Below are 53,013 nucleotides of genomic sequence, written 5' to 3'. Positions count from 1 at the left end.
ATCTGGGGGACGACCTGGTATGCGATCACGCTGCAGCTGGGCACGGTCGCGCCCCTGGCCTCCATCGTCTGGCGGTTCGGCCTGGCGGCGATCCTGCTGTTCCTCGGCTGTCTGATCTTTCACCAGTCGCTGCGACTGAGCCGCGCGCAGCACCTGGCGGTCGCTGCCCAGGGCGTGTTTGCCTTCTCCATCAGCTACAGCTTCACCTATGCGGCCGAGGGGCTGATCGCGTCGGCCATCGTGGCGGTGATCTTTGCGTCGCTGGCGTTCATCAATCTGATCCTGTTCCGCGTCGCCGCCGGGCAGCGCGCGGCACTGGCGTCGTGGGGTGGAGCGTTGATGGGTGTGGTCGGTGTCGGTGTGCTGTCGGGATCCGAAATTCTGGGGGCCGGGCTGGGGCAGGGGGCCGCGACCGGCGTCGGCTTCGCGCTGCTGGCCGTTGCGGCGTCGGCCTTCGGCAATCTGTTCGCCTTCAAGGGACAGGCGGCGGGAGCGGCGGTCATTCCGTCCACGGCCTGGGCCATGGCCTATGGGACCGGCGTGCTGGCTCTGTATGGCCTGGCCACGGGCGTCGAATGGTCGATAGAGCCGTCGCTCAGCTACATCGGCTCTCTGCTGTATCTGTCGATCTTCGGATCGGTCATCGCGTTCGGCCTGTATTTCACCATCGCGCGCGCGCGCGGCTATGCCCTGGCCAGCTATATCTCGGCCCTGACGCCACCCATCGCCATGCTGGTGTCGGTGCTGTTCGAGGATGCCCGCTTCGGCTGGCCCGCACTGGTGGGGCTGGTTCTGGTCCTGGGCGGTCAGGTTCTGTTGATCCGCGCGCCCAAGGTCTCCGCCGCCTAGTCCTCCCGTTTCGCGCCATCCAGGACGGCCTGGATACGATCACGCTCGGCCTTGGCTGCCAGCCGTTCTGCCTTGGTCCGGCCTGAGGCGGCCCGATTGGCCGTGGCCTCCAGCGTCTTGGCCGCCTTGGCCCGCGTCTTGCGCGCCCGGTTCAGGTTGATGATGTCGCCCATGCCGACCTCTGCCATACGAAACCGTCCCGTGCGGCGTGCATTTTTGAGGGACACCGCAACAGGAGATCTCCCCATGGTAGACCCCACCCTGATCAAGGAACACCTCGAAGTCGTCGGTTCGGACGGCGAACACGTCGGACGCGTCGACCACGTCCTGGGCGACCAGATCGAACTGGCCAAGCTGGACCTGGCCGGTGGCTTCAAACACCACATGATCCCGATCAGCTGGGTCGAGCGCGTGGACGAGCATGTCCACCTGAACCTGACCAAGGACGAGGCCAAGTCCCGCTGGACCGAGAAGCCTCACTAGGCCGCAGGCTTACCGCGAATTCACGAAGGCCCCGCTGATGTCGGCGGGGCCTTTGCCTATGTGAGAAAGGCACCGTCCGGGTGCAGGGAGACCAACAAAGTTGATCCGTCTGATCCTGAATGTGCTGTGGTTCATCCTCGACGGCTGGGCCGCAGGCCTGTTGTGGCTGTTCGGCGGCGCGGTCCTGGCCCTGACCATCGTCGGCCTGCCGTGGACCTTCGCGGCCTGGCGGATCGCCAGCTATTCCTTCTGGCCGTTCGGGCGCGAGGTGGTGTGGCGCGAGCCGGACGCGACGGCCTTGGGTGCCGGCTGTTTCGGCATCGGCCTAAATGTCATCTGGTTCGTGTTCGCGGGCTGGTACATCGCCTTGGCCCATGTGCTGATCGCGGTGGCCGAGGCGATTACCATCATCGGCATCCCGTTCGCGTTGAAGGATCTGGAACTGGCCAAGCTGGCCCTCGCCCCGATCGGACGCACGATCCGCGACAAGCCTTGAATCAAGATGCCGGCCTGTGGACCAGGCCGGCATGATGATGTCCCCGTGGTGGCGGCCTCAACCCGGCGAGATCATCTTCTCGGGGCGCACGGCCTCGTCGAACTCGGCGTCGGTCAGATAGCCGCCGCCGACGGCCTCTTCGCGCAGGGTCGTGCCGTTCTTGTGCGCGGTCTTGGCGATCTTGGCGCAGGCGTCGTAGCCCAGCTTGCCGTTCAGGGCGGTGACCAGCATCAGCGAGTTGTTGAGGCCGCGCTCGATGTTGTCGATCCGGGGCTCGATGCCGACGACGCAGTTCTCGGTGAAGCTGACCGCCGCATCCGCCATCAGCCGCACGGACTGCAGGAAGTTGTAGGCCATCACGGGGTTGAAGACGTTCAGCTCGAAATGGCCCTGCGACCCCGCGAAGGTGATGGCGGCGTGATTGCCGAACACCTGGACGCAGACCTGTGTCAGGGCCTCGCACTGGGTCGGATTGACCTTGCCGGGCATGATCGAGCTGCCGGGTTCGTTCTCCGGCAGGGCCAGTTCGCCCAGGCCGGAACGCGGGCCAGAGCCCAGGAAGCGGATGTCGTTGGCGATCTTGAACAGCGAAGCCGCGACCGTGTTGATCGCGCCGTGGCTCATGACCATGGCGTCGTGGGCGGCGAGCGCCTCGAACTTGTTGGGAGCCGTGGTAAATTTCAGGCCGGTGATCTGGGCGATCTTGTCCGCCACCCCTTCCGCGAAGCCGATAGGCGCATTCAGGCCGGTGCCGACGGCCGTGCCGCCCTGGGCCAATTGCATCAGGTCGGGCAGGGTGCTCTCGATCCGCTCGATGCCCTTGGCGACTTGTTGAACGTAGCCGCTGAACTCCTGGCCCAGCGTCAGGGGCGTGGCGTCCTGGGTGTGGGTGCGGCCGATCTTGATGATGTCCTTCCAGGCCTGCGCCTTGTCGTTCAGGGCGTTGTGCAGGGTCTGAAGGGCCGGCAGCAGACGGTGGACGACCTCCTCGGCGCAGGCGACGTGCATGGCCGTGGGATAGGTGTCGTTGGACGACTGGCTCATGTTGACGTGGTCGTTGGGGTGGACCGGCTTCTTCGATCCCATCTCGCCGCCCAGCATCTCGATGGCGCGGTTCGAGATCACCTCGTTGGCGTTCATGTTCGACTGGGTGCCCGATCCGGTCTGCCAGACCACCAGGGGGAAATGGTCGTCCAGCTTGCCCTCGATGACCTCGTCGGCGGCGCGGACGATGGCGTTGCCGATGGCCGGATCAAGCCGGCCCAGGGCCATGTTGGTCTCGGCTGCCGCCCGCTTGACGATGCCCAGGGCGCGCACGATCGGCAGAGGCTGTTTTTCCCAGCCGATCTTGAAGTTGCCGAGGCTGCGCTGCGCCTGAGCGCCCCAATAGCGATCCGAGGCGACCTCGATCGGGCCAAAGGTATCGGTCTCGGTGCGGTAATCAGTCATGGCGCGAACGGCTCTCTCAGACGTGGCGGAGGAATGCGCGGCGGTGTAGCACGGAGGCGCGAAGGGGCAAGGACGGAGCGGCCATCATGCGACCAGAGGCCATGGCATGACCGCCGGCTGGATCGGCACCGGCAAGGTTCGCGCCCGTGAGGTCGGCGACGTCGTCGAGATCACCATCGAGGGCCTGACGACCCAGGCCAAATACTACAAGCCGCTGGTCTATGAGTTCATGCGCAAGGAGTGGTCGTCGCGGCCATCCTATGGCGACTACACGGTCGAAATCCTGATGGAACATATCGGCGATCCGCCGTGGATGGACCTGGACAATCTGGCCAAGGCCCTGCTGGACGCCATCAAGGGGTATCTGTTCCACGACGACAGCCAGGTGGCGCGCCTGCTGGTCGAGCGCCGCCAGGGGGAGCGGGAACGGATCACGATCCGGTCATTCCCGCGCAGAGACGCCGGTCAGCCAGCGGGATAGCGCTCGAAGGCGGGCAGGCGGTGCAGGTCAGACATCCAGCCTATGGCCTCCGCCGTCTGGATCTGCGCTTGCAAAGGGATCGCCTCGGGGTCGTCCAGCGTGGCGCTCTGCACGTCAATCTGGCCCGGAAAGATGGCCTCGTTCGTATAGAACAGGCCCGTCCCGCATCGCTCGCAGAAGCCGCGTCGCCCGTCGGTGGACGAGGCGTACCAGACCGGTTCACCCGTGATGATGACCTGATCGGCAGGGGCCAGCGCCCAGGCCACGGCCGGGGCACCCGCGCATTTGCGACAATCGGTGCAATGGCACAGGGTGTGGTGGACGGCCTGATCGGCCGTTTCGTATCTGATTGCGCCGCAATGGCAGCCGCCGGTCAGCATGAAACCCTCCCGCAAGTTCCTGATATGTTCTGCTGCGAATGACGGGTTTTGTCAAATGCGAACAGGACGGCGAGAGGCGCGAAGTCGGGACGACTATTTCTTGCGGAACTGGTCCAGCGAGACGACCTTGGGGCCGTCGTCGTCGCTTGGCGCGGGAGATTTGGCGGGCTCGGCGGCCTCGATCTCCTGTACGATCTCGTCCACCGTAACCGGCTCCTCGAACTGAAGCAGGAACTGGACGGAGGGGTCGTAGAACCGCGTCACGGCCGTATAGGGCATGGACAGGACCTTGGGCATGCCGCCGAACTTCAGCATGACCGAGAACCGGGTCGGCTCGACCGTCAGGTCCCAGTACTGATGCTGGAGCACAACGGTCATTTCTTCGGGGTATTTGGCCAGAACGTCAGGCGGCACGCTGACGCCTGCCGCGCGGGTCTTGAAGGTGATGTAGAAGTGGTGCGCGCCGGGGATCCCCTCGGGCATGGCGGCCCGTTCCAGCGCAAGCCGGATCACCCCACGCAGGGCATCCTGCGCCAGGGCGTCGTAATGCATTTCGTCGACGGGGGGCGTCTCTTCGGCCATGGATCGCTCTCGTGTTCGCGCGAGGTGTAGCGGGGCCGCGCGACGGGCGAAAGATGGCGACGAAGGAAATAGTGCCAGGGATTCTGTTGGCAGGCTCCCTGACAGGCCCCGCCTGAGGATCTGAACCCCCAGGACTTAAGTTGGAATTACCGGAACCGCATTACGCGGCGACAGCGTATTCCCCAGCGAAGTTATCGTTCGCAGTTAGAAAATGGCCCGATACGGTGGGCCAGGACGAGCGAAAGCAGTCTTCTTTACACGTCCGTCGATGCTAGTCGGCCCCATACCTTCCGCCGATACGCGGGAGAAAATGGTGGAGCCGCCGGGAATCGCACCCGGGTCCGGTCCGCTTATTACAAGCGCGTTTATCGCCATATCCGGAGCAAGCCCCGGCTTGGTCAATATAGGGCATCCGTTCCCCGGTTCAAAGGGGCACGACGCCGAACGGTAGTCACCCTCCCCCTGTGCGGCCCGTGGCCTTGCCGGTGCCCTCGCATACCGGACAGATGTCGCCTGATGTAAGGGTGCCGCGCCCTTCGCATTCCGGACACAAGCTCGCGTCGGGTGTGAGCGTTGCCGCCGGATCGGCGGGGTCTTCGGGGAAAAGGCCCCGGTCCTGAATGTCATGCGGGTCCATAAGGTCTGAACGGCTGGACCACGCGACGGTTCAATGGTCAGGCTGCTCTGGGCCAATCCGCCGTCTGATTGCGGAACCAGGTCAGTTGGCGCTTGGCATAATTGCGTGTGGCCTGCTGTGTGGCCGCGATGGCGTCATCCCGGCTGATCGAGCCGCCCAGATGCGCCGAAAGTTCTCGGACGCCCACCGCTTTCATGGCGGGCAGGGTGGGGTCGAGGTTTCGCCGGAGCAGAGCCTGGACCTCGTCCAACGCCCCGTGCTCGATCATGCTCTCCACGCGCCGGTTGCCACGATCATAGAGCGCCGCCCGGTCCGGTTCGACGACGCTGCCGGTCCATGATCCCGGGGCTAGCAGTGGCGTCGTGTCGGAGGACCATTCGCTAAGGGCGCGGCCGGTGTGCGTGGCGACCGCCATCGCTCGGATCAGGCGTTGACGGTCGCCCATCTCGATCCGCTGTGCCGCCTGCGGGTCCAAGGTCGATAGCCGACTGCGGAAAGCGGCCTCACCCTCGGCATCGAACGCCTGCTCGACGGTATCGCGGACCTCGACCGGCACATCCGGAATGTCCGCCAATCCCTTGGTCAAGGCGCTGAAATACAGCCCCGTTCCACCGACCAGCAGCGCCGGACGACCCGCCTCGGCCAGTTCGCTCAGGATCGGCATGACCGCGCGGCTCCAGCGGCCGACGGACCAGGCTTCCCCCGCATCGGCCACGCCGTACAGCCGGTGCTCGATCTCGGTCTCGTCCTCGATCGAAGGACGCGCGGTTAGCACGCGCAGGTCCGCATAAAGTTGCTGGCTGTCGGCATTGAGGATGACGGCCCCGATCTCGCGCGCCCGCGCCATGGCCAAGGCCGACTTGCCGGACGCGGTCGGTCCGGCGATCAGTTCGATCAGGGGCGGTCGGGACAAATCGGCGCTCGCGGAGAGGGGGCTTTCGGCGATAGAAGGCCCGCACACGCCCCGCAACCCCGAAGCTCTTTCCAGAGGCCGCGCCATTGCCCGACCGCGACACCGTCATCGCCACCCTTGATGGCATCCTAGACCCGAAGACCGGGCAGGGGCTGGTCGCGGCTGGACTGGCGCAGGGGCTGACCGTCGCCGACGATCGCGCGGGCTTCGTGATGGAGGTGCCGGCTGGCGACACCGCCCTGTACGCCCCGATCCGCGACGCCGCCGAGGCTGCGCTGAAGGCCTTGCCCGGCATGGCCCGTGTCTCCGTCATCCTGACCGCCGAGACGGCACCCGCGACCAAGCCGGTGCGCACCGCCTCCCTGTCGCCCCAGGCGGTGGACCAGACTCGCGCCAGGGCTCCCGTCCCGACCGACCGGCCCGCTCATGTCCGCCGCGTCCTGGCCGTCGCCAGCGGCAAGGGCGGGGTGGGCAAGTCGACGGTCGCGGTCAATCTGGCGGCGGCGCTGTCGGCGTCAGGACTGCGCGTGGGCCTGCTGGATGCCGATGTCTACGGTCCGTCGCTGCCGACCATGCTGGGGATATCCGGCAAGCCGGAGTACCACGATGGCATGATTCAGCCGCATGAGGCGTTCGGGCTGAAGGCAATGTCCGTCGGTCTTCTGACCGGGGCCGGGGACGCCATGGTCTGGCGCGGGCCTATGGCGTCCCAGGCCCTGACCCAGATGCTGACCCAGACCCGCTGGGGCACCGCCGAGAAGCCGCTGGACGTTCTGGTCGTCGACCTGCCGCCCGGCACTGGCGACGTGCAACTGACGCTGATCCAGAAGACGCCGCTGGACGGGGCCGTCATCGTTTCCACACCCCAGGAAGTTGCCCTGGCCGACGCCCGCCGGGCGCATGCGCTGTTCCAGAAGGTCGGGGTGCCGACTCTGGGCCTGATCGAGAACATGAGCGGGGACGTCTTCGGTCGGGGAGGGGCGAAGGCCGAGGCGGCGCGGCTGGACGTGCCCTATCTCGGTGACCTGCCGCTGGACGCCAGCCTGCGCGAGGGTGGCGATGCGGGACGGCCGGTCGCGGTCAATGAGCCGGATGGTGATGTCGCCCTGCGGTTCATGGCCTTCGCCGGTGCCGTCCGGGGGGCTCTAGCGCTGAACTGACGGCCATCCCGTCTTGCAGCGATCTATAATTCCACTATCATGGAACTATGGAAACCGAATCCGCCCTGCTTGGTTTTGCGGCACTCAGCCAATCGACACGTCTCGAGACTTTTCGCCTGCTGGTGCGCCATGAGCCCGAGGGTCTGGCGGCGGGCGAGATTGCGGATCGTCTGGCGGTCCCGGCTAATACCTTGTCGGCCCATCTCGGCGTGCTGTCTCGCGCCGGTCTGGTCACGGCCACGCGTCACAGCCGTTCGATCGTCTATCGCGCCGATCTGAGCCAACTCAGCGATCTGGTGCTGTTCCTGGTCAAGGACTGCTGCGAGGGCCGGTCGGAACTGTGCCAACCCCTGATGGCCGAACTGGCCCCCTGCTGCGCCTGAGGCCCCATGGACGTCGTCATCTATCACAACCCCGCCTGCGGCACGTCGCGCAACACCCTGGCGCTGATTCGGCATATCGGGATCGAACCGCATGTCGTTGAATATATGAAGACTCCGCCCAGCCGCGCCCTGGTCGCGTCGCTGGTTCAGCGCATGGGCGGCAGTGTCCGAGACCTCCTGCGCGAGAAGGGCACGCCCTATGCCGAGCTGGGTCTGGGCGACCCGTCCCTCACAGACGACCAGCTGCTTGATACCATAGAGGCGCATCCGATCCTGATGAACCGGCCGCTGGTGGTGTCGCCTCTGGGCGTCAAACTGTGCCGCCCGTCGGAGGTGGTGCTGGATCTGCTGCCGGCCGAGGGGCTCAAGCCTTTCACCAAGGAGGATGGCGAGGTCGTCGTCGATGGCAATGGACGCCGGGTTCGCGGATGACCGAGGCCGCCGTCGCCAGGCCAGACCGCCTGTCCTTTCTGGATCGCTGGCTGACGCTGTGGATTTTCGTGGCCATGGGGCTGGGTCTCGTGCTGGGCACGGTGGTGCCCGGCCTGCCGGGCTGGATCGACAGCCTGTCGGTCGGTTCGACCAACATCCCCATCGCCATCGGCCTGATCCTGATGATGTATCCGCCCCTGGCGCGGGTGAAATACGAGGAACTGCCGCGGGTCTTTGCCGACAAGCGGGTTCTGGCTCTGTCGCTGTTCCAGAACTGGGTGCTGGGCCCGGTCCTGATGTTCGCCCTGGCCGTGATCTTCCTGAGGGACCAGCCGGAATACATGACCGGGGTGATCCTGATCGGCCTGGCCCGCTGCATCGCCATGGTCCTGGTCTGGAACCAACTGGCGCGGGGCGACAATCAGTATGTAGCTGGTCTGGTGGCCTTCAACTCGATCTTCCAGATTGCCTTCTTCAGCGTCTATGCCTGGCTGTTCCTGACCGTCCTACCGCCGCTGTTCGGGCTGGAGGGCAGCGTGGTGGACGTCGGTTTCTGGACGATCGCCATCGCGGTCCTGATCTATCTGGGTCTGCCATTCCTGGGTGGCTTTCTGACCCGTCGCGTGCTGATCGCCCGCAAGGGGGCCGACTGGTACGCGAGTCGGTTCCTGCCCCGCATCGGACCGGTGACCCTGATCGCCCTGCTGTTCACCATCACGGCCATGTTCAGTCTGAAGGGTGGAGAAGTGGTCGCCCTGCCGCTGGATGCCCTGCGCATCGCCATTCCGCTGACGATCTATTTTCTGGTCATGTTTGTGGTCAGCTTTCTGATGGGGCGGCTGATCCAGACCGATTATCCGCGCACCACGGCCCTGGCGTTCACGGCGGCGTCCAACAATTTCGAACTGGCCATTGCCGTCGCTATCGCCGCCTTCGGCCTGGCCTCGCCGGTCGCTTTTGCCGCCGTCATCGGGCCGCTGGTCGAGGTGCCGGTGCTGATCCTGCTGGTCTCCGTCGCCCTCTGGCTGGGTCGCCGCTACTTCCCCGACACGGCCCCGAAAAAGGAGGTCTGCGGATGAGCCGGCTGCGTCATCTGCCCGATCCGGACCATCTGCCCGCCCTGGATCCAGGCTTCCTGAACCGCCAGCCCGGTCACGGTCTCGGCCCGGATGCCTCGCCGCCGCGCATCCTGCTGCTGTACGGCTCCCTGCGCGAGCGGTCGTTTTCCCGCCTGTGTGTCGAGGAGGCGGCCCGTCTTCTGCGTCTGATGGGTTGTGAGACCCGGATCTTCGATCCGTCCGACCTGCCCCTGACCGATCAGGTCGCAGGCGACGACCATCCGGCGGTTCATGAGCTGCGGGAACACGCCATGTGGTCCGAGGGCATGGTCTGGTGCAGCCCGGAACGGCACGGCCAGGTCTCCGGCATCATGAAGCTGCAGATCGACCACCTGCCGCTGAACATGGGTGGCATGCGGCCGACCCAGGGGCGCACCCTGGCGGTGATGCAGGTCTCGGGTGGCTCGCAGAGCTTCAACGCCGTTAACACCCTGCGCCTGTTGGGCCGCTGGATGCGGATGATCACCATTCCGAACCAGTCCAGCGTCGCCAAGGCCTGGCAGGAGTTCGACGACGACGGTCGGATGAAGCCCTCGGCCTATTATGATCGCATCGTCGATGTGATGGAGGAGCTGGTCCGGTTTACCGTCCTGACCCGGGCGCATGCTGGCGTGCTCGTTGACCGCTATTCCGAGCGCAAGGCCGAGGGCAGGGCGGTCGATCCCTCGACGGACCTGTCCGCCATCGCCATCAAACGCTTATAGCGGATAATTTTCGACCGACAGGGTTTTCAAACGCAACCTCAATCGCCACCTTGGCGGTTCCAGTCCCGCTCCTCCGGGATGATTGCCAAAGAGACCGAGATGTCCGTCGAGACCCTGTTCCGTCCGTTTACCGTCAAGAACCTTACCTTGCCGAACCGCATCGTCATGGCCCCGATGACCCGGTCCTTTTCACCGGGCGGCATTCCGACCAGTGACGTCGCCGCCTATTATCGCAGGCGGGCCGAAGGCCGTGTGGGCCTGATCATTACTGAGGGTACGGTGGTCGAAAGGCCCGCCGCCCGTAACGACGCCGCTGTCCCGGTCTTTCACGGCGAGGCCCTGCCCGAATGGAAGAAGGTGGTCGACGAGGTTCACGCCGCGGGTGGCCTGATCGCGCCCCAGATCTGGCATGTCGGTGCGGCGCGCGGCCAGGGTGCGGACTGGCAGCCCCTGGGCCAGGTCGACAGCCCCTCCGGTCTCGTCGCTCCTGGCAAGCAGAAGTATGAGGCCATGACCGAAGAGGACATTGCCGACACCATCGCCGCCTTTGGTCGGTCGGCCCGTGCGGCCCGCGATCTGGGCTTCGACGCCGCCGAGATCCATTCCGCCCACGGCTATCTGATCGATCAGTTCTACTGGGCCGGTCTGAATGCGCGGGGCGATCGCTGGGGCGGCCCGACGATCGCGGAGCGCGCCCGCTTCGGCGTCGAAGTCGTCAAGGCCGTGCGTGAAGGCCTGGGCCCCGACATTCCCCTGATCATCCGTCTGTCGCAGTGGAAGCAGCAGGACTACGACGCTAGGATCGCCCACAATCCCGACGAGATGGCCGAGTGGCTCCTGCCTCTGTCCGACGCGGGCGTCGACGTCTTCCACTGCTCGCAGCGCCGCTTCTGGGAGCCGGAGTTCGAGGGGTCTGACCTCAACTTCGCTGGCTGGGCCAAGGTCATCACCAAGAAGCCGACCATCTCGGTCGGCTCCGTTGGCCTGGATGGCGAGTTCATCGCGGCCTTCGGCGGAGCGGGCTCGAACCCGGCTTCGCTGGACGGCCTGATCGAGCGGATGGAGCGCGACGAGTTCGACCTGATCGCCGTCGGCCGCGCCCTGCTGGCCGATCCGCGCTGGGTCGAGAAGGTCCGCGAGGGTCGTAACGACGAGCTGATGGCGTTCGATCGCTCGGCGATGGCGACGCTCACCTAGGTTCTAGGTTTCAGGGGTTAGGTTCTAGGGTAGTGTTCGGGCGAGGTCGATGACGTCAAGCCTCCCTGAAACCTGACCCCTAGAACCTAGAACCTTCCTTGTTCCTCGCCGTTCTGATCACCACCGCCTGGCTCAGCCTGATCATCGGGCTGCGCTATCTGCTGATCGCGGGCGGGGTGTGGTGGATGCAGTGGGGCAGGGCGCGGGGCGTGGGGCGACAACTGAACCGCGAGCGTCCGTCGCGGCGATTGATGATGCAGGAAATCCGCTACTCCCTGATCGCCACGCCCATCTATGCCCTGCCTGTGGCCGTCGCGCTGGAGGCGTTCAAGGCGGGCGGCACGCGGATGTATCTGGATCCGATGCAATACGGCCTGTGGTGGCTGCCGGTCAGTTTCCTGCTGCTGCTGATCGTGCAGGACACACACTATTACTGGACGCACCGGCTGCTGCATCATCCGCGCCTTTTCGCCATCGCCCATGCCGGCCATCACCGCTCGCGCGAGCCTAGCCCTTTCGCCAGCTTCGCCTTCGACCCGATCGAGGCGGTGCTGACCGCTTGGCTCCTGCCGCTGATGGTCTTCCTGATCCCAGTCAATATTTGGGTCGTGGTCGTATTGCTGACGGTGATGACCGTGACCGCGGTGATGAACCATTGTGGATGGGAGATGTGGCCGGATCGCTGGGTGCGCTCACCGCTGGGGCGTCACCTGATCACCGCCACCCATCACGGACGGCACCACACCCATATGAAGACCAACTTTGGCCTCCATCTGCGCTTCTGGGATCGTCTGTGCGGCACGGATGCCATGCCGGACGTTCAGTCGAAAACAGCGCCTCAGAGTGGCTCGACCACCACGGCGGTGCCGTAAGCCAGCACCTCGGTCACGCCTTCCATGATCTCGTTGGACTCATAGCGCATTGCCAACACGGCATTGGCTCCCATGGATTGCGCCTGCTCGACCAGATGCGCATAGGCCTCGGCCCGCGACGCCTCGGCCAGTTTCACATAAGCCTCGACCCGCCCACCCAGCATGGACTGGATGCCGCCGATGGCATCGGCCACCAGATTACGAGACCGGACGGTGATCCCTCGCGCCAATCCCAGGGTCCGCACGATCCGGTGGCCCGGCACGTCATTGGTGGTCACGATCAGCATGGCGGTTCTCCTTGTGGTTCAGGCTCGGTCCAGAACGCGGAAGACGAAGTCGTGGTCGTCCTTCTCGCCCGCACCATGCGCCTCGGACGACGTCTCCGTGAAGGCTGCGGCATCGAAATCCGGAAACACGGCGTCCCCATCCGGCGCAGCATCGACCTCGGTGATGTACAACCGTTTGGCGCGGGGCAGGGTGGCTTCAAACAAGGCTGTGCCGCCGATCACGCAGATCTCGTCCACGCCGTCATCCTCGGCTTGTTCGCGCGCGATCTCGATGGCCTCGTCCAGGCTGGTGCAGACCAGTGCTCCCTTGGGCGACTGATCGGTGCCGTAGGCCTCGTCGCGCGTCAGCACAATGTTCAGCCGACCGGGCAGGGGCTTCAGCGGCAGGCTCTCCCAGGTCTTGCGGCCCATGATGCACGGCTTGCCCATGGTGATGGCCTTGAACCGCTGCAGATCACTGCGCAGCCGCCACGGCAGGTCGCCGTCGCGGCCGATCACGCCATTACGGCCTCGCGCGACGACCAGGGCGATACGGGCAAGGGGCATCAGGTCGTCTCCAGCCATTTCAGCCATTTGCGGCGCATCGCCGCCTCCAGGTCGATGCCCGCGCCGTCGCAATAGATCAGCAGCATCCCTAGCACATCCGCCGCCTCATCGCCTTGTGCCTGCACATCCGCCTGACCCCGCGCCCGCCCGCTGACGCGCAGATGTTCAGCCGTCAGCTCGCCCAGCTCCTCCTGCAGCTTCAGCAATGCCCAGTCGCCGGACCGATCGATCCCGTGCTCTGCGGCATAGATGTCGGAGATCCGCAGGACGTCATCCTGCAAGGCCTTGAGGTCAACAGCCATCAGACCGCGATCGGCGCCTTGATGTGCGGCCAGGGCTCATAGTCGCTGAGCACGAAGTCCTCCAGCGCATAGGCGAACAGGTCGGCCTTGGGCGCGATGGTCATGGTCGGCAGGGCCAGCGGCTCGCGGCTCAGCTGGGTCTCGGCCTGTTCGACATGATTCAGATACAGGTGGGCGTCGCCGAAGGTGTGGACGAACTCGCCCGGCTCCAGCCCCACGACCTGGGCGATCATTATGGTCAGCAGGGCATAGGAGGCGATGTTGAACGGCACGCCCAGAAAGACGTCGGCGCTGCGCTGATACAGCTGGCAGCTCAGCTTCCCGTCGGCCACGAAGAACTGGAACAGGCAATGGCAGGGCGGCAGGGCCATGTCGTCCACGTCCGCCGGGTTCCAGGCGGTGACGATGTGGCGTCGGCTGTTGGGATTGGTTTTCAGCCCGTGGACCAGTTTCTCGATCTGGTCGATGACCCGGCCGTCCGGTGCGGTCCAGGACCGCCACTGCTTGCCATAGACGGGCCCCAGCTCGCCCTGCGCATCCGCCCATTCGTCCCAGATGCGGACATTGTGGTCCTTGAGGTAACCGATGTTGGTCTCGCCACGCAGGAACCACAGCAGTTCGACGATGATCGACCGCAGATGCAGCTTCTTGGTCGTCAACAGCGGAAAGCCCTTGGACAGGTCGAACCGCATCTGGCGTCCGAATACACCAAGCGTCCCCGTGCCCGTCCGGTCGTCACGCCGCGCGCCATTGTCCAGGATATCGCGCAGCAGGTTCAGATACTGCCACTCCGGATGGTCGGCAGGGGCGGCTCCGGTAAGGGCTTGTAGGTCTGCAATGGCGACGGCGGCGTTCATGGAAACGAGACTGAGCGCAACTGTCCGATTCGCAGAGTCGATATTCGCGGCTGCGAATCACAAGTTGTGGATCACCCGCCGAAGCCACCCTCATCCAGAAACACCTGCTCTTCTGGCGTCGTCTCGCGACCCAGTACCGCGTTCCGGTGCGGGAAGCGGCCGAAGCGCACGATGATGTCGCGGTGGACCTTGCCCCACTTCACCAGTTCGGCGTCGCCGTCGGCCAGGGCCAGATAACGGTCCTGATCCTCCAGCCGCTCCGAATGCTCGAAAGGCAGGATGACGAAGTTCTTCAGCTCCGGCTCGAACGCCAGATGATGCCCGCGCTCGACCGCCTGATTGGCGAACATCAGGGCCAGGGGATCGGTGGCGAACTGATGCGCCGTGCCGCGAAAGCTGTTCCGGGGAAACTGATCCAGCAGGATCATCAGGGCCAGCGCCCCGTCCGGCGTGTCCATCCAGTGATCCAGTTCGCGCCGCGCCGCCGCGACATGGGCGTCATGGAAACGCCTGCGAAACTCCGCGTCGAAGGCGTCATCCTTGGCGAACCACTTTTGGGGACCGGCTTCTTTCCAGAAGCCGACGACGTCCGAAATCGCTATCTGTGTGCTCATGACCCAGACACTAGCGGCTCCTTTGCCCGTATTCCACGACCGCGACTGCGACCTGTCGATCATTCGCGGCAAGCGCGTCGCCATCATCGGCTATGGCAGCCAGGGCCGGACGCATGCGCTGAACCTGCGCGATTCGGGTGTCACCGACATCGTCATCGGGCTGAAGGCCGCTTCGGTCACGCGGGCGAAGGCCGAGGCCGACGGCTTTGCTGTCATGACCGCCGGCGAGGCCACGGCCGGGGCCGATGTCGTCGCCCTCATGGTCTCCGATGAGGCGCACCGCGATCTCTGGACCGACGAGATCGAGCCGAACATTCGGCCCGGTGCCGCGCTGATCTTTGCCCACGGCCTGTCGGTGCGGTTCGGCCTGGTTCGACCTCGCGCCGATCTGGACGTCATCCTGGCCTCGCCCAAGGGCATCGGACCGCGCATCCGCGATCTGTACGAGGAAGGGCAGGGGGTCTTCTGCCTGTTCGGCGTGCAGCAGGATTTCAGCGGCGGAGCTCATGCCCTGGGCCTGTCCTATGCGGCGGCGCTGGGCTGTGGCCGCAAGGGCATACTGGAGACAACCTTCGCCGCCGAATGCGAGGGCGATCTGTTCGGCGAACAGGTCGTCCTGTGCGGCGGCACCGCTGAACTGGTCGACGCGGCCTTCATGAAGCTGGTCGAGGCCGGCTATCCGCCCGAGGTCGCCTGGTTCGAGACCTTCTACGAACTGAAACTGGTCACCGACCTGATGTACGAGCGCGGCATTGCCGGAGCCTTCGCCCGTATCTCCAATACGGCGGAATACGGTGCCTATCTGACCGGGCCGCGAATCATCGGCGAACCGTCACGCACTGCCATGGACCACGTTCTGACCGAGGTCCGCTCAGGCGTGTTCGTCGATCGCCTGATGGCCGATTACGATGCGGGCTCCCCCGAGCTGCTGTCCCGCCGCAAGGCCCTGGGCGAGCGCACGATCGAAGCCGTCGGCGCGCATCTGAATGCGGTCGCAGCCGAGGCGAGGGACCAGGAAAGCGGGAAATCGCGCCGCTCAAGCAGCGGGCCGCCGCGTGGTGAGCGGTAGCGGCCTAAAAAATGGTCGGAGTGAGAGGATTCGAACCTCCGACCCCTGCCTCCCGAAGGCAGTGCTCTACCAGGCTGAGCCACACTCCGACTTAAGGACGCGGTGTATAACGGCGGGGCCGAGGCCTCGCAAGCGGCGAAACGACGGCTTTGAAAATAGTCTCGAAACCGGTTCTTGCATCCCGTCGTCCCTTGTCGTATCTCGCACGCCTTCCGGCGCTTCGGCCCCGGAAATGCCGGACCTGCTGGGGAATGGTGTAATGGTAACACAGCGGTTTTTGGTACCGTCGTTCAAGGTTCGAGTCCTTGTTCCCCAGCCATCCTCTGCCTCGCCGGGCCCGCACTTGTCTTAGCGGGGCCCGGTAAGGTCAGGACGTTCAGGCCATCTCCCACCCCTTGTCGATGGCCCAGATGGCGAAGGCGTAGTCGTGGGCGACTTCCTTCAGGAAATCGAAGCGGCCCGAGGCCCCGCCGTGCCCGGCCTCCATGTTGATCTTCAGCAGGATCGGCTTGCCCGAGGTGGTCGCGGGACGCAGCTTGGCCACCCATTTTTCCGGTTCCCAGTAGGTGACGCGCGGGTCGGACAGGCCGCCGGTGGCCAGCACGGCTGGATAGGCCTTGGGCTCGACCTGGTCGTAGGGGCTGTAGCTCATCATGTAATCGTAGGCGGCGGCGTCCTCGATCGGATTGCCCCACTCCGGCCACTCCGGCGGCGTCAGCGGCAGGCTGGTGTCGCTCATGGTGTTGATCACGTCCACGAAGGGCACCTGACCGATCACCCCGGCCCACAGGTCGGGCCGCATGTTGTTGACCGCCCCCATCAGCAGACCACCGGCCGAGCCACCCTGGGCCACGATGTTCCCGGCGGTGGCATAGCGGCGCTGGATCAGGTGTTCAGCAGCGGCGATGAAGTCGGTGAAGGTGTTCTTCTTGGTCATCTTGCGGGCCGACAGGAACCAGTTCCAGCCCTTGTCGGACCCGCCGCGGATGTGGGCGATGGCATAGATCCAGCCGCGATCGACCAGCGACAGTCGCGATGTCGAAAAGCTGGCCGCCATCGGGATGCCATACGAACCGTAGCCGTAGAGCAGCAGCGGAGCCGAGCCATCCACCGGCGTGGACTTGCGCCGCAGGATGGTGACGGGCACCAGTTCGCCGTCGCTGGCTGGGGCGTTCAGCCGCTCGACCACATAGTCATCCGGGTTATGGCCAGACGGCACCTCCTGCACCTTGCGCAGGGTCCGCTCGCGCGTCGCCAGGTCGTAGTCATAGGTCGAGGTCGGCGTGGACGGCGAGTTGTAGCCATAGCGCATGGTTGTGGTGTCGAACTCCGACGCCCCGGCCAGCGACAGGGAGAAGGCGGTCTCGTCCACGGCGATCTCGTGCTCAGCACCGGCGCGGTCTCGGATGACGATCTTCGTATTGGCGTCGGCCCGCTCCTGACGGCCGATGAAGTCCTTGACCAGGGACACGCCTTCGATGAAGCGGCCGGGCGTGTGCGGGACGAGGTCGGTCCAGTTGGCCTTGGCCGGTGTCGCGGTCGGGGCCTCGACGATCTTGAAGTCCACGCTGTCGTCGGCATTGGTGCGGATGACCCAGCGGTCGCCCCAGTGGTCTGCGTCGTACAGGCGGCCGACGTGGCGGGGTTCCAGCACGACGGGCTCGGCCGTCGGGGTCGCGGCGGGAATGATCCGCGCTTCCGAGGTTTCCTGATTGGCGATGGAGATGACGATGAACTGGTTGTCGGCGGTCACGCCCACGCCCTGGAACATGCCCTCGTCGGTCTCTTCATAGACCAGGGTCGTCTCGCCGCCGCGCGCGGGGCGGCGGAAGATCTTGTCCGGGCGGCCGTTGTCGTCGCGGTTGGTCCAGAAGATCCACTGGCTGTCGGGCGAGAAGGCGAAGTTGCCACCCGCCGAACCGATCGGATCGGGCAGGACCTCACCGGTGGCCAGGTCCTTAACATAGACCTGATGCACCTCCGACCCTTGCGCGTCTTCGGCATAGGCGAACAGGCTGTGATCGGGGCTGTGGTCGGCGGCGGAGACTTCCGAATAGGCCTTGCCCTTCGCCAGTTCATTGGCGTCCAGCAGCAGTTGCGGGGTCGGGGCGACCACGAAATTCTTGGTCACCGGCTGGCCGTCGACCATGAAGGTCCCCTGGCGCTCGACCCGCATGTATCGGGGATGCTGATCGCCGGTCTTGTACTCGACATAATATTCCCATGGCCCGTCGGCAGCGGGGACGGAGCTGTCGTCCTGCTTGATCCGGCCCTTCATCTCCTCGAACATCGTGGCCTGCAGCGGCAGGGTGGAGGCCAGCATGGCCTCGCGATAGGCGTTCTCGGCTGTCAGGTGTTCCTTGACGTCGGCCTTGATCAGGGTCGGGTCGCGCAGCACCGCCTGCCAGTTGTCGTCCTTCATCCACTGATAGTCGTCGGTCCGGGTGCGGCCCAGCTGTTCGATGGTGACCGGGATTTTCTTGGCGACCGGAGGGACGGGGCGGGCTTGCGGCATAGAGGCTCCAGACGGGCGGGCGAGAGTGGCAGAGGGCAGGGCGGTCGCGGCGAGGGCTGCGGCTGAAGTGGCGAGAAGATCGCGGCGGTTCATGATCGGCCTCTGTCGTTGAGGGCGGCACCTTGTGCGCGGCGGGCCTCAGCCGTCAAATGAACAAACGCCCATGACGAGATCGAGGCCATGTTTGACCAGTTGCCCCCACCTCAGGACGTTCCCGTACCGGCCTGGGACCTGACCGTCGGTCTGATCAATGCGACGGTGCAGATCGATCAGCCCAATGACGATGGCACGCGCCGGGTCGGCACCGGCTTCCTGATCGACGCGCCGCTTCCGGACGGTCAGCCTCGGACGGTGCTGGTGACCGCAGCCCATGTGCTGGAAGGCATGCCGAAGCCTGACGCTCGTGTCGGCTGGCGGGTTCAGATGCCCGAGGGGCGATGGCGGTTCGCGCCCGAGCCGGTTCGCATACGTTCAGAGGAAGGTCAGCCGGTCTGGACGCGGCACCCCGACCGCGACATCGCCGTGATGGAGGTTTCGGCTCCGCCCGCATTCGCCCGCGCGGCCATTCCACTCGACTGGCTGGCTGATCGCGAGGCCTTTGGTCGCTGGCAGGTAGGGCCGGGCGACGAGATGCTGACCCTGGGCTATCCGCACGGCTATTCAGCCAATACGGCGGGGTTTGCGATCCTGAAGACAGGTCGGATCGCGTCTTGGCCGCTGACGCCGATAGAGGCCTTCCCCACCTTTTTGCTCGATTTCGCAGTCTTCCCCGGCAACTCGGGCGGGCCGGTGTTCTGGGTGCCGTCGGCGCGGCGAACGTCAGCTACAGCCAAGCCGGATCACCCCTATATCGCGGGCATCTTGGCGCAGGAGATGCGGGTGCGGGGCGAAAGCACCGGCATCGGCTTCGTCATCCATGCGGCCTATATCCGAGAGGCGATGGCGCTGCTGGATGCGGCTCAGCCGGCCAGCACTTGGGCCGACATCCGCTCCAGCAGCGCCCCGCCCTGACCGATCATGGCCAGGCGGCTGGAGGCGTGGCCCAGGACGTTGGCGGCATAGACCTCGTACAGGGCGATCTTGCCTTCCAGCCAGGCGGTGTCACCACCGCCTGCGTCCAGACGAGCCTTGGCGGCGAGGGCCCCCTTGGCCAGCATCCAGCCGCCGGTGACGTCGCCTAGCAGCTTCAGATAGCCATCGGCGGCGGCCAGAACGTCGGCCGCTCCATCTTCCGCAGCCTTGCGGTCCAGAATCCAGAGGGTGGCATCCTGTACCGCATCGACGGCATTGGCGAACCGTTCGATAGGCTTGCCGGAATACAGCCGCATCAGGTCAAGCAGGGTGGCCTTGAACTCGGCGATCAGGTCCTTGGCCGCCTGACCGCCATCCATCGACAGCTTGCGACCCACCAGGTCCATGGCCTGGATGCCGTTGGTGCCTTCGTAGATCGGGGCGATGCGGGCATCGCGATAGTATTGGGCCGCGCCGGTCTCCTCGATGAAGCCCATGCCGCCGTGGATCTGCACGCCCTGTGACGCGACCTCGCAGCCGATGTCGGTCGACCAGGCCTTGGCGATGGGGGTAAACAGGTCCTCGCGACCCTTCCAGCGGCGACGATCTTCTTCGGTGGCCGCATGTTTGGCCAAATCGGCGGCGACGCCGGTGGCCAGGCAGATGGCGCGGGCGGCGGCGATCCTGGCCTTCATGACCGACAGGGTCCGGCGCACGTCCGGGTGATCGATGATCGGGGCGTTGGCCTGGCCGGTCCAGACCGAGCGGCCCTGCTTGCGGTCAAGCGCATAGGCCAGGGCATGCTGATAGGCCATTTCCGCGATGCCGACGCCCTCGACGCCCACGGCCAGGCGCGCGGCGTTCATCATGACGAACATGTGCGACAGGCCCTGATTGGGCTCGCCGACCAGGGTCGCGGTCGCGCCCTCATAGCTCATGACGCAGGTGGGGGAGGCGTGGATGCCCAGCTTGTGCTCGACGCCCACGGGGCGGAAGGCGTTGCGGTCGCCCAGGGTGCCGTCCTCCCTCACATGGAATTTGGAGGCCAGGAACAGGCTGATGCCCTTGGGCCCGGCCGGCGCATCGGGCAGGCGGGCCAGGACCATGTGGACGATGTTGTCGGTGGCGTCGTGGTCGCCCCAGGTGATGAAGATCTTCTGGCCGTTCAGGGCATAGGTGCCGTCGCCGTTTGGGGTTGCCGTGGCCGTCAGCGATCCCAGGTCCGAACCCGCATGCGGCTCGGTCAGGACCATGGCCCCGGTCCATTCGCCGCTGACCAGCCGGGGCAGATAGACCTGCTTTTGCTCTTCGGTGCCGTGGGCCTCCAGCGCCTCGATCGCGGCCAGCGAGAGCATGGGGCACAGGCCGAAGGCCATGTTGGCGCTGTGCACCGTCTCATAGGCCGCCAACTCCAGCGCCTTGGGCAGGGCCTGCCCCCCGGCTTCGACCGAGGCGGTCAGGCCGGTCCAGCCGCCTTCGGCAAACTGGCGATAGGCATCGGCGAAACCGGGCGCGGCCGTCACCGTGCCGTTGGCATAGAGCGAGCCCTTCTGGTCCCCGATCTTGTTCAGGGGGGCGAGCACGCCCTCAGAGAACTGGCCTGCCGCCTCCAGCACAGCGCCCATCAGCTCGGCGTCATAGTCGGGAAACGCCCCGGTGGCGGCGACATCGTTGATGCCGGCGACCTCGGTCAGGGTGAACATCAGGTCGCGGATCGGGGCGCGATAGGTCATGGGCGGGCACTCGGTTGCAGATCGATACCCACTTTTGCCGTGATCGCGTCCCGACTTGCAAGCGGGCGCTTGGCCACAGGCGCGACCTGCGCCAAGGTGCGTTCACACGATCAGGAGTTTCCGTGGCCGAACCTCGCAACCGCTATTCGATCGTCTCGCTGATCCTGCACTGGCTGATCGCGGCCCTGGTCCTGACTCAGGTCCTGCTGATCACGGCGCATGAGGCGTCGGAGGGTACGCGGACCTTCATAAGCCTGCACAAGTCGGTGGGGCTCAGCATACTGATCCTTACCTTGGGCCGGATCGCCTGGCGAGTTGCCAATCCCGCCATCGCCCTGCCGTCGCGCGTGCCGGTCTGGCAGAGGCTGGTGGCCCGGGTGACGCATGTTCTGTTCTATGTCGTGCTGATCGTCATCCCGCTGACGGGATGGGCGGCGTCCTCGGCCACGGGGCGCGACATCGCCTGGTTCGGGCTGTTCAACTGGCCCCTGTTGCCCATCAGCGGCGGACGCGAGACGGCGGGCCTGCTGATGGACATCCACGGCCTGGTGGTGAAGGGGCTGTACGTCCTGATCGCCCTGCATGTGCTGGGCGCGCTGAAGCATCACTTCATCGACCGGGACAATGTCCTGCACCGGATGATCCCGCTGATCCCGCGCCGCCCATGATCCGCGCCCTCGCTCTGTAATTCGTCATTCTGGGCCTGACCACGGGCGCGCGGAGCAGCACTGACTGGGCGGTAGAGCGAGACGCCTCACGAATCGAAATGTCCGTGCGGGCCTTTGGCGGCACCCATTCGGGCCGGTTCGAGCAATGGTCCGGAAACATCGTCTTCGATCCGGAGAATGCCACGGCCAGTCGCGCCACTGTAACGGTCCAGACAGGATCGCTGCGCATGCAGCCGTCAGCCGTGACGGCGCGAGCCAAGGGGCCGGGCTTCCTGGATGCGGCTCAATATCCCACCATTCGTTTCGCCCTGAAGTCGCTGGAGCCGCTGGGCGGGGATCGCTATACGGCGCGGGCCGATGTGACGATCAAGGGCGTGACGCGACCGCTGGCCTTTCCGGTGGACTTGCGTCTGACCGACGGTCGGGCGCATCTGACCGGCGCGTTCGTAGTGGACCGCACACAGTTCGGCATAGGGACGACGGGGCCGTGGAACAGGCTGGTGGACAGGCGGGTGACCGTGCGGGTGCAGCTTCAGGCGCGTCCAGCCTGACGTCGGCCTCGGACGCGCAAGCGGCTGACGCCCTGCGCGCGGGTCGACTGGTTATCCTGCCGACAGAGACCGTCTATGGCCTGGCCGCCGATGCCTCCAACGCCGCCGCCGTCGCCTCGATCTTCGAGGCCAAGGGCCGCCCGCGCTTCAACCCCCTGATCGCCCATGTCGCCGACGCCATGCAGGCCGAAGCCCTGGCCGTCTTCGACGACCGCGCTCGTCGCCTGGCGGAGGCCTTCTGGCCCGGACCCCTGACCCTGGTGGCTCCGGTCAGGGACACCCGTGCGGTCTGCGACCTGGCCCGTGCCGGTCTGGAAAGCATCGCCGTGCGCGTGCCCGGCCATGCGCGCGCCCGTGCCGTCATCTCGGCCTTTGGCGGGGCCGTCGTCGCGCCGTCTGCCAATCGATCCGGTCGCCCCAGCCCGACGACCTTTGCCGATGCGGTGGAAGAGACGGGGTCATCCGCCGCCGCCGCCATCGACGGCGGGCCGTGTGCCGTCGGGGTCGAAAGCACGGTGGTTTCGGTGCTGAACGGCCGCGTGGCCCTGCTGCGCCCCGGAGCCGTGACGCGTCAGGAGATCGAAGCGCTGATCGGCCCGCTGGACACGGCAGGGGAGGGGCACCGGTCCCCCGGTCGCCTGACCCTGCACTACGCTCCCGACGCCCCCGTCCGAATCGAGGCGAGGGAGCGGCAACACGGCGAAATTCTGCTCGGCTTCGGTCCCGGCGTGGGCGACCCCCGCTGGAGCCTGAGCCCGTCAGGCGATGTGCGAGAAGCTGCTGCCAAACTGTTCCGTCTGCTACGCGAAGCCGACCGCGAGAGGCCCGCAGGAATCGCTGTGTCTCACATCCCGAACGATGGATTGGGCGAAGCGATCAATGATCGGCTTAGGCGGGCGGCAGGGTTTGTAGGGTAGGGTTCAGAATCTCTCGGTGAAATGTCTTCTAAGCATTTCGAGTTCGTGGCTACGGGCCAATGTCCCACCCAATGCGCCAGCCAGCAGCATCACATAGCCGGTAGCCACCGAAATCCAGGCTAGGCTGGAACTAAGCCAGAGGCTTCCCACGCTGATAGCAATACCGATCAGCGCAACTCCGAGTAACGGATACATTTTTCTGTCGAAACGCGATATCTCTGCAGACTGGGCAGGTGAGCTTTCCGCGCGACGTGCCTTGATCCAACTCAGCATCGCGAAGAAGCCTGACCACCAGGCGAGTCCCAGACCTGCGAGTATCAGAAGCCAGAACATCCACAACGATCCAAATGGTCCGATCGCGGCGGGCAAAAGCCTCGTGAATGGTCCGCTAGCGGCGATCAACATGCCCAGGCTACCAAGCCAGATTGCGCGCTTTTCATTCTGCATCGTCATCCGGGTACTCACCAAGCTATCGACTATGACTAGCCGCGAGGTTTGCCGCAGGCGAGGTGAAATCGTGAGCTCATAAAAACCGTGCCTTGATATCCACGCTCGACCGCTCGCCCACGGCCTCGAAACAGCTTTCCAGCCACTGCTCGCCCGCCTGTCGCCCGCGGGCCTTCAGGTCGTTCAGAAAGCGCCATTCGGTGTCGAACTTGCTGGAGAGGGACAGGCTGCCCAGCCACGGGCCCGGCTCGACCGCATGCATCAGCAGCCGACGGTAGCGGTCCTTGCCGACCTGTTTCAGCGTGCCCGCCTCGATCAGCTCCTGCACGAAGGCCACGGCGCGCAGTTCGGCGACCAGCGGGGCGTTGAAGACGATCTCGTTCAGACGGTCGGCGATCTCGTCGGCGGCGCGGGGCATCTCGTCGCGGGCGAACGGGTTGAGGTTCAACATCAGGATGTCGTCCGGCGTATCCGCATAGAAGAGCGGCCACAGCGCCGGATTGGCCAGATACCCGCCGTCCCAATAGGGCTCGCCCTCGATCTCCACAGCCTGAAACAGATGCGGCAGACAGCCGGAGGCCAGCAGGACGTCGGACGTCATTTCCGGCGTTTTGAACACGCGCGAGCGTCCTTGCCGGACCGCCGTGGTCGATACGAAGAGCGCGATGTCCGAGGCCCGAACGGCCTCGAAATCCATGACCGTCTCGATGACCCGTTTCAGCGGGTTCAGGTTAAAAGGATTGAACTGATACGGGCTCATGGTCAGGGCCAGGCTTTCGCCGGCCCGCCAGGCCGCGCTCTCCTTGAGCCAGGATGGGGCACCACCGGCCGAGGCCCCGAAGACATTGCGTCCTCCCGCCTGGTTCACTTCGCGCCACAACAGGTCCAGTTGGGCCCGTGCGCCCTCGGCCCCGCCTTTCGCCAGTCCGGTAATCAGGGCCGCCGCATTCATCGCACCGGCCGAAGCGGCGGTGACGGCCCGGATGTCCAGCCGGTCATCTTCCAGCAGGCGGTCGAGCACGCCCCACTGGAACGCGCCGTGCGATCCGCCCCCTTGCAGGGCCAGGCTGATGGGACGGCGTTTCGGGGCGGACGTCTTCGGCATCGTCTCGGCCCCTTCCTCTGTGGCTACTGCGCGGTCCAGCCGCCGTCGATCGAGAAGCTGGCCCCGTTGGCCGAGGCCCCCAGGTCGCTGACCAGATACAGGAACATGCCCACGAGCTGATCGGTCGTAACGAACTGTTTGGTCGGCTGGGAGCCCAGGATGACGTTCTTCAGAACGTCTTCCTTTGACATGTTGCGAGTGCGGGCCTGGTCGTCGATCTGCTTGTCCACGATAGGCGTGTGGACGAAGCCGGGGCAGACGGCGTTGCAGGTGATGTTGTCCTGGGCCAGTTCCAGAGCAACGGTCTTGGTGAAGCCGATGACGCCATGCTTGGCAGCGACATAGGCCGACTTGAACGGGCTGGCGACCAGGCCGTGGGCGCTGGCGATATTGACGATCCGCCCGCGCCCTTGAGCCTTCATGATCGGAATAGCGGCACGCGTCGCATAGAAGGCCGAGGACAGGTTGATGGCGATGATCTGTTCCCACTTGTCAGTGGGAAAGGCCTCGACCGCCTCGACGTGCTGGATACCGGCATTGTTGACCAGGATATCGACGCGGCCCAACTGCGCTTTGGCAAAGGCGACCATGTCGGCGACCTGATCGCCGTGGGTCATGTCGGCGGGATGGTAGAGAACGCGCGCGCCCGTCTCGGCCTCCAGACCCGCCCGCGTCCGCTCGATCTGATCCGCATCGCCCAGGCCGTTCAGGACGACATTGCCGCCGCGCTGCGCCACCGCCCTGGCGATGGCCAGACCGATGCCCGAGGTCGAACCGGAGATCACGGCGACCTGGCCGCCCAGATCACCGATGTCACGCAGGCGCTGATCGGACGTGGCATTGTCGTTACGCGCGGGCTGCTGAACCATGGTCGTCTCGCAAACTGAAATCCGGGGTCAACCTAGCCGTTCGCGTTTGCGAAGGCGACACAAGGAATCAAGAATTTCCCGACCTGGTGAATATCCAGTCCATGTCGGTGGATGCGGACTTGTCAAAGCGATAGCCATCGCGGTCGAACGCCTTCAGATCCTCGGCCTTGTCGATGCGCTCATCGATGGCGAAGCGAGCCATGGAGCCGCGCGCCTTCTTGGCGAAGAAGGAGATGATGCGCGCCTCGCCGTCCTTCTGCTCCTTGAAGTGCGGGGTCACGACCGGCAGCTTCAGCGCCTTGGCATCGACCGCCCCAAAATATTCCTGACTGGCCAGATTGATCAGGGTGGGATCGGCCTGACCGTCGGCGTCGGCGTTCAGCTGTTTCGAAATCCGGTCGCCCCAGAAGTCATAGAGGCTGGACCCGCGCCGGGTCTTCAACCGTGTTCCCATTTCCAGCCGATAGGGCTGAATACGGTCCAGGGGCCGCAGCAGGCCATAGAATCCCGACAGGATGCGCAGATGATCCTGCGCCCAGGTCAAAGCCTTGGTGTCCAGTTCGCGCGCGCTCAGTCCCTCGTAGACGTCACCCGCAAAGGCAAAAGCCGCCTGGATGCCGTCTTCCGATGCGGGATCGAAGGCCTGGAACCGCTCGCGGTTCAGATCGGCCAGCTTGTCAGAGATCGACATCAGCCGCCGCAGGTCTGGCCGCGTCAGCCGCTTGGTCGTGACGGCCAGTGACGCCGTCTCCTCCGTGAACCGTCGCGTGGAGGCGGGGGCATCGGCGACTTCGGTAAAATCCAGCCGCTTGGCCGGGGACAGGACGATCAGCAAGGCGGCACTCCGACAGCGAAGGCGTGCAGATAGGCGGCTTTGGTGACGAATTGAACCGGGCGCGCGGTCACAGGCTTTCGGGGCGTCTATCGTAGAGGGCGCTCAGCACCCCCGGCAGTCGTTCCGGCAGATCCTCGGCGATCAGCCCCGGTCCGAAGCTGCACGCCGCCTCGGCATGCATCCAGGCAGCGGCGCGAGCCGCATCGAAACTGTCCATCCGCTGGGCCATCAGACCGCCGATCATTCCGGCCAGGACATCGCCGCTGCCCGCGGTGGCCAACCAGGGCGTGCCGTTGTCGTTGACCGCCAGCCGCCCATCTGGAGCCGCGACCAGCGTCTGGGCTCCCTTCAACAAAACGATGCAGCCGACCCGTTTCGCCGCCTCTCTCGCCGCTGCCTCGCGCCCCTTGTCCAGCAAGTCTGGGAACAGGCGTTTGAATTCGCCCTCGTGCGGGGTCAGGACGTCGTCGCGGTCAAGAACCTCGAATAGGTCCTGCGGCCAGCCCTCGAAAACGGTCAGGGCGTCGGCGTCCACGATCAGGGCCGCGCCCGTCGCCGCCAGGGCCCGTACATTGGCCCGTGTAGCATCTGTGATTCCGGCGGCCGGCCCGATCACCACGGCGTCCATGCCCTCCACCGCCTCGATCAGCGCCTCGACCGAGCCGAACGGGGTCAGCATGACAGCCTCAATGGCCTGAGCAATCACCGTCGTGGCATCCGGCGGGCAGAGGATGCGCACCACGCCTGCACCGATCCGCAATCCGGCGCGTGCCGCCAGCCGAGCTGCCCCCGTCTGGTGCGCCCGGCCCGACACGACGCCCAGCCGTCCGCGCTGATGTTTATGCGTATCCGGCCCCGGCCAAGGCAGGTCGAGTCGCCAGTCGGACAGGGGTGGGGAGGGCTTCATGCACCTTCTCCGTTCACGGATGACGACATGTGCGAAAATACCCTTGCGTAATTGTGCAATGCAATGTCCCTTTAGACCCCGAGCGGATAGCCATTCCAAGCCCGCACCGGGGTCGCCATGAAGAAGATCGAAGCCGTCATCAAGCCGTTCAAGCTGGACGACGTGAAGGAAGCGCTCCAGGACGCCGGCGTGCAAGGCATGACCGTTCTGGAGGCCAAGGGATATGGCCGTCAGAAGGGCCATTCAGAACTCTATCGCGGGGCCGAATACGTCATCGACTTCCTGCCCAAGATCAAGATTGAGGTCGTGGTCTCCGACGACATGGTCGCCTCGGTCGTGGATGCCATCCAGACGGCGGCCCGCACCGGCAAGATCGGCGACGGCAAGATTTTCGTGTCCGACGTACTGGACGTCATCCGCATCCGCACCGGAGAGACGGGCGCACAGGCCGTCTGACCGACACCAATCCACCCGGCCGCGCTCTCGGGCGAGGTCGTCTTCCTCCCCGACAAGACTGAAGGACCTTCAAAATGAGCGCGGCAGCCAAGATCCTCAAAGAGATCAAGGACGGCGACGTCGAATACGTCGACCTCCGCTTTACCGACACCAAGGGGAGGATGCAGCACGTCACCTTCGACATCGACCTGGTCGATGAGGAGTTCCTGGAAGAGGGGACCATGTTCGACGGCTCGTCCATCGCGGGCTGGAAGGCGATCAACGAGAGCGACATGCTGCTCAAGCCCGACCTCACGTCCTCGTGGATTGACCCATTCTATCAGCAGAAGACGCTGTTCCTGTTCTGCGACGTTCTGAACCCCGACACGGGCGAGCCCTACAATCGCGACAGCCGCTCGATGGCCAAGAAGGCCTTGGCCTATGTCCAGTCCGCAGGCGTGGGCGATACCGTCTTCTTCGGACCGGAAGCCGAGTTCTTCATCTTCGACGACGTGCGCTGGAGCACCCAGCCGCACGACACCGGCTACACCTACGATTCCATCGAACTGCCGGCCAATACCGGGGCCGAGTATTCCGAGGGCAATATGGGCCATCGCCCTGGGCCCAAGGGCGGCTACTTCCCCGTCAACCCGGTCGACAGCGCCCAGGACCTGCGCGGCGAGATGCTGGGCGTGATGCGCGACCTGGGCATGCAGCCCGAGAAGCACCACCATGAGGTGGCTCCGGCCCAGCACGAACTGGGCCTGAAGTTCAGCGACCTGCTGACCATGGCCGACCGGCTGCAGCTGTATAAGTACGTGATCCACAACGTCGCCGCCGCCTATGGCAAGTCGGCGACCTTCATGGCCAAGCCGACCTTCGGCGACAACGGTTCGGGCATGCACGTCCACCAGTCGATCTGGAAAGACGGCAAGCCGCTGTTCGCGGGCGACAAATACGCCGGCCTGTCGGACATGTGTCTGTGGTACATTGGCGGCATCATCAAACACGCCAAGGCCATCAACGCCTTCGCCAACTCGACGACCAACTCCTACAAGCGCCTTGTCCCCGGCTATGAAGCCCCGGTGAAGCTGGCCTATTCTGCCCGCAACCGTTCGGCCTCGATCCGTATTCCGTGGGTCAACTCGCCCAAGGCCAAGCGTATCGAAGCCCGCTTCCCCGATCCGATGGGCAACCCCTATCTGACGTTCGTGGCCCTGCTGATGGCGGGTCTGGACGGGATCGAGAACCGCATCGATCCGGGCGCACCAGCCGACAAGAACCTTTACGACCTGCCGCCCGAAGAACGCGGCAACATCCCCGAGGTTTGCGGCTCGCTGCGTGAGGCCCTCGAGAGCCTCGACAAGGACCGCGCCTTCCTCAAGAAGGGCGGCGTCATGGATGACGACTTCATCGACAGCTATATCGATCTGAAGATGGAAGAGGTGATGCGTCTGCAACTGCATCCGCATCCGGTCGAGTTCGACATGTACTACAGCTGCTGATCGGCTAATCAGCTTGACGAGGGAAACCCCGGATGGACCCCATCCGGGGTTTTTCGTGCGTGGACGACCTGTCGCGGGTCAGGGCGTCACATTCCTGGGGCAACAGGTTAGCGAAGCGGCGCGGCGCATGATAAGAGCCGCCCCCTCTTGCCGGGTACGGGTCCCGGCCTCGGTGTGTTGAGCTTCAGGAGTGCTTGAATGAGCAAGGTGCTGGTTATCGGAGCAGGCGGTGTCAGTTCCGTCGCGGTCCACAAGATGGCGATGAATACCGACATTTTCTCGCACATCACCCTGGCCAGCCGGACCAAGTCCAAATGCGACGCCATCGCCGGGTCGGTGAAGACCCGCTTCAACGTCGATATCGACACCGCCGCCATCGATGCCGATGACGTCGCCGCGACCACGGCCTTGATCCGGCAGGTTCAGCCTGCGCTGGTCGTCAACCTGGCGCTGCCATATCAGGACCTGGCCATCATGGACGCCTGCCTGGCCGCCGGCGTGCACTATCTCGACACCGCCAACTATGAGCCGCGCGACGAGGCCAAGTTCGAATACAAGTGGCAGTGGGCCTATCAGGAGCGGTTCGAGAAGGCCGGTCTGATGGCCCTGCTGGGCTCGGGCTTCGACCCCGGCGTTACGTCGGTGTTCGCCACATACACCAAGAAGCACCTGCTGGACCGGATCGACACGCTTGACATCCTGGACTGCAACGGCGGCGACACCGGCCTGCCGTTTGCGACCAACTTCAACCCCGAGATCAATCTGCGCGAAGTAACTGCCAACTCGCGGCACTGGGAAAACGGCCACTGGGTAGAGGGCCCGGCCCTCAGCCACAAGCAGGCCTTCGACTTCGAGGGTGTCGGTCAGAAAAATATGTACCTCATGTATCATGAGGAGCTGGAATCGCTGGCCAAATTCTATCCGGAGATCAAGCGCATCCGCTTCTGGATGACCTTCGGCGACAGCTATCTGAAGCACCTCGAGGTGCTGGAAAACATCGGCATGACCTCGATCGAGCCGATGCAGTTCCAAGGCCGCGAGATCATCCCGATCGAGTTCCTGAAGGCCCTGTTGCCCGAGCCCTCGTCGCTGGGACCCATCACCAAGGGCAAGACCAACATCGGCACCATCGCCACGGGCGAGAAGGACGGCGTCCAGAAGACCTTCTATGTGAAGAACATCTGCGATCACCAGGAAGCCTATGCCGAAACCGGCAACCAGGCCGTCAGCTATACCACGGGCGTCCCGGCCATGATCGGCGCGGCCCTGATGCTGACCGGCCAGTGGAAGGGCGCAGGCGTCTTCAATATCGAGCAACTGGATCCCGATCCTTTCATGGACATGCTGAACAAGCATGGCCTGCCCTGGACGGTCGAGGAGCTGGACGCTCCTCTGTCGTTCTGATCGCGGCCTGACCCATGGAAACCCGAGCCGGTGATCCGGGAGCCTTCGCCCGCTTCGACCTGAGCCGCGTCGCCTCGCCCGCCTTCGTGGTCGACGAGATGGCGGTGCGGCGTAACTTGGCGGTGCTGAAGGATGTGCGCGACCGGGCCGACGCCCGCGTCCTGCTGGCGCTCAAGGCCTTTTCCATGTGGTCGCTGGCCGATGTCGTCGGCGAGTATCTGGACGGAGTATGCGCGTCCGGCTTGTGGGAGGCGCGGCTGGCGCGTCAGTTCTACAAGGGCGAGCTGACCACCTATTCGCCCGCCTATACCGCGCAGGATTTGCCCGAGATCCTGCACCTGTCCGACCATGTAATCTTCAACAATCCGCAGCAGATCGCGCGCTTCGCCGGACTGATCGCGACCGCCCGCGCCGAGGGCGAAGTATTCGAGATCGGCCTGCGCCTGAACCCCGAACATTCGGAAGGGGAGGTGGCGAAGTATGACCCGGCTCAGCCCTGTTCGCGCCTGGGTTTTCCCGTTTCCCAACTGACGCCCGAGCATATGCAGGGCGTCGACGGCCTGCATATCCACGCCCTGTGCGAACAGGATTTCGAGCCCCTGGCCCGCATCTGGGCGGCGGTGGAGCCGAAGCTGGCCCCGCTGCTGGGTGGGGTGAAGTGGCTCAACCTCGGCGGCGGCCATCACGTGACCCGCGCCGATTATCAGACCGACCGGCTGGTCGATTTCCTGCGCGACATCGCCGATCGTCACCGGGTCCAGGTCTACCTCGAACCCGGCGAGGCCGTGGCCCTGGACGCTGGCATATTGATCGGAGAGGTGCTGGACACCTTCGACAACGGCATGCCCATCGCCATCACCGACCTGTCGGCCACCTGCCACATGCCCGATGTGATCGAGGCCCCGTACCGCCCGGCCATGCTGGGTGAGCCGGAGGCGGGGGTCACCGTCCGTCTGGGCGGCCCCTCCTGCCTGGCGGGCGACACCATCGGCGACTACGTCTTCACTGAGCGCCCCACGCCCGGCACCCGCATCGCCTTTTTGGATCAGGCCCACTATTCGATGGTGAAGACCACGACCTTCAACGGCGTCCCTCTGCCGGCCATTGTCCTGTGGAACAGCGACACTGACGATCTTCGGGTCGTGAAGTCCTTCGACTGGACCGAGTTCCGCGACCGTCTGTCCTGAGGCTTTACGCTGGCTAGACCGTCAGGCCCTCGGCCTCGTCCGCCTTCTTGCGGCGCAGTTCGATCAGGCGGACGCACCATATCGAGATCTCGTAGAGCAGGACCAAGGGCGTCGCGAGCATCAGCTGGCTGATCGGGTCGGGCGGAGTGACGATGGCGGCGACGACGACGACGGCGACGATGGCATAGCGGCGGCCCTCGCTCATCATCTTCGAGCTGATGATGCCTGCCATGCCCAGCAGCGTGGTCACGACCGGCAACTGGAAGCAAAGGCCGAATGCCAGCATCAGCGAGGTCACCAGGCTGAGGTATTCGGAGATTTTGGTGTTCAGCTCGACCGTGATGCCCTCGGTCACGATCTGCTGGCTCAGCGAGAACCACATGACGAAGGGCAGCATGACGAAATAGACCAGCGCCCCGCCGATCACGAACAGCACGGGTGCGATGAACAGGAAGGGCAGGAAGGCTCCCTTCTCGTTGCGGTACAGGCCGGGGGCCACGAATTTGTAGAGCTGCCATGCGAGGACCGGGAAGGCCAGAACCACGGCTCCGAAACCGGCCACCTTCATCTTGGTGAACAGCTGTTCCAGCGGGCCGGTGGCCTGCAGCACCAGATCGGTGGATGTGGTGGCAGGCAGGGGATGCAGCCCCAGCGTCACGGCGATCAGCTCGAACGGATTGGCTCCATGCCCTCCGGTCGCCGCCGCGGCAGCATGCAGGGCATAGGCGGCCTGAAACGGCTTGATCAGCCAGATCTGTATGGCTGCCGCAAAATAAAAGCAGACGAAGAAGGCCAGGATGAAGGCCACCACGCAGACGATTAGACGGCCGCGCAGCTCGATCAGATGCTGCATCAGGGGAGCGCGCGAGGCCTCGATCTCGGCTTCGTCGGTTTCGGCCCGGCTCACAGGTCCACCTTCTTGGCGCGGATGGCGCGGGACTTGCCGTCCGCGCCCTTGATCGATGCGGTCTTACTCGCGGGTTTGGCCGCAGCGGATGTTTTGGGCTTGGCAGGTGTCTCGCGGGCACGCGGTTTGGCGGTCATGGGCTGCGGCGATGCCTCCGGGTCCGGTGTGGCCAGCGGGGCCATAACAGGCGGGCTGTCGGGCCACTCGTCGGGGGCGTCCAGCATGGCGGCCGGCTCAGGCGCGGCCTCCAGCGGCTTGTTCAGGTCGGCGCGGATGTCCTTGAATGCGGCATCGGCGTCGGCCCCCAAGGCATGCATGGTGCCGCCGGTCTTCAGCGCTTCAACCTCTTTTCGAAGGTCGTCCAGCTCGGACTGCCGGGCCATGTCTTCGAAGCTGTTGCGGAACTCGTTGGCCATGCCGCGCGCCTTGGCGACCAGCTTGCCAAGCTTTCTCAGAAGCAGGGGCAAGCGCTCGGGCCCCACCACCAGCAGGGCCACGACCGCGATCACTAAATACTCGGCACCCCCGATGCCGGGGCCCAGACCACCCATCCGTCAGTTTCCTCAGCCGGATGCGGCTATCGCTTCAGGTCTTCTTTTTCGGCCTCGGTGCGCGGCAGTGCACCCGCGCGCTGCTCGTCCGACGACTTTGTTTCGTCGGTGTCTTTCAGGCCGTCGCGAAAGGCTTTCACGCCTTTTGCGGCGTCACCCATCATGGCGGACAGCTTGCCACGTCCGCCGAACAGCAGAAGGACAACGATGGCGACGATGGCCCAGTGCCAGATGCTGAATGAACCCACGGAACTTTCTCCTCGGTCGGGCGACGATGCGCCCCGTCTGAATCTTGACCCGCATATAGGCGCTTCAGTGGCGCGACGCCAAGCGAACCTGTTAGGACGCGCGAATGAGTCACGTGATCATCCACACCGACGGTGCCTGCAAGGGCAATCCTGGCCCCGGCGGCTGGGGCGCAATCCTGCAGACGGGCGGGGGGCACGAGAAGGAGCTGTGGGGCGGCGAGGCGCTGACCACCAACAACCGTATGGAGCTGATGGGGGCTATCAGCGCGCTGGAGGCCCTGACTAGGCCGTGCCGCGTCGATCTGCATACCGACAGCCGCTACGTCATGGACGGAATCACCAAATGGATCGGCCCCTGGAAGGCGCGCGGCTGGAAGACGGCCGAGAAGAAGCCGGTCAAGAATGAGGACCTGTGGAAGCGCCTTGATGCCGCCCGCGCCCGGCACGAGGTCAAGTGGCACTGGGTCAAGGGCCATGCCGGGCACGAACTTAACGAACGCGCCGACCAACTGGCCAACCGCGGGATCGATGACATGCGGGCCGGATAGGCTTAGGTCGCTCTTACTGTCAGACGCGGACCATTGACCCCCTCGACGATCACGCTGGTGCCGACCTCTGGTGAGGCACCCTCCAGATCAGCAGGCCATTCCGCGCCCGAGACAAAGACCCGGCCGCGCCCGTCGACAAAGGGCTGAATGACCTGTGCCCGCTGACCCAGCAGTCGGCTGTCGCGGCTGTTTATATCGGGCGAATCGGTCGGATTGACCCGGGTGATCAGGCGCCGCGACAGCAGGGTGAAGGCGATGGTCAGTACGGCGAAGATAAGAACCTCGATCCCGAAGCCCAGTCGAACGCCGACCGCCGTCAAAACCGCGACGACGCCCGCCGATACCGCCGGCCACAGCAGCCATTCGGTCGAGAAGGCCGCCTCGACCGCCAGCAGGATCACGCCCAGTGCCAGCCAGATCCAGAACGGACTTGCCACATAGAAGTCGACGACGGTGTCCATGACCTACTCCGTGGGCGGGACAGAGCCGCGCGGGCGCGGCGGGGCAGGGGGTGTGGCGCGGGGCGCAGATGTGCGGATGTCGCTGCGGCTCTGCTGCTGCTCCTTGGCCAGACCGACCAGTTCGCCCAGGCCAGCGATGGTGCCGACCAGGCCGGACATCTCGGCAGGCACGATGACGGTCTTGGCCGTCGGATTGCGGGCCAGTTCGGCAAAGGCCTCCACATACTTCTGGGCGACGAAGTAGTTGATGGCGTTGACGTCGCCGCGGGCGATGGCTTCGGACACCATGGCGGTCGCCTTGGCCTCGGCCTCGGCTTCGCGTTCGCGGGCCTCGGCGTCGCGGAAGGCGGCTTCGCGGCGACCTTCGGCTTCCAGGATGGCGGCCTGTTTGGCGCCCTCGGCGCGGGCGATGGCGGCCTGTTTCTCACCCTCGGCCTCGGTGATGACGGCGCGGCGTTCGCGTTCGGCCTTCATCTGACGGGCCATGGCATTGGTTATGTCGACCGGCGGGGTCAGGTCCTTGATCTCGATCCGGTTGACCTTGACGCCCCAGGGCTCGGTCGCCGCATCGATGACGGTCAGCAGGCGCGAGTTGATGTTGTCGCGCTGGAACAGCACCTCATCCAGATCCATCGAACCGACGACGGTCCGCAGGTTCGTCGAGCACAGCTGTGTGATGGCATAGTGCAGGTTTTCGACGCGGTAAGCCGCCGCGGAGGCGCTCATCACCTGGATGAAGACGATGGCGTCCACCTTGACCATGGCGTTGTCCTTGGTGATCACCTCTTGCTGAGGGACATCAAGGACTTGCTCCATCATATTCATGCGCCGCCCGACCCGCTCCACGAAGGGGGTTAGCAGGCTGATGCCAGGGGAGAGGGTGCGCGTGTATTTGCCGAAACGTTCAATGGTGAACTCGCGCCCCTGCGGCACGATCTTGACCACGCTGAACAGCAGCACAAACGCCAGTACGACCAGGAAAATCGAGAAATAGAGCATCAACAGCCTCCCCTTATGAGATCAGCCTAGCACCACCGTTCGGCGAGCGGCACCGAAACCGGACACGTCGAAGATGACAAAGCCGTAATCTTCACCGTTTCGCCGCCGCCAGCCCGATGATCCTCCTGGTCTCGGACCAATCGATCAGCGGTTCGACCTGATCCAGCGGCACGAATCGCGCCTCCAGTGCATCGTCGCCTGCCACAGGCTCGCCCGACACCCATTCAGCGGCATAGTCGATCAGTACATAGTGCAGACCTGCATCGGCGAAGAGGCCGTCCACCACGTCCATAAGGCCTGTGATCCGCGCCGTGACCCCCGTCTCCTCACTCAGTTCGCGCAAGGCCGCATCGACCGCCCGCTCTCCCGGCTCGATCCGCCCGCCGGGCAGGCTCCATTCGCCCAACCTCGGCGGTTTGCCGCGTCGGATCAGCAAGACCGCATCGCCGCGCAGGCAGACGATGCCGACGGCGGGAACGGGTGAGGCGAAGGACAATGTCATGCCTCTAGCCTAGCTTGGCCCTTCCGCCGCGCCCATGACTTTGACACAACAGGCGCATGACCTCCCCGTCACCCGAAGGCCTTGCCGCCCTGAAATCCGCCCTCGGCCCCGGCGGCTGGACCGATGACCCCGCCGATATCGCGCCCTGGCTGACCGAATGGCGCAATCGCTGGCAGGGCAATACCCCCCTGATGCTGACGCCCCGCGCTACAGAAGAGGTCGCCCGCTCCGTCCGTATCTGTGCTGAACACCGCATCGCCATCGTGCCTCAGGGGGGCGACACCGGCCTGGTCGGAGGACAGATTCCTTACGGCGAGGTGCTGCTGTCGACCCGCAAGGTGCGGGCTATCCGCGATGTTACCCCGCTGGACGATGCGATGACGGTCGAGGCGGGGGCCACCCTGCTGGAGGCGCAACAGGCCGCCACGGCCGCGGATCGCATGTTTCCGCTCAGCCTGGCAGCAGAGGGCACGGCCACCATCGGCGGCGTCATCTCGACCAATGCGGGGGGGACGGCCGTCATCCGCTATGGCGTCATGCGCGATCTGGTGCTGGGCATTGAGGCGGTCATGCCGGACGGCGAAATCTTCCACGGCCTGAAACGGCTGCGCAAGGATAACACCGGCTACGATCTGAAACAGCTGCTGATCGGGGCCGAGGGCACCTTGGGCGTCGTCACGGCCGCGACGCTGAAGCTGTTTCCGATCATGCGCAGCCGTGCGACCGCCGTGGTCGGTCTGGACAGCCCCCATGCCGCCATCGACCTGCTGGCTCGCGCCAAGTCCGAGACAGGCGGCGGGGTAGAGGCGTTCGAACTGATGAAGCGCATAGGCGTCGAATTCGCCCTGAAGCACATCCCCGACACGCGCGAACCGCTGGATAGCACCCCGCCCTGGTACGTGTTGATAGAATTGGTTTCCGGCGAGCCTGGCGGGGCCGAGGCGGGGATGGAGCGGCTGCTGACCGCCGCTTTCGAGACCGGCCTGATCACCGATGCCGCCATCGCCCAGAACGACGCCCAGCGCGCCGCCTTCTGGAAGATGCGCGAGGAGCAGTCCGCCGCCCAGAAGCCGGAGGGTGGTGGCTGGAAGCATGACGTCTCCGTCCCCGTTTCGCGTATAGCCGACTTCCTCGACGAGGCGACGGCGGCGGTCGAACGCTTCCACCCCGGAGCCCGGGTCAGCGCCTTCGGCCACGTCGGCGACGGCAATATGCACTACGATGTGCTGTGTCCGCCCGGGTCCGACCTGGCCACCTTTCTGGCGCGGTGGGAGGAGGGGTCGCGTATCGTCCACGACATCGTCGCCCGCTACGACGGCTCTATTTCCGCCGAGCATGGGCTGGGGCGTCTCAAGACGGACGAGGCCCGGCGCTACAAGTCGCCGCTGGAGATCCGCACCATGCAGGCCGTCCGCGCGGCCATCGACCCGCAGCGTATCATGAACCCGGCGGTGCTGTTCTAGCCGGGCGAAGCGCACTAGCGTCAGGGCATGAGCAGCCCCGACACGCCCATCCGCAACCGCTGGACCCTGATCGGGCCCGGCATCGTCGTGGCCGCAACCGGAGTGGGAGCGGGCGATCTGGTGGCCACCCTGATCGCCGGGTCGCGTTTCGGCTATGCGCTGCTGTGGGCCGCCATCCTGGGCACATTGCTGAAGATCGCCCTGGCCGAGGCGGTCGGGCGCTGGACCCTGGCGGGCGAGCGCACGATCTTCGATGGCTGGACCAGCCTGGGCGGCGCGTTTCGGGTGGGTGGTCTGGGCGGGACCCTGAACTGGGCGGGCATCTATTTCGGCGTCTATGTCGTCATCTGGGGCTTCGTCTACGGGGCGGCGGCCATGACGGCGACGGCCCTGCCGCTGGCGGCCCTGTTCCCGGTCCTGGACCTGAAGGTCTGGGGGATTCTCAGCGGCCTGGCGGGCCTAGCCTTCGTCTGGTTCGGCCACTACGGCCTGTTCGAAAAGGTCATGACCGCCTGCGTGGGGGTCATGTTCGTCACCGTCATCGGCCTGGCCGTCATCGTCGCGCCGGACCTGCCCGCGCTGGCCACCGGCCTGTGGCCCAGCCTGCCGCCGGGTTCGGCCTTCTATACTCTGGGCCTGATCGGCGGCGTCGGCGGCACCATCACCATGGCGGCCTATGGCTACTGGCTGAACGCAAAGGGCTGGAAGGGGCCGGGCTGGATGCGGGTCATGCGGCTGGACAACCGTGTCGGCTACGTCGTCACCGGCGTCTTCGTCGTGGCCATGCTGATCGTCGGGGCCGAACTGCTGTTCAGCGCAGGCATCGCGCTTCAGGGCGGGGAGCGTGGTCTTTTGGACCTGGACGAGGTGCTCCGCGACCGGTTCGGCCGTCCGATCTCCATCCTGTTCCTGGTCGGCTTCTGGGCGACCAGCTTCTCCAGCCTGCTCGGCGTCTGGCAGGGCGTCAGCCTGATGTTCGCCGATTTCATCGCCCATGTCCGGGGTCGGGCCGGAGACGAGGCCGTACGCGGTGACCGCAGCCGGGCCTTCCGGGGCTATGCGCTGTGGCTGACGATCCCGCCCATCGCTTTGCTGTTCATGGACCGACCCTTTGGTTTGATCGTCGCCTATGGTGTCCTGGGCAGCGTCTTCATGCCCTTCCTGGCCGGGACCCTGCTCTGGCTGCTCAACAGCGATCGCGTGCCGAGGGAATGGCGCAGTGGCTGGCTGTCCAATCTGATGCTGGCGGGGGCGACCGTTCTGTTTGCCGTCCTGGCGGGGCGGGAGCTTATCGGCCTGTTCCAGTAGCGGCTTGTCCGGCCCGGCTTGCCGCTGCGACACCTTTCGCCTAACCCGTGCGGCGTTGAATCAACGGACTGCGGATCGATCCATGACCCTCGCGCTTCTCTTTCCCGGTCAAGGCAGTCAGTCGGTTGGCATGGGTGCGTCGCTGGCCGACGCCTTCGCCAGTGCCCGCGATGTCTATGCCGAGATCGATGACGCCCTGGGCCAGAAGCTGTCAGTCCTGATGCGCGAGGGGCCGGAGGATCAGCTCACCCTGACCGAGAACGCCCAGCCCGCCCTGATGGCCGTCTCCCTGGCCGCCGCCCGCGTGCTGAAGGTCGAGTTCGGCGTGGACGTCAGCCGCGCTGCCTTCGTCGCCGGGCATTCTCTGGGTGAGTATTCCGCGCTGTGCGCCGCCGGGGCCCTGACGCTGGCTGATACGGCCCGTTTGCTGAAGCTGCGCGGCCAGGCCATGCAGCGCGCCGTGCCGGTGGGGCAGGGGGCCATGGCCTCGCTGATCGGGCCCAAGACCGATCTGGCCCTGGCCGAGGCGGCCGCCGCTGCGGGCTCCGAGGTCGGGGTCTGCGTCGTCGCCAATGACAACAACGCCGGCAACATCGTCATCTCGGGCGACAAGGCCGCCGTCGATCGCGCCATCGAAAAGGCCAAGGAACTGGGCGCCCGCGCCATCCCCCTGAATGTTTCGGCCCCCTTCCACTGCCCGCTGATGCAGCCCGCTGCAGACGAAATGGCCGAGGCTCTGGCTGATGCTCGCTTGATCGCGCCGGTCGTGCCGGATGTCGCCAATGTCACCGCCCGCCCGGAAACCGACCCCGAGGTCATCCGCCGCCTGCTGGTCGAACAGGTCACTGGCCGCGTCCGCTGGCGCGAGTCGATGGAGTGGATGGCGGGAGAGGGCGGCGTCACCCGCTTCGCCGAGATCGGCTCCGGCAAGGTCCTGACCGGAATGGCCAAACGCATTGCGCCGGACGCCGAGAGCGTGGCCCTGAATACGCCCGAAGACCTGGAAGCGTTCGCGAAGTCGCTCTGAGACATAAGGAAAAGATGATGTTCAATCTCACCGGCAAGACCGCCCTCGTCACCGGCGCCACGGGCGGCATCGGCGGGGCCATCGCCCGCGCGCTGCACGGCCAGGGGGCCACCGTCGTCCTGTCCGGCACCCGCGAGGCTGTGCTTCAGGATCTGGCCAAGGACCTGGGCGAGCGTGCTTTCGCCGCCGCCGCCAATCTGTCCGACCCTGAATCTGTCGACGGCCTGATCGCCCGCGCCGAAGAGGCCGCAGGCAGTTCGCTGGACATCCTTGTCGCAAACGCCGGCATCACCAAGGACGGCCTGCTGATGCGGATGAAGGACGAGGATTTCTCGGACGTCATCAAGGTCAATCTGGAGAGCTATTTCCGCCTGTCGCGCGCGGCCATGAAGGGGATGATGAAGCGCCGCTCGGGGCGGATCATCGGCATCACTTCGGTGGTCGGCGTCACCGGAAATCCCGGACAGACCAACTATGCCGCGTCCAAGGCCGGCATGATCGGATTCTCGAAGTCGCTGGCGCAAGAAGTGGGATCCAGGGGCATCACCGTGAACTGCATCGCGCCCGGCTTCATCGCCTCGCCGATGACCGATGTCCTGAACGATGCGCAGCGCGAGACCATCCTGAAGAACATCCCGACCGGCCGCCTGGGCACCGGCGACGAGATTGCCGCCGCCGCCGTTTATCTGTCGTCCGACGAGGCCGCCTATATCACCGGCCAGACCCTGCACGTGAACGGCGGCATGGCTATGGTGTAGAGCCAACGAGGGGTATTTCCACCCGTCCCGACTGTGCTAAACCCCGCAGACCGGTTGGCGCGATCCCTCGTTGAAGGCTTGCGCCGCCGCCCCCGCCGTCTTACGGCAGGATTTGAGACAACAGCCGCTTCGGTGGCCCCAAAAGCAGAGACCCCCATGTCCGACACCCTGGAACGCGTCCGCAAGATCGTCATCGACCACCTGGACGCCGATCCGGACAAGGTCACCGAAAAGGCCAGCTTCATCGACGACCTGGGCGCTGACTCGCTCGACAACGTCGAACTGGTCATGGCCTTCGAAGAACAATTCGACATCGAAATCCCCGACGACGCCGCCGAACACATCCAGACGGTCGGCGACGCCGTGAAGTTCATCGACGAGAAGCTGGCCGGCTGATCGTCCCCACTTTTTCGCACGGCACTGATGGCCGCCGTGACGTCCCCCTAGCGGGGGCGTCCGGCGGCCATTACTGTTTCAAGGCTTGGAATCTTTAGGGAGTCGCCACGCATGCGTCGCGTAGTCGTCACCGGCCTCGGTCTTCTCACCCCGCTGGGCTGGGGGGTAGAGCATAACTGGAAGGGCATCGTGGAGGGGCGCTCGGGCATCGGTCCGATCACCAACTTCGATACCGAAGGCTATGGCTGCACCATCGCAGGCGAGATTCCGTCGGTCGATGGACGCGGTGGGGGTGTGCCCGGCGAACCCGGCGTCTTCGATCATGAAAAGATCATGTCGCCCAAGGATCGCAAGCGGGTCGACGACTTCATCGTCTACGCCATCGCCGCCGCCGACGAAGCCCTGGCCGATGCCAACTGGAAGCCCGAAACCGATGAGGACCGCGAGCGGACCGGCGTCATGGTCGGCTCCGGCATCGGCGGCCTGGGCCCCATCGCCGACACGGCCATCATCCTGAAGGAACAGGGCCCTCGCCGGGTCAGTCCCTTCTTCATTCCTTCGGCCCTGATCAATCTGACCAGCGGCCAGATCTCGATCCGCCACGGCCTCAAGGGCCCGAATCACTCCGTCGTCACCGCCTGCGCCACAGGGGCCCATGCCATCGGCGACGCGGCACGGATGATCGCTCTGGACGACGCCGACGTCATGGTCGCGGGCGGGGCGGAAAGCTCCATCGTTCCCATCGGCATCGCGGGCTTCCTGGCCTGCAAGGCGCTGTGCACCGCCTTCAACGACACGCCCGAGAAGGCCAGCCGCCCCTATGACAAGGACCACGCCGGTTTCGTCATGGGCGAGGGGGCCGGGATCATGGTCCTGGAGGAATACGAACACGCCAAGGCCCGCGGGGCTAAGATCTATGCCGAGGTGGTCGGCTACGGCATGAGCGGCGACGCCTATCACATCACTGCTCCGTCCGAGGATGGCGAGGGTGGCCTGCGCGCCATGAAGGCGGCGCTGAAGCGGGCTGGATTGCAGCCGTCTGACCTCGATTATGTCAACGCCCACGGCACCTCGACCATGGCCGACTGGATCGAGCTGAAGGCCATCGAGCGGCTGGTCGGCGATCATGCGAAGAACCTGGCCGTCTCCTCGACCAAGTCCATGACCGGGCATCTGTTGGGGGCCGCAGGCGCGATCGAATCGATCTTCAGCGTCCTGGCCATTCGGGATCAGATCGCGCCGCCGACGATCAACCTGGACAATCCGGAGATGGAGACGCCCATCGACCTGGTCCCGCACAAGGGCAAGCCGATGAAGATCGATGTGGCCATGTCCAACAGTTTCGGCTTCGGCGGCACCAATGCCTCGGTCATCTTCAGGAAGGTCGACTAGGTGTTCGGACGATCGGTCGAGCGAGGGTCAGGGCGTCGCACCGCCCTGCTGGCAGCGGCCGGCACCTTCGGCTTCTTCGTCATCGCGGCTCTGATTGCGCTCTGGGCCGTGCTGTATGCGCCCGGTCCCTCGGCCCGGTCTGGCGAGACCACCATCGTGACCCTGTCCAGCGGCTCGGGCGTCAATGCCATCGCAGCCCAGCTCAAGGCCGAGGGCGTGATTCGCTCGACAGACCTGTTCAAGGCCGCCGTCGCCCTGAACGGCTCGGCCCGCCGCCTGCGGGCGGGGGAGTATGAGGTACCAAGTGGTGCGTCCCTGAACGCGGTCATCGGCCTGCTGGTCGACGGCAAGGTCGTGCGCCACTTCGTCACCCTGCCCGAAGGCTGGTCCTCGGCCCAGGCGGTGGACATCCTGATGAAGGAGCCGGTGCTGGTCGGAGAGGTCGAGGCGATACCGGAGGAGGGCACCCTCTGGCCCGAGACTTATGAGATTGCGCGCGGCGAGACGCGCGCCTCGGTGCTGGCCCGCATGCGCCGCGCCCACGACGAGGCGGTCGCCCGACTGTGGGCCCAGCGTAGCCCCGCCACAGTTGCCCGCACCCTGGACGAAGCCATCATCCTGGCTTCGATCGTCGAGAAGGAAACGGCCGTCGCCGCCGAGCGGCCACGCGTCGCCGGGGTCTTTACCAATCGCCTGCGTCTGGGCATGCGGCTGGAGAGCGATCCGACCATCATCTATGGCATCACCAAGGGTCGCCCCCTGGGTCGCGGCATCCGCCAGTCGGAACTTGAAGCCGCCAATCCCTGGAACACCTACCGCATAGATGGCCTGCCGCCGACGCCCATCGCCAATCCAGGCGAAGCCTCCATCGCCGCCGTTCTGAACCCCCTGCGGACTGAAGATTTGTTCTTCGTCGCCGATGGTTCGGGTGGCCACGCCTTCGCGCGCACCTATCAGGAGCATCTGGCCAATGTCGCCCGCTGGCGCGAGATCGAGCGGCGCAAGGCGGGGCTGCCGCCCGAAGCGCCTTCTGTTGCCGCTGGGCCAACTGATCCTGCTCAGGACCTGCCTCCCGGTGTCGTGGTGCCGCCCGGAGCCCAGGTGATCCGCGTGCCACAGCAGCCGACACAGCAAATGGCACCACAGCCTGTCCAATGAGGCGCGATTGGACTAGGACGGCGCCCAGTCGCAGAGTCGCCCGTCCCAAGGTTTCGAATGTCGAATGAACGCACGCCTCGCCGGGGTGTCCTCCTGATCGTCGCCAGTCCCTCGGGTGCCGGCAAGACCTCGCTATGCCGGCGCCTGATGGCCGATCACGGCGGGCTGGAGCTGTCGGTGTCGATGACCACCCGCGCCATCCGTCCGGGCGAGGTCGCGGACCGCGACTATCATTTCGTCGACGATGCCGAGTTCCAGCGCCTGATCGACGCCGATGCCTTCCTGGAGTGGGCCGACGTACACGGCGCTCGTTACGGCAGCCCCCGCGCGCCCATCGACCGCGCCCTGGCCGAGGGCCGCGACGTCCTGTTCGACATCGACTGGCAGGGTGCGCGCGACATCGCCGAGAAATGCCCCCAGGATGCCGTGCGCGTCTTCATCCTGCCGCCCAGCCTGGAAGAGTTGCGCCGCCGCCTGGTCACCCGCTCCCAGGACGCCGACGACGTCATCGAACGCCGCATCGCCAACGCCAAGGGCGAGATCGAGCATTGCGACCAGTTCGACTATGTCTTCGTCAACGACGACTTCGACCGGTCCTACGCCGAACTTGCCCACATCTACCACGCCGAACGCAGTTGCCGCGCCCGCAATCTCTGGGTCGAGAACTACCGCGATGCCCTGCTTAACGAGGCGGTCTAGAGGGCTTGTGGGGCGACTAGCGATCGGTACACTCCCTTCATCGTTCAACATTGAAAGGAGGTGGTCGAATGTCTCATTGTCTCACGCCGCACGCGGCAAGCCGTCTGAGCCTGACCTCCCCTCTGGCGGGGGCTTTCGCCTGACGACAAGCCTCGTTTGGCTGACAATGTAAGGGCCGCTCCTCGGGGGCGGCCCTTTTTTGCTGGCGTCTATTTGATCGCGGCGGCCAGCCTCAGAAACCCTGCCAAGTCGATGACCTCGGCCCGGTCTTCCGGACTGATGCCCGCTGCTTCGCATAGCGCTGCACCGCCCAGGGTTTTCAGGCTGGAGCGCAGCATCTTGCGGCGCTGTCCGAAGGCGGCGGCGGTGACGCGTTCGAGGCGCTTCAGCGTTTCGGCATCGGGCCTATCGGCGCGGGGAACCAGATGCACGACAGCCGAGGCCACCTTGGGCGGCGGCGTGAAGGCGGCGGCGGGCAGATGCATGACCAGCCGCGCCTCGGTCACGGCCTGAGAAATCACGGCCAGACGGCCATAGGCGTCGTCGCCCGGGGCGGCCACGATCCGTTCGGCGACCTCCTTCTGGAACATCAGGGTCAGGGCATGCGGCGTCCACGGCCCGGTCAGCCATTTGATCAGCAGGGGCGTCCCGACATTGTAGGGCAGGTTGGAGACCAGATGCGTCGGGCCTTCGACCAGATCGGCCTCGCGCACTTTCAGCGCATCGCCCTCGACGATCCGCAGCCGTCCGGTGCCATCGTCCAGTTCGCTGAGCAGCGGCAGGAAGCGCGGGTCTTTTTCGACCAGCACGACAGCACCCGCATCACTCTCCAGCAGCGCCCGCGTCAGCCCACCCGGACCCGGCCCTACCTCGATCACGGCACGCCCCTCAAACGGCCCGGCCAGCCGAACGATCTTGCGCGTTACATTAAGGTCCAGCAGGAAATGCTGCCCGAAGCTCTTCTTGGCCAGCAGGCCGTGGGCATCGAGGCTGTCGCGCAGGGAGGGCAGGTCGGTCATCGCGCCTGCATAACAGGTTCGGCCTGGCTTGGAACGCGTCGGTCACGCTGGCGTCACCTCGCGCAAGCAGCTAACCATCCGGCAAAACAGACACCGGGAGACGACGCCATGACAACCTCCAAGATCGCCTTCATCGGCCTGGGCAATATGGGCGGTGGCATGGCAGCCAATCAGGCCAAGGCCGGGCATGCGGTCGCGGCCTTCGATCTGTCGGAGGCGGCGCTGGAACGGGCCAGGGGAGCGGGCTGCACGCCGGTCGCATCGGTGGCCGAGGCGGTCAAGGATGCGGACATCGTCATCACCATGCTGCCCGCCGGGCCTCATGTGCTGAAGGTCTACTCCGAACAGATCATCGGGGCGGCCCCCACGTCAGCCCTGCTGCTGGACTGCTCGACCATCGACGTGGACACGGCGCGTAAGGTCGCCGGACTGGCCAAGGAGGCGGGTTATGCCTTCGCAGATGCGCCGGTGTCGGGCGGGACGATGGCGGCGGACGCGGGCACCCTGGCCTTCATGGTCGGCTGCGATGAACCCGATTTCGCTCATATCGAGGCGGCGCTGGAGCCGATGAGCCGGGCGACCTTCCGCGCCGGTGATCACGGGGCGGGGCAGGCGGCCAAGATCTGCAACAACATGATCCTGGGCATCACCATGTTGGGCACGTGCGAGGCCATCGGCCTGGCGGAAAAGCTGGGACTGGACCCGGTCAAGATGTTCGACATCGTGTCCAAATCCTCGGGCCAGAGCTGGTCGACGACCACCTACTATCCCTGGCCCGGCCCGGTGCCGACGGCACCGTCGAACCGCAACTATGACGGCGGTTTCGCCACCGCCATGATGCTGAAGGACCTGAAGCTGGCCCAGGACGCGGCGGCCAAGTCGGGAGCCTCGACACCGCTGGGGGCCCAGACCGAGGCGCTGTTCCAGATGTTTGATGGGCTGGGTTATGGCGGTCGGGACTTTTCGGCCATCCTGCAGATGCTGCGCGGCAAGCTGGATGAACTGCCGAAGCTCTGAACGCATAAACCAACCTGATAATCATTATCAATTAGAAGGTTGCGACGATTTAGCAGGCTTTGTTGATAGACTTTTATCGGCTCGAGGCGCACATACCGGTCATCGGCAAAAGACCATGCGGGCGATAGGGTTGTTCGACTACAAGGCGGCATTCGAGGGCTCGGTAGAGCAGGTCAAGGGAGAAGGGCGCTATCGCGTCTTCGCCGACCTGAAGCGCGTGCGGGGCCAGTTCCCTCTGGCGCGCCGCCGCCGCGAGGACGGCACCGAACAGGACGTCGTGGTCTGGTGCTCCAACGACTATCTGGGAATGGGCCAGCACCCCGAGGTGCTGGGGGCCATGCAGGCCGAGATCGATTCCGTCGGTGCCGGTGCGGGCGGCACGCGCAATATCTCGGGCACCACGCGCTCAGCCGTCGATCTGGAAGCCGAGCTGGCCAGCTGGCACCAGAAGGAGGCGGCGCTGCTGTTCACCTCCGGCTATGTGGCCAATGAGGCGACGCTGACGACGCTGCAGCGCATCCTGCCGGGCCTGATCACCTTTTCCGACAGCCTGAACCACGCCTCCATGATCGCGGGCATCCGCAATGGTGGCGGCGAGCGACACATCTTTGCGCACAACGACCTTGTGCACCTCGAGGCCCTGCTGGCCGCCGCGCCGGTCGATGCGCCCAAGCTGATTGCTTTCGAGAGCGTCTATTCCATGGACGGCGATATCGCTGACCTGGCCGGGACGATTGCCCTGGCCAAGAAGTACAACGCCCTGACCTATCTGGACGAGGTCCATGCCGTCGGCCTTTACGGCGCGACCGGCGCAGGCGTGGCCGAGCGGGACGGCGTTCTGGACGGTATCGACATCGTTGAGTGCACCTTGGGCAAGGCCATCGGCGTTATGGGCGGCTATATCGCTGCTGACGCAGTTATCATCGATGCTGTGCGCAGCTGGGCCTCGGGCTTCATCTTCACGACATCGCTGCCGCCGGCCCTGACCGCTGGCGCGTTGGCCTCGGTGCGCCACCTGAAGGCAAATAGCGCCCTGCGCGAGGCGCATCAGGAGCGGGCGGCGACGCTGAAGGCGCGGTTCGCAGCGGCGGGCATTCCCGTCCTGCCCAGCGTCAGTCATATCGTGCCGGTGCATGTCGGCAATCCGGTCCACTGCAAGATGATCTCGGACATGCTGCTGGAGCAGTACGGCGTCTATGTGCAGCCGATCAATTATCCCACCGTGCCCAAGGGGACCGAGCGGCTGCGGTTCACGCCATCGCCGAACCACACGGATGCGATGATGGACGACCTGGTCAAGGCCATGGACGCTCTGTGGACCCACTGCAACGTGGTGCGCCTGCCGCAGGTAGCCTGAACACGCTGGATGGTGGCACGGTCAGTCGTTAAGATCGACGAATGACAGACGCGCGTCCGCCTCTTTCCGCCTATTCCCACCATCGCGCGTTCGTCGGCCAGCCTGCTCGCTATGATCTCGCGGCGGGCTCTCAGTTCGCCTTGCTTTTCCTCCTTGGCCTTCGAGAACATCACCGGCTGCTGGATTTCGGCTGTGGGTCCCTTCGCCTGGGAAGGCTGGCGATCCCTTATCTGATGCCGGATCGCTATTGCGGAATCGAACCCGAGATGAGGCTGGTTGAAGAGGGATTCAAACACGAGCTCGGTGACGACATTCGACTGCTGAAGAGGCCGAGGTTTGACGCCAATCGGGATTACCGTGTCGAGGTGTTTGAGGAGACTTTTGATTTCATCATCGCTCAATCCGTCTTTTCACACACTGGACAAGCTCCGGTAGCAAAAGCCCTTGCTGCCTTTGCTGATGTCTTGGCACCAGGGGGAATCATTTTGGCCAACTGGCTGCTGGGATATGAAGACACTGGCGCGAACGTCGAAACGACGGACTGGGTCTATCCTGAATGCGTCTCATTCATGCCCGATCGCATCGTGCGGCTAGCCCAAGAGGCGGGCTTGGCGATCAGCGCCTGTCCCTGGCCTCATCCTGAGCTCAACTGGTTCGTCATGGCCAAGCGAACCGAGGACCTGCCCTCGCGTGATCAACTTAACGCCCTGCGCGTAGCTCCTCCGGCCTGGCAGCGATGAAAGACGATTTGGGCGAGGTTATCCTCGAGCTGACCCGCAACGGGGTTTATCTGAAATGCTCGGCGGTGCACGTCGCCACGGGCGTCGAGGCCACCGCCATCGGCCCCGTGACCGAGCGGCATGGGCTGGAGCGGATCGCCCTGGCCAAGCTGAAACGGGCCTTGGCGTCGCGCTGACCCACTAAATGTTGTGGTGAACCCGCGTCAGGCCTAAATGGATCGCCGCTCAAGCCCCGGGGATTCCAGTGACCGCCTTCACCCACGCCGACTACTTCTCGAAAACCCTCGCCGCCGCCGATCCCGATGTCTTCAACGGCATCCAGGGCGAGCTGGCGCGGCAGAAGGAGCAGATCGAGCTGATCGCGTCCGAGAACATCGTCTCGAAGGCGGTGCTGGAGGCGCAAGGCTCGGTTCTGACCAACAAATATGCCGAGGGCTATCCGGGGCGGCGCTACTATGGCGGCTGCGAATACGTCGATGTGACCGAAGACTTGGCGCGGGAGCGGGCCAAGGAACTGTTCAGTTGCGCCTTCGCCAACGTCCAGCCGCACTCGGGAGCCCAGGCCAACCAGGCGGTTTTTCAGGCCCTGCTTCAGCCCGGCGACACCTTCCTGGGCATGGATCTGGCGGCGGGAGGACATCTTACGCACGGCAGCCCCGCCAACCAGTCGGGCAAGTGGTTCCGGCCCGTGACCTATACCGTGCGCCAGGACGATCACCTGATCGACTATGACAACGTCGCCGAGATGGCCGAGCGCGAGAAGCCGAAGCTGATCATCGCCGGGGCCAGCGCCTATTCGCGTCCCATCGACTTCAAGCGCTTCCGCGAGATCGCAGACAGCGTCGGGGCGTATCTGATGGTCGATATGGCCCATTATGCAGGTCTGGTGGCGGGGGGCGTCTATCCCGACCCATTGCCGCATGCCCATATCGTCACGACCACGACCCACAAGACCCTGCGCGGGCCCCGAGGCGGCATGGTGCTGTCGAACGACATGGAGATCGGCAAGAAGATCAACTCCGCCGTATTCCCCGGCCTGCAGGGCGGGCCGCTGGAGCATGTGATCGCGGCCAAGGCCGTAGCCTTCGGCGAGGCGCTGAAGCCGGAGTTCAAGGCCTATGCACAACAGGTCGTGGACAATGCCCGGGCCCTGGCGGCAGTACTGGTCGAGCGGGGGACGCACATCGTCTCAGGCGGGACGGACACCCATTTGATGCTGGTCGATCTGCGTCCCAAGGGCGTGACGGGCAAGGCGACGGAGGCGGCGCTGGAGCATGCCCTGATGACCTGCAACAAGAATGGCGTGCCGTTCGATACCGCACCCTTCACCGTGACCTCGGGCGTCCGTCTGGGCACGCCGGCGGGCACCACGCGCGGTTTCGGCGTGGCCGAGTTCCAGCAGGTCGGCCACTGGATCGCCGATGTAATCGACTCCATGAAGGGCACGGACGAGGCCGATCCGGCGGTCCAGGCCCGCGTGGCGGACGAAGTGCGCGAACTGACTGCGCGCTTCCCGATCTATGGATAGCCCGCGATGAAATGCCCCTTCTGCGGACATGCCGACACCCAGGTGAAGGACAGCCGCCCGTCTGATGACGGCGCGGCCATCCGGCGCCGACGGTCCTGTCCACAGTGCAACGGGCGTTTCACAACCTTCGAGCGGGTCCAGCTGCGCGAGCTGATGATCCTGAAGCGCAACGGGCGGCGGACGCCCTTCGACCGCGACAAGCTGGAGCGATCGCTGGGTATCGCCCTGCGCAAACGGCCGGTTCAGCCGGAACAGGTCGAGCAGATGGTGTCGCGGATCGTGCGTCAGCTGGAAAGCCTGGGCGAGACCGAAATCCATTCCTCGACCGTCGGCGACTTCATCATGAAGGCACTGAAGTCGGTCGATGAGGTCGCCTATGTCCGCTACGCCTCGGTCTACAAGGACTTCCGCGCCACCGGCGACTTCGCCCGCTTCCTGGGCGACGAAGGGCTGGACGAGCCGGGCAAGGGCTGATGCCCATCAGGGTCACACTGAAACTGGCGACGTCGCTGGACGGGCGCATCGCCATGCCGTCGGGCGAGAGTCGCTGGATCACCGGAGAAGCCTCGCGGACGCAGGGGCATCGGCTGCGTGCGTCACATGATGCCATCCTGGTCGGGGTCGAGACGGTGCTGGCAGACGATCCGGAGCTGACGGTGCGGTTTGGGGAAGAGGGTAGTGCCGTCGCTCAACCCCTTCGTATCGTCCTCGACAGCCGCCTCCGCACACCCCCGTCGGCTAAGGTCGCATCCGGCAAGACCCTGATCCTGACCGCCACCGAGCCACATCCGATCGGTAACGCCGAAGTCATCTGGGTCGCGTCAGCCGATGGCCGCCCCACCATCGAGGCCGTCTTCGGCGCTCTGGCCGAGCGCAATATCACCTCCGTCCTGATCGAAGGCGGAGGGCAGGTGGCGGCTTCCTTCATCCGCGCCGGCCGCATCGATCGACTGGAGTGGTTCCGCGCGCCCATCCTCCTCGGCGCGGAGGGACGCCCCTGTATCGCCGGTCTGGCCCTTGCGAAGCTGGGCAACGCCCCCAAGTTCCGTCGTCTGTCGGCCGAACCTCTCGGAGACGATTTGTGGGAACGCTATGAAGCGGTTCGCTAGCCCTTTCAGGCCCACCGGCGCTGGTAAGAAGGATCGCGCGACGACCTTCCATGCGGACTCAGTGGACTCAGTGGACTCTGTTTTTCGTCCACGTCTGAGCGGAATGGCCTGACATGTTCACCGGCATCATCACCGACATCGGCCGCGTGCGTTCCGTTCGCCAGACGGACCGCGACCGCCGCTATGAGGTCGAGACCGTCTGGGACACGGCGACCATCGATCTGGGCGCATCGATCAGCCATGCAGGCTGCTGTCTGACGGTCACCGAGAAAGGTCCCGGCTGGTTCGCGGTCGAGGTATCCGGCGAGACTCTGTCGAAGACGACCTTGGGCGACTGGGCCGAGGGGCACCGCGTCAATCTGGAGCGGGCGGCCAAACTGGGCGATGAACTGGGCGGGCATATCGTCTCGGGCCACGTGGATGGTCTGGGCCGCGTCGTCTCGGTGACGCCGGACGGCGGGTCGCACCGGATCGAGATCGAGGTTCCTGCGCCGCTGCATCGCTACATCGCGGCGAAAGGCTCGATCACGGTGGATGGGGTGTCCCTGACGGTCAACGCCGTCGAGGGCGCGATTTTCGGCCTGAACATCATCCCGCATACCTGGGATGCGACCACCCTGGGCACTCTGAAAGCCGGGGATTGGGTCAATCTCGAGATCGACATGCTGGCGCGATACCTCGCGCGGTGGCAGGAGACGGCGTGATGCAATTGGCCGCGAACATGAATGACAGCCCGATCAGTCCCATCGAGGACATTCTGGAGGATGCCCGCAACGGGCGCCCCTACATCCTTGTGGATGCCGAGGATCGCGAGAACGAGGGGGATGTCATCATCCCGGCCCAGTTCGCGACCCCGGACCAGATCAACTTCATGGCGCGTCATGCGCGAGGTCTGATCTGTCTGGCCATCACCAGTGACCGGGCGCGTCAGCTGCGCCTGCCGCCCATGGCCGCCGACAATCGCACCAGCATGGGGACGGCCTTCACCGTTTCTATCGAAGCGCGCGAAGGCGTGACGACGGGGATTTCCGCCGCTGACCGCGCCCGGACCGTGCAGGTGGCCTCCGATCCGACCAAGGGGGCCGACGATATCGTCTCTCCGGGTCATGTGTTTCCGCTGGTCGCGCGGGACGGCGGTGTTCTGGTGCGAACGGGCCATACGGAGGCGGCGGTCGATATCAGCCGCATGGCCGGACTGACGCCCGCGGGCGTGATCTGCGAGGTCATGAACGACGACGGGTCGATGGCGCGGATGCCCGATCTGGTTGCCTTCGCCCAGCTGCATGGGCTGAAGATCGGCACCATCGCCGACCTGATCGCCTATCGCCGGCGCACCGAACGCTATGTCGAGCGGGTCATGGACACGCCGTTCGACAGCGTCCATGGCGGGCCGTTCCGCCTGATGCTGTACCGGAACACGATCGAGGGGGCCGAGCATATCGCCCTCGTCAAGGGCAAGGTCGAGGCCGGCAAGCCGACGCTGGTGCGCATGCACCAGGTCGATTTCGCCGCCGACATCCTGGGCCACGTCGAGGCGCGACAGGACTATGTGCCCCAGGCCCTCAAGGCGATCTCGGACCATGACGGAGCGGGCGTGACCGTCTTCCTGCGCGATCCGGACCTGCACGGCCTGGCCGAGCGGCTGTCGGGTGTGCCTCGACCGCAGGCGGCGGATCGGTCGCTGAAGAACTACGGTGTCGGCGCGCAGATCCTGCTGGATCTCGGCGTGCGCGACATGATCGTGATGAGCTCGACCCGCCCCAATCCCACCGCGCTTGAAGGCTATGGCCTGCGCATCGTCGGCTGGCGCGGAATGGACGGAGAAGACCAATCCTGAGTGAACCCATTCGCGTCCTTATCGTCGAGGCGCGCTTCTATGACGATCTGGCCGACGCCCTTCTGGAGGGCGCGAAGGATGCCCTGCGC

Annotated in this window: 63 protein-coding genes, 2 tRNA genes and 1 other RNA gene (2 of these 66 running past the window's edge); 40 read left to right on the top strand and 26 right to left on the bottom strand. The window is 65.2% G+C overall.

The genetic code is table 11. The features are described 5' to 3' along the window. On the top strand, window positions 1-849 hold the 3' portion of the coding sequence (locus WC585_RS11610; protein ID WP_373258135.1) for a DMT family transporter. The gene continues 63 nt to the left of window position 1, outside the view; only the last 849 of its 912 coding nucleotides appear in the window; the start codon falls outside the window, past its left edge; the stop codon is at window positions 847-849. Here WC585_RS11610 and WC585_RS11605 read toward each other — a convergent pair. Further along, the gene (locus WC585_RS11605; protein ID WP_373258134.1) at window positions 846-1,022 is read right to left on the bottom strand and encodes a DUF4169 family protein; all 177 of its coding nucleotides are present in this window, start codon (window positions 1,020-1,022) and stop codon (window positions 846-848) included. The two genes, WC585_RS11610 and WC585_RS11605, sit on opposite strands and share 4 nt — an antisense overlap. 73 nt (window positions 1,023-1,095) lie before the next feature. Here WC585_RS11605 and WC585_RS11600 point away from each other — a divergent pair, with 73 nt between their 5' ends. Continuing rightward, window positions 1,096-1,332 (top strand): DUF2171 domain-containing protein, encoded by a 237-nt coding sequence (locus WC585_RS11600; protein WP_373258133.1) that lies wholly within the window; start codon window positions 1,096-1,098, stop codon window positions 1,330-1,332. A 100-nt stretch (window positions 1,333-1,432) separates the two neighbouring features. After that, the gene (locus tag WC585_RS11595) at window positions 1,433-1,828 is read left to right on the top strand and encodes a YccF domain-containing protein (RefSeq protein ID WP_373258132.1); all 396 of its coding nucleotides are present in this window, start codon (window positions 1,433-1,435) and stop codon (window positions 1,826-1,828) included. 57 nt (window positions 1,829-1,885) lie between these two features. Here the strand turns inward: WC585_RS11595 and fumC are convergent, their stop codons facing one another. Beyond that, a complete protein-coding gene (gene fumC / locus WC585_RS11590) occupies window positions 1,886-3,277 on the bottom strand; it encodes a class II fumarate hydratase (RefSeq protein ID WP_373258131.1) in 1,392 nt (463 codons plus the stop codon). A gap of 106 nt (window positions 3,278-3,383) precedes the next feature. Here fumC and WC585_RS11585 point away from each other — a divergent pair, with 106 nt between their 5' ends. Continuing rightward, entirely contained in the window at window positions 3,384-3,758 is a 375-nt protein-coding gene (locus tag WC585_RS11585; protein ID WP_373258130.1) for a RusA family crossover junction endodeoxyribonuclease, read from the top strand. Here the strand turns inward: WC585_RS11585 and WC585_RS11580 are convergent. The 4 genes from WC585_RS11580 to miaA all read right to left on the bottom strand — a co-directional run bounded on the left by WC585_RS11580 (window position 3,743) and on the right by miaA (window position 6,270). Next, complete coding sequence (locus WC585_RS11580) at window positions 3,743-4,138, bottom strand: GFA family protein (protein WP_373258129.1); 396 nt, start codon at window positions 4,136-4,138, stop codon at window positions 3,743-3,745. The genes WC585_RS11585 and WC585_RS11580 overlap by 16 nt on opposite strands. Before the next feature lie 93 nt (window positions 4,139-4,231). Further along, a complete protein-coding gene (locus WC585_RS11575; protein WP_373258128.1) occupies window positions 4,232-4,720 on the bottom strand; it encodes an SspB family protein in 489 nt (162 codons plus the stop codon). A gap of 70 nt (window positions 4,721-4,790) precedes the next feature. Next, window positions 4,791-5,153: a transfer-messenger RNA gene (ssrA, locus tag WC585_RS11570) on the bottom strand. Window positions 5,154-5,394: 241 nt separating this feature from the next. Then, on the bottom strand, window positions 5,395-6,270 hold the full coding sequence (gene miaA, locus WC585_RS11565; protein ID WP_373258127.1) for a tRNA (adenosine(37)-N6)-dimethylallyltransferase MiaA: 876 nt from the start codon (window positions 6,268-6,270) through the stop codon (window positions 5,395-5,397). Between the two features lie 86 nt (window positions 6,271-6,356). Between miaA and WC585_RS11560 the strand changes: the two genes are divergently transcribed. The 7 genes from WC585_RS11560 to WC585_RS11530 all read left to right on the top strand — a co-directional run bounded on the left by WC585_RS11560 (window position 6,357) and on the right by WC585_RS11530 (window position 12,136). Further along, complete coding sequence (locus WC585_RS11560) at window positions 6,357-7,430, top strand: Mrp/NBP35 family ATP-binding protein (RefSeq protein WP_373258126.1); 1,074 nt, start codon at window positions 6,357-6,359, stop codon at window positions 7,428-7,430. 47 nt (window positions 7,431-7,477) lie between these two features. Continuing rightward, window positions 7,478-7,813, top strand: a complete 336-nt coding sequence (locus WC585_RS11555; protein ID WP_373258125.1) for an ArsR/SmtB family transcription factor — start codon at window positions 7,478-7,480, stop codon at window positions 7,811-7,813. A 6-nt stretch (window positions 7,814-7,819) separates the two neighbouring features. Further along, the gene (arsC, locus tag WC585_RS11550; protein WP_373258124.1) at window positions 7,820-8,245 is read left to right on the top strand and encodes an arsenate reductase (glutaredoxin); all 426 of its coding nucleotides are present in this window, start codon (window positions 7,820-7,822) and stop codon (window positions 8,243-8,245) included. Continuing rightward, entirely contained in the window at window positions 8,242-9,324 is a 1,083-nt protein-coding gene (arsB, locus tag WC585_RS11545) for an ACR3 family arsenite efflux transporter (protein WP_373258123.1), read from the top strand. Before arsC ends, arsB begins: the two co-directional genes overlap by 4 nt. After that, complete coding sequence (arsH, locus tag WC585_RS11540; protein ID WP_373258122.1) at window positions 9,321-10,067, top strand: arsenical resistance protein ArsH; 747 nt, start codon at window positions 9,321-9,323, stop codon at window positions 10,065-10,067. The genes arsB and arsH overlap by 4 nt, the downstream gene beginning before the upstream one ends. A 99-nt stretch (window positions 10,068-10,166) precedes the next feature. Further along, the gene (locus tag WC585_RS11535) at window positions 10,167-11,264 is read left to right on the top strand and encodes an NADH:flavin oxidoreductase (protein WP_373258121.1); all 1,098 of its coding nucleotides are present in this window, start codon (window positions 10,167-10,169) and stop codon (window positions 11,262-11,264) included. A 98-nt stretch (window positions 11,265-11,362) separates the two neighbouring features. Further along, complete coding sequence (locus WC585_RS11530) at window positions 11,363-12,136, top strand: sterol desaturase family protein (RefSeq protein WP_373258120.1); 774 nt, start codon at window positions 11,363-11,365, stop codon at window positions 12,134-12,136. Here WC585_RS11530 and WC585_RS11525 read toward each other — a convergent pair. The 5 genes from WC585_RS11525 to WC585_RS11505 form a co-directional block, all read right to left on the bottom strand. Continuing rightward, the gene (locus tag WC585_RS11525; protein WP_373258119.1) at window positions 12,103-12,423 is read right to left on the bottom strand and encodes a YbjQ family protein; all 321 of its coding nucleotides are present in this window, start codon (window positions 12,421-12,423) and stop codon (window positions 12,103-12,105) included. The two genes, WC585_RS11530 and WC585_RS11525, sit on opposite strands and share 34 nt — an antisense overlap. A gap of 18 nt (window positions 12,424-12,441) precedes the next feature. After that, the gene (locus WC585_RS11520) at window positions 12,442-12,969 is read right to left on the bottom strand and encodes a dihydrofolate reductase (protein WP_373258118.1); all 528 of its coding nucleotides are present in this window, start codon (window positions 12,967-12,969) and stop codon (window positions 12,442-12,444) included. Continuing rightward, window positions 12,969-13,271 (bottom strand): phosphoribosyl-ATP pyrophosphohydrolase, encoded by a 303-nt coding sequence (locus WC585_RS11515; protein WP_373258117.1) that lies wholly within the window; start codon window positions 13,269-13,271, stop codon window positions 12,969-12,971. The genes WC585_RS11520 and WC585_RS11515 overlap by 1 nt, the downstream gene beginning before the upstream one ends. Further along, the gene (locus WC585_RS11510; protein WP_373258116.1) at window positions 13,271-14,128 is read right to left on the bottom strand and encodes a thymidylate synthase; all 858 of its coding nucleotides are present in this window, start codon (window positions 14,126-14,128) and stop codon (window positions 13,271-13,273) included. The genes WC585_RS11515 and WC585_RS11510 overlap by 1 nt, the downstream gene beginning before the upstream one ends. 71 nt (window positions 14,129-14,199) lie before the next feature. Beyond that, complete coding sequence (locus WC585_RS11505) at window positions 14,200-14,742, bottom strand: DUF924 family protein (protein ID WP_373258115.1); 543 nt, start codon at window positions 14,740-14,742, stop codon at window positions 14,200-14,202. Between the two features lie 22 nt (window positions 14,743-14,764). On the opposite strand from WC585_RS11505, the gene ilvC reads away from it, so the two are divergent. Beyond that, window positions 14,765-15,811 (top strand): ketol-acid reductoisomerase, encoded by a 1,047-nt coding sequence (gene ilvC / locus WC585_RS11500; protein WP_373258186.1) that lies wholly within the window; start codon window positions 14,765-14,767, stop codon window positions 15,809-15,811. Between the two features lie 12 nt (window positions 15,812-15,823). Here the strand turns inward: ilvC and WC585_RS11495 are convergent. After that, a tRNA-Pro gene (locus WC585_RS11495) sits at window positions 15,824-15,900 on the bottom strand. Between the two features lie 156 nt (window positions 15,901-16,056). Between WC585_RS11495 and WC585_RS11490 the strand changes: the two genes are divergently transcribed. Next, a tRNA-Gln gene (locus WC585_RS11490) sits at window positions 16,057-16,130 on the top strand. 57 nt (window positions 16,131-16,187) lie between these two features. Here WC585_RS11490 and WC585_RS11485 read toward each other — a convergent pair. After that, window positions 16,188-18,419, bottom strand: coding sequence for a S9 family peptidase (locus WC585_RS11485; protein ID WP_373258114.1), 2,232 nt, complete (start codon window positions 18,417-18,419; stop codon window positions 16,188-16,190). 87 nt (window positions 18,420-18,506) lie between these two features. Between WC585_RS11485 and WC585_RS11480 the strand changes: the two genes are divergently transcribed. Continuing rightward, the gene (locus WC585_RS11480; protein ID WP_373258113.1) at window positions 18,507-19,337 is read left to right on the top strand and encodes a serine protease; all 831 of its coding nucleotides are present in this window, start codon (window positions 18,507-18,509) and stop codon (window positions 19,335-19,337) included. Here the strand turns inward: WC585_RS11480 and WC585_RS11475 are convergent. Then, window positions 19,286-21,070, bottom strand: a complete 1,785-nt coding sequence (locus WC585_RS11475) for an acyl-CoA dehydrogenase (RefSeq protein WP_373258112.1) — start codon at window positions 21,068-21,070, stop codon at window positions 19,286-19,288. The genes WC585_RS11480 and WC585_RS11475 overlap by 52 nt on opposite strands. Window positions 21,071-21,192: 122 nt before the next feature. Between WC585_RS11475 and WC585_RS11470 the strand changes: the two genes are divergently transcribed. From WC585_RS11470 to WC585_RS11460, 3 genes are all read left to right on the top strand, one after another. After that, window positions 21,193-21,738, top strand: coding sequence for a cytochrome b (locus WC585_RS11470; protein ID WP_373258111.1), 546 nt, complete (start codon window positions 21,193-21,195; stop codon window positions 21,736-21,738). Window positions 21,739-21,836: 98 nt separating this feature from the next. Beyond that, complete coding sequence (locus tag WC585_RS11465) at window positions 21,837-22,289, top strand: YceI family protein (protein ID WP_373258110.1); 453 nt, start codon at window positions 21,837-21,839, stop codon at window positions 22,287-22,289. After that, window positions 22,286-23,206, top strand: a complete 921-nt coding sequence (locus WC585_RS11460) for an L-threonylcarbamoyladenylate synthase (protein WP_373258185.1) — start codon at window positions 22,286-22,288, stop codon at window positions 23,204-23,206. Before WC585_RS11465 ends, WC585_RS11460 begins: the two co-directional genes overlap by 4 nt. A gap of 3 nt (window positions 23,207-23,209) precedes the next feature. Here WC585_RS11460 and WC585_RS11455 read toward each other — a convergent pair whose 3' ends face one another. From WC585_RS11455 to WC585_RS11435, 5 genes are all read right to left on the bottom strand, one after another. Beyond that, a complete protein-coding gene (locus WC585_RS11455; protein ID WP_373258109.1) occupies window positions 23,210-23,659 on the bottom strand; it encodes a hypothetical protein in 450 nt (149 codons plus the stop codon). A gap of 70 nt (window positions 23,660-23,729) precedes the next feature. Next, a complete protein-coding gene (locus tag WC585_RS11450; protein ID WP_373258108.1) occupies window positions 23,730-24,758 on the bottom strand; it encodes a patatin-like phospholipase family protein in 1,029 nt (342 codons plus the stop codon). Window positions 24,759-24,781: 23 nt separating this feature from the next. Further along, window positions 24,782-25,627, bottom strand: a complete 846-nt coding sequence (locus tag WC585_RS11445) for a 3-hydroxybutyrate dehydrogenase (protein WP_373258107.1) — start codon at window positions 25,625-25,627, stop codon at window positions 24,782-24,784. 67 nt (window positions 25,628-25,694) lie between these two features. Then, on the bottom strand, window positions 25,695-26,462 hold the full coding sequence (yaaA, locus tag WC585_RS11440) for a peroxide stress protein YaaA (protein WP_373258106.1): 768 nt from the start codon (window positions 26,460-26,462) through the stop codon (window positions 25,695-25,697). Between the two features lie 67 nt (window positions 26,463-26,529). Then, entirely contained in the window at window positions 26,530-27,369 is an 840-nt protein-coding gene (locus WC585_RS11435; protein WP_373258105.1) for an NAD(P)H-hydrate dehydratase, read from the bottom strand. Between the two features lie 117 nt (window positions 27,370-27,486). On the opposite strand from WC585_RS11435, the gene WC585_RS11430 reads away from it, so the two are divergent. From WC585_RS11430 to WC585_RS11415, 4 genes are all read left to right on the top strand, one after another. After that, the gene (locus WC585_RS11430) at window positions 27,487-27,825 is read left to right on the top strand and encodes a P-II family nitrogen regulator (RefSeq protein WP_373258104.1); all 339 of its coding nucleotides are present in this window, start codon (window positions 27,487-27,489) and stop codon (window positions 27,823-27,825) included. A gap of 74 nt (window positions 27,826-27,899) precedes the next feature. Further along, complete coding sequence (glnA, locus tag WC585_RS11425) at window positions 27,900-29,309, top strand: type I glutamate--ammonia ligase (protein ID WP_373258103.1); 1,410 nt, start codon at window positions 27,900-27,902, stop codon at window positions 29,307-29,309. A 198-nt stretch (window positions 29,310-29,507) separates the two neighbouring features. Then, a complete protein-coding gene (locus WC585_RS11420; RefSeq protein ID WP_373258102.1) occupies window positions 29,508-30,713 on the top strand; it encodes a saccharopine dehydrogenase C-terminal domain-containing protein in 1,206 nt (401 codons plus the stop codon). 14 nt (window positions 30,714-30,727) lie between these two features. Then, window positions 30,728-31,900: a carboxynorspermidine decarboxylase gene (locus tag WC585_RS11415; protein WP_373258101.1), complete on the top strand. Its 1,173-nt coding sequence runs from the start codon at window positions 30,728-30,730 to the stop codon at window positions 31,898-31,900. A 13-nt stretch (window positions 31,901-31,913) separates the two neighbouring features. On the opposite strand, the gene tatC is transcribed toward WC585_RS11415, so the two are convergent. Genes tatC through WC585_RS11400 form a run of 3 tightly spaced genes read right to left on the bottom strand, consistent with a single transcriptional unit; the run spans window position 31,914 to window position 33,606 of the window. Further along, window positions 31,914-32,807, bottom strand: a complete 894-nt coding sequence (gene tatC / locus WC585_RS11410; protein ID WP_373258100.1) for a twin-arginine translocase subunit TatC — start codon at window positions 32,805-32,807, stop codon at window positions 31,914-31,916. Next, entirely contained in the window at window positions 32,804-33,358 is a 555-nt protein-coding gene (gene tatB, locus WC585_RS11405) for a Sec-independent protein translocase protein TatB (RefSeq protein WP_373258099.1), read from the bottom strand. Before tatB ends, tatC begins: the two co-directional genes overlap by 4 nt. A 26-nt stretch (window positions 33,359-33,384) precedes the next feature. Continuing rightward, entirely contained in the window at window positions 33,385-33,606 is a 222-nt protein-coding gene (locus tag WC585_RS11400) for a twin-arginine translocase TatA/TatE family subunit (RefSeq protein ID WP_373258098.1), read from the bottom strand. Between the two features lie 104 nt (window positions 33,607-33,710). Here WC585_RS11400 and rnhA point away from each other — a divergent pair, with 104 nt between their 5' ends. Then, entirely contained in the window at window positions 33,711-34,154 is a 444-nt protein-coding gene (gene rnhA, locus WC585_RS11395) for a ribonuclease HI (protein ID WP_373258097.1), read from the top strand. Between the two features lie 2 nt (window positions 34,155-34,156). On the opposite strand, the gene WC585_RS11390 is transcribed toward rnhA, so the two are convergent. The 3 genes from WC585_RS11390 to WC585_RS11380 form a co-directional block, all read right to left on the bottom strand. After that, window positions 34,157-34,615 (bottom strand): NfeD family protein, encoded by a 459-nt coding sequence (locus WC585_RS11390; RefSeq protein ID WP_373258096.1) that lies wholly within the window; start codon window positions 34,613-34,615, stop codon window positions 34,157-34,159. Window positions 34,616-34,618: 3 nt separating this feature from the next. Next, window positions 34,619-35,614 (bottom strand): SPFH domain-containing protein, encoded by a 996-nt coding sequence (locus WC585_RS11385; RefSeq protein WP_373258095.1) that lies wholly within the window; start codon window positions 35,612-35,614, stop codon window positions 34,619-34,621. 91 nt (window positions 35,615-35,705) lie between these two features. Then, complete coding sequence (locus WC585_RS11380) at window positions 35,706-36,116, bottom strand: NUDIX hydrolase (protein ID WP_373258094.1); 411 nt, start codon at window positions 36,114-36,116, stop codon at window positions 35,706-35,708. A 56-nt stretch (window positions 36,117-36,172) separates the two neighbouring features. Between WC585_RS11380 and WC585_RS11375 the strand changes: the two genes are divergently transcribed. The 8 genes from WC585_RS11375 to gmk all read left to right on the top strand — a co-directional run bounded on the left by WC585_RS11375 (window position 36,173) and on the right by gmk (window position 44,317). Further along, window positions 36,173-37,579 (top strand): FAD-binding oxidoreductase, encoded by a 1,407-nt coding sequence (locus WC585_RS11375; RefSeq protein WP_373258093.1) that lies wholly within the window; start codon window positions 36,173-36,175, stop codon window positions 37,577-37,579. Between the two features lie 27 nt (window positions 37,580-37,606). Next, window positions 37,607-38,887, top strand: a complete 1,281-nt coding sequence (locus WC585_RS11370) for an Nramp family divalent metal transporter (protein ID WP_373258092.1) — start codon at window positions 37,607-37,609, stop codon at window positions 38,885-38,887. A gap of 82 nt (window positions 38,888-38,969) precedes the next feature. Then, window positions 38,970-39,914, top strand: coding sequence for an ACP S-malonyltransferase (gene fabD / locus WC585_RS11365; RefSeq protein ID WP_373258091.1), 945 nt, complete (start codon window positions 38,970-38,972; stop codon window positions 39,912-39,914). Between the two features lie 17 nt (window positions 39,915-39,931). After that, window positions 39,932-40,672 carry a 3-oxoacyl-[acyl-carrier-protein] reductase gene (gene fabG / locus WC585_RS11360; RefSeq protein WP_373258184.1) on the top strand — a complete coding sequence of 247 codons (741 nt, stop codon included), beginning with the start codon at window positions 39,932-39,934 and terminating at the stop codon, window positions 40,670-40,672. Between the two features lie 156 nt (window positions 40,673-40,828). Next, window positions 40,829-41,068, top strand: coding sequence for an acyl carrier protein (locus WC585_RS11355; protein WP_292169615.1), 240 nt, complete (start codon window positions 40,829-40,831; stop codon window positions 41,066-41,068). A gap of 111 nt (window positions 41,069-41,179) precedes the next feature. After that, on the top strand, window positions 41,180-42,460 hold the full coding sequence (gene fabF / locus WC585_RS11350; protein WP_373258090.1) for a beta-ketoacyl-ACP synthase II: 1,281 nt from the start codon (window positions 41,180-41,182) through the stop codon (window positions 42,458-42,460). Further along, the gene (mltG, locus tag WC585_RS11345) at window positions 42,461-43,618 is read left to right on the top strand and encodes an endolytic transglycosylase MltG (protein WP_373258089.1); all 1,158 of its coding nucleotides are present in this window, start codon (window positions 42,461-42,463) and stop codon (window positions 43,616-43,618) included. 57 nt (window positions 43,619-43,675) lie between these two features. After that, on the top strand, window positions 43,676-44,317 hold the full coding sequence (gmk, locus tag WC585_RS11340; RefSeq protein ID WP_373258088.1) for a guanylate kinase: 642 nt from the start codon (window positions 43,676-43,678) through the stop codon (window positions 44,315-44,317). Between the two features lie 209 nt (window positions 44,318-44,526). Here gmk and rsmA read toward each other — a convergent pair whose 3' ends face one another. Beyond that, the gene (gene rsmA, locus WC585_RS11335; RefSeq protein WP_373258087.1) at window positions 44,527-45,336 is read right to left on the bottom strand and encodes a 16S rRNA (adenine(1518)-N(6)/adenine(1519)-N(6))-dimethyltransferase RsmA; all 810 of its coding nucleotides are present in this window, start codon (window positions 45,334-45,336) and stop codon (window positions 44,527-44,529) included. Between rsmA and mmsB the strand changes: the two genes are divergently transcribed. The 10 genes from mmsB to ribH form a co-directional block, all read left to right on the top strand. After that, window positions 45,262-46,353: a 3-hydroxyisobutyrate dehydrogenase gene (gene mmsB / locus WC585_RS11330; RefSeq protein WP_373258086.1), complete on the top strand. Its 1,092-nt coding sequence runs from the start codon at window positions 45,262-45,264 to the stop codon at window positions 46,351-46,353. The two genes, rsmA and mmsB, sit on opposite strands and share 75 nt — an antisense overlap. A gap of 115 nt (window positions 46,354-46,468) precedes the next feature. After that, window positions 46,469-47,710 (top strand): 5-aminolevulinate synthase, encoded by a 1,242-nt coding sequence (gene hemA, locus WC585_RS11325; protein WP_373258085.1) that lies wholly within the window; start codon window positions 46,469-46,471, stop codon window positions 47,708-47,710. Between the two features lie 41 nt (window positions 47,711-47,751). After that, window positions 47,752-48,450 carry a cyclopropane-fatty-acyl-phospholipid synthase family protein gene (locus WC585_RS11320; RefSeq protein ID WP_373258084.1) on the top strand — a complete coding sequence of 233 codons (699 nt, stop codon included), beginning with the start codon at window positions 47,752-47,754 and terminating at the stop codon, window positions 48,448-48,450. Further along, the gene (locus WC585_RS11315; protein ID WP_373258083.1) at window positions 48,447-48,626 is read left to right on the top strand and encodes a hypothetical protein; all 180 of its coding nucleotides are present in this window, start codon (window positions 48,447-48,449) and stop codon (window positions 48,624-48,626) included. The genes WC585_RS11320 and WC585_RS11315 overlap by 4 nt, the downstream gene beginning before the upstream one ends. Before the next feature lie 68 nt (window positions 48,627-48,694). Further along, window positions 48,695-49,978, top strand: coding sequence for a serine hydroxymethyltransferase (gene glyA, locus WC585_RS11310; protein WP_373258082.1), 1,284 nt, complete (start codon window positions 48,695-48,697; stop codon window positions 49,976-49,978). Between the two features lie 6 nt (window positions 49,979-49,984). Continuing rightward, complete coding sequence (gene nrdR, locus WC585_RS11305; protein ID WP_292175135.1) at window positions 49,985-50,452, top strand: transcriptional regulator NrdR; 468 nt, start codon at window positions 49,985-49,987, stop codon at window positions 50,450-50,452. Beyond that, entirely contained in the window at window positions 50,452-51,087 is a 636-nt protein-coding gene (locus tag WC585_RS11300; protein WP_373258081.1) for a RibD family protein, read from the top strand. The genes nrdR and WC585_RS11300 overlap by 1 nt, the downstream gene beginning before the upstream one ends. 113 nt (window positions 51,088-51,200) lie before the next feature. Next, window positions 51,201-51,791, top strand: coding sequence for a riboflavin synthase (locus WC585_RS11295; RefSeq protein WP_373258080.1), 591 nt, complete (start codon window positions 51,201-51,203; stop codon window positions 51,789-51,791). Continuing rightward, window positions 51,791-52,924 carry a 3,4-dihydroxy-2-butanone-4-phosphate synthase gene (gene ribB, locus WC585_RS11290; protein WP_373258079.1) on the top strand — a complete coding sequence of 378 codons (1,134 nt, stop codon included), beginning with the start codon at window positions 51,791-51,793 and terminating at the stop codon, window positions 52,922-52,924. The genes WC585_RS11295 and ribB overlap by 1 nt, the downstream gene beginning before the upstream one ends. Continuing rightward, window positions 52,918-53,013: the start of a 6,7-dimethyl-8-ribityllumazine synthase gene (gene ribH, locus WC585_RS11285; RefSeq protein ID WP_373258183.1), read on the top strand. It continues 369 nt past the right edge of the window; the window shows 96 of its 465 coding nt (coding positions 1-96); it begins with the start codon at window positions 52,918-52,920; its stop codon lies off the right edge, out of view. Before ribB ends, ribH begins: the two co-directional genes overlap by 7 nt.

The organism is Brevundimonas sp. (genome assembly GCF_041648055.1).
Taxonomy (GTDB): domain Bacteria; phylum Pseudomonadota; class Alphaproteobacteria; order Caulobacterales; family Caulobacteraceae; genus Brevundimonas.
The sequence above is the reverse complement of the archived record's forward strand: the minus strand, read 5'-3'. Positions and strand labels throughout refer to the sequence as shown.

What these genes read in the sequence shown, in the direction of transcription:
- WC585_RS11535 (WP_373258121.1), top strand. Translation starts at nt 10,167, where the DNA reads ATGTCCGTCGAGACCCTGTTCCGTCCGTTTACCGTCAAGAACCTTACC.
- WC585_RS11505 (WP_373258115.1), bottom strand. Translation starts at nt 14,742, where the DNA reads ATGAGCACACAGATAGCGATTTCGGACGTCGTCGGCTTCTGGAAAGAA.
- WC585_RS11445 (WP_373258107.1), bottom strand. Translation starts at nt 25,627, where the DNA reads ATGGTTCAGCAGCCCGCGCGTAACGACAATGCCACGTCCGATCAGCGC.
- WC585_RS11525 (WP_373258119.1), bottom strand. Translation starts at nt 12,423, where the DNA reads ATGCTGATCGTGACCACCAATGACGTGCCGGGCCACCGGATCGTGCGG.
- WC585_RS11390 (WP_373258096.1), bottom strand. Translation starts at nt 34,615, where the DNA reads ATGGACACCGTCGTCGACTTCTATGTGGCAAGTCCGTTCTGGATCTGG.
- WC585_RS11320 (WP_373258084.1), top strand. Translation starts at nt 47,752, where the DNA reads ATGACAGACGCGCGTCCGCCTCTTTCCGCCTATTCCCACCATCGCGCG.
- WC585_RS11300 (WP_373258081.1), top strand. Translation starts at nt 50,452, where the DNA reads ATGCCCATCAGGGTCACACTGAAACTGGCGACGTCGCTGGACGGGCGC.
- gmk (WP_373258088.1), top strand. Translation starts at nt 43,676, where the DNA reads ATGTCGAATGAACGCACGCCTCGCCGGGGTGTCCTCCTGATCGTCGCC.
- WC585_RS11485 (WP_373258114.1), bottom strand. Translation starts at nt 18,419, where the DNA reads ATGAACCGCCGCGATCTTCTCGCCACTTCAGCCGCAGCCCTCGCCGCG.
- WC585_RS11375 (WP_373258093.1), top strand. Translation starts at nt 36,173, where the DNA reads ATGACCTCCCCGTCACCCGAAGGCCTTGCCGCCCTGAAATCCGCCCTC.
- WC585_RS11380 (WP_373258094.1), bottom strand. Translation starts at nt 36,116, where the DNA reads ATGACATTGTCCTTCGCCTCACCCGTTCCCGCCGTCGGCATCGTCTGC.
- WC585_RS11450 (WP_373258108.1), bottom strand. Translation starts at nt 24,758, where the DNA reads ATGCCGAAGACGTCCGCCCCGAAACGCCGTCCCATCAGCCTGGCCCTG.
- WC585_RS11580 (WP_373258129.1), bottom strand. Translation starts at nt 4,138, where the DNA reads ATGCTGACCGGCGGCTGCCATTGCGGCGCAATCAGATACGAAACGGCC.
- tatB (WP_373258099.1), bottom strand. Translation starts at nt 33,358, where the DNA reads ATGGGTGGTCTGGGCCCCGGCATCGGGGGTGCCGAGTATTTAGTGATC.
- WC585_RS11555 (WP_373258125.1), top strand. Translation starts at nt 7,478, where the DNA reads ATGGAAACCGAATCCGCCCTGCTTGGTTTTGCGGCACTCAGCCAATCG.
- rnhA (WP_373258097.1), top strand. Translation starts at nt 33,711, where the DNA reads ATGAGTCACGTGATCATCCACACCGACGGTGCCTGCAAGGGCAATCCT.
- WC585_RS11600 (WP_373258133.1), top strand. Translation starts at nt 1,096, where the DNA reads ATGGTAGACCCCACCCTGATCAAGGAACACCTCGAAGTCGTCGGTTCG.
- fabG (WP_373258184.1), top strand. Translation starts at nt 39,932, where the DNA reads ATGTTCAATCTCACCGGCAAGACCGCCCTCGTCACCGGCGCCACGGGC.
- hemA (WP_373258085.1), top strand. Translation starts at nt 46,469, where the DNA reads ATGCGGGCGATAGGGTTGTTCGACTACAAGGCGGCATTCGAGGGCTCG.
- ribB (WP_373258079.1), top strand. Translation starts at nt 51,791, where the DNA reads ATGCAATTGGCCGCGAACATGAATGACAGCCCGATCAGTCCCATCGAG.
- WC585_RS11295 (WP_373258080.1), top strand. Translation starts at nt 51,201, where the DNA reads ATGTTCACCGGCATCATCACCGACATCGGCCGCGTGCGTTCCGTTCGC.
- arsB (WP_373258123.1), top strand. Translation starts at nt 8,242, where the DNA reads ATGACCGAGGCCGCCGTCGCCAGGCCAGACCGCCTGTCCTTTCTGGAT.
- WC585_RS11370 (WP_373258092.1), top strand. Translation starts at nt 37,607, where the DNA reads ATGAGCAGCCCCGACACGCCCATCCGCAACCGCTGGACCCTGATCGGG.
- WC585_RS11455 (WP_373258109.1), bottom strand. Translation starts at nt 23,659, where the DNA reads ATGACGATGCAGAATGAAAAGCGCGCAATCTGGCTTGGTAGCCTGGGC.
- fabD (WP_373258091.1), top strand. Translation starts at nt 38,970, where the DNA reads ATGACCCTCGCGCTTCTCTTTCCCGGTCAAGGCAGTCAGTCGGTTGGC.
- WC585_RS11585 (WP_373258130.1), top strand. Translation starts at nt 3,384, where the DNA reads ATGACCGCCGGCTGGATCGGCACCGGCAAGGTTCGCGCCCGTGAGGTC.
- arsH (WP_373258122.1), top strand. Translation starts at nt 9,321, where the DNA reads ATGAGCCGGCTGCGTCATCTGCCCGATCCGGACCATCTGCCCGCCCTG.
- WC585_RS11430 (WP_373258104.1), top strand. Translation starts at nt 27,487, where the DNA reads ATGAAGAAGATCGAAGCCGTCATCAAGCCGTTCAAGCTGGACGACGTG.
- fabF (WP_373258090.1), top strand. Translation starts at nt 41,180, where the DNA reads ATGCGTCGCGTAGTCGTCACCGGCCTCGGTCTTCTCACCCCGCTGGGC.
- WC585_RS11465 (WP_373258110.1), top strand. Translation starts at nt 21,837, where the DNA reads ATGTCCGTGCGGGCCTTTGGCGGCACCCATTCGGGCCGGTTCGAGCAA.
- WC585_RS11435 (WP_373258105.1), bottom strand. Translation starts at nt 27,369, where the DNA reads ATGAAGCCCTCCCCACCCCTGTCCGACTGGCGACTCGACCTGCCTTGG.
- WC585_RS11520 (WP_373258118.1), bottom strand. Translation starts at nt 12,969, where the DNA reads ATGCCCCTTGCCCGTATCGCCCTGGTCGTCGCGCGAGGCCGTAATGGC.
- WC585_RS11605 (WP_373258134.1), bottom strand. Translation starts at nt 1,022, where the DNA reads ATGGGCGACATCATCAACCTGAACCGGGCGCGCAAGACGCGGGCCAAG.
- WC585_RS11355 (WP_292169615.1), top strand. Translation starts at nt 40,829, where the DNA reads ATGTCCGACACCCTGGAACGCGTCCGCAAGATCGTCATCGACCACCTG.
- rsmA (WP_373258087.1), bottom strand. Translation starts at nt 45,336, where the DNA reads ATGACCGACCTGCCCTCCCTGCGCGACAGCCTCGATGCCCACGGCCTG.
- WC585_RS11385 (WP_373258095.1), bottom strand. Translation starts at nt 35,614, where the DNA reads ATGCTCTATTTCTCGATTTTCCTGGTCGTACTGGCGTTTGTGCTGCTG.
- WC585_RS11515 (WP_373258117.1), bottom strand. Translation starts at nt 13,271, where the DNA reads ATGGCTGTTGACCTCAAGGCCTTGCAGGATGACGTCCTGCGGATCTCC.
- fumC (WP_373258131.1), bottom strand. Translation starts at nt 3,277, where the DNA reads ATGACTGATTACCGCACCGAGACCGATACCTTTGGCCCGATCGAGGTC.
- WC585_RS11315 (WP_373258083.1), top strand. Translation starts at nt 48,447, where the DNA reads ATGAAAGACGATTTGGGCGAGGTTATCCTCGAGCTGACCCGCAACGGG.
- WC585_RS11475 (WP_373258112.1), bottom strand. Translation starts at nt 21,070, where the DNA reads ATGACCTATCGCGCCCCGATCCGCGACCTGATGTTCACCCTGACCGAG.
- WC585_RS11420 (WP_373258102.1), top strand. Translation starts at nt 29,508, where the DNA reads ATGAGCAAGGTGCTGGTTATCGGAGCAGGCGGTGTCAGTTCCGTCGCG.
- WC585_RS11480 (WP_373258113.1), top strand. Translation starts at nt 18,507, where the DNA reads ATGTTTGACCAGTTGCCCCCACCTCAGGACGTTCCCGTACCGGCCTGG.
- mmsB (WP_373258086.1), top strand. Translation starts at nt 45,262, where the DNA reads ATGCTGCCCGAAGCTCTTCTTGGCCAGCAGGCCGTGGGCATCGAGGCT.
- arsC (WP_373258124.1), top strand. Translation starts at nt 7,820, where the DNA reads ATGGACGTCGTCATCTATCACAACCCCGCCTGCGGCACGTCGCGCAAC.
- WC585_RS11510 (WP_373258116.1), bottom strand. Translation starts at nt 14,128, where the DNA reads ATGAACGCCGCCGTCGCCATTGCAGACCTACAAGCCCTTACCGGAGCC.
- WC585_RS11575 (WP_373258128.1), bottom strand. Translation starts at nt 4,720, where the DNA reads ATGGCCGAAGAGACGCCCCCCGTCGACGAAATGCATTACGACGCCCTG.
- glnA (WP_373258103.1), top strand. Translation starts at nt 27,900, where the DNA reads ATGAGCGCGGCAGCCAAGATCCTCAAAGAGATCAAGGACGGCGACGTC.
- WC585_RS11415 (WP_373258101.1), top strand. Translation starts at nt 30,728, where the DNA reads ATGGAAACCCGAGCCGGTGATCCGGGAGCCTTCGCCCGCTTCGACCTG.
- nrdR (WP_292175135.1), top strand. Translation starts at nt 49,985, where the DNA reads ATGAAATGCCCCTTCTGCGGACATGCCGACACCCAGGTGAAGGACAGC.